We start from the raw sequence: 57,082 nt of genomic DNA on the forward strand, positions 1-57,082 counted from the left end.
AGGCGCTGGAGGTGGCGGAAGTACTCGAAGCGCTCCGCACCCGGCGTGATGACGATCAGGATGTCCGCGGTGCTGCCCGGGACGGCGGCGAAGGCGTGCGGCTTCCCGGGCGGTACGACGACCAGGTCGCCGCGTTCGGCGGTGACGACGTCGTCGCCGGAGAGCAGCTCGGCGGCGCCGTCGAGCAGGTAGAACAGCTCCGCGGAGTTGCGGTGCAGATGCGGCACGGCGCCGTCGGCGCCCTCCCCCAGCGTGACACGCACGGTGGAGAGCGCGCCGCCGGTGGCACTGCTGTCGGCGAGCAACCTGACACCGACCGGGTCACCGCCGACGACCTCGGCGTCGGCCTCCCGCACGATCACGGACTCGTCGAACTTCGGCACGAACAACGACATTGCAGAACCCCCTGTTGATGACGACGTGTCGCGAGCGGTCAGACGAGGAACAGCAGGACGGCGCTGATCAGTACAACGATCGCGGTGGCGAAGTGGATCCCGTAGGCGACCGCCTTGGCCCCGCCGTTCCGGAGCACGGTCACCGTGTCCCCGAACGGTATGAGTGCCACGCACAGCATGAACCAGGCCTCGGCGTGCGCACCGGCGAAGGCCAGCAGCGCGAGCCCCATGACGCCGAGCGTGCCGTCCCTGAGGCCCTTGACCGTGAGGTAGGCGGCGGCGTCGCCCTTCGGGTCGGCGGGGACGCCGTAGCCGGCGGCGGCGGGCCCCGGCTGGAACAGGAACCGGTAGCCGAGGAACAGGCAGAACAGGTCGAGCAGGACGGCGAGCGTGTAGGCGGTGACGGTCATGAGGGCCCCCTGTGGGTTGTTTTCTAGCGGCGCTAGGACTGACAGCGAAGCTAGCAGAGCATCGACAGATTGACTAGCACTGCTAGAATCCAGAGCATGTCGATTCAGAACCGCCGGGAACGCGAACGGGCAGAGCGCGAGCTGATCGTCACGGCCGCCCGTGAACTCGCCGAGACGGAGGGCTGGGACGCGGTGACGACCCGTCGCCTGGCCGCCGAGATCGAGTACAGCCAGCCGGTCCTCCACAGCCACTTCAAGGGCAAGGACGCGATCATGGCGGCGGTGGCCGTCCAGGGCTGCGCGGACCTGGCGGTGGAGCTACGGGCGGCCCGCGCTTCGGCGAAGGGCACCCGGGAAGCACTGGCCGCGGTGGCGGCCACGTGCACCTCGTTCGCCCGCCGCCCGGCCCTCTACGACGCGATGTTCACCCACCTGGTGGATCTGCCTTCGCGACCCCCGAGGCCCCGGAGGCCCTGCAGGCGGCGTTCGGCGAGATTCTCGGGGTGGTCCAGCCGATCACCGGCGACGAGGAGAACGCCGGTATCCTGACGGAGACCTTCTGGGCGGCCCTGCACGGCCTGGTGACCCTGATGCGCAGCGGCCGCCGCCCCGAGGAGGCCCACGAGACGAGGCTGGCGCTGCTGGTCGACCACTTCAGCGCCAAGTAGCTGTCAGCGCCCCGTCTTTTGTCTTTTGTCTCTCAGGGGCGCGAGGAACTGCGCGAGCAACCACAACGCACCCGCAGCCGCCACCGACACCGCACCCCCACGGCGGACGCTCACCTCTTGGGAAACGGTGAACGGGCGGGCGGGTGGGCGACTACTCGGCGGCCGGCAACGCCGCCCGCGGCCGCTGCCACCCCCGCGACCCCCGCGCGAGCAACCACGCCGTGGTCTCCTCCGGCGGCATCGCGGCCGCGACCAGCCACCCCTGCACGGCGTCACACCCCAGGTCCCGCAGCCGCTCCCACGTCTCGTCGTCCTCCACCCCCTCCGCGACCACCAGCAGCCCGAGCGAATGCGCGAGGTCGACCGTGCAGCGCACGATCTCCGCGTCCTCGTTGTCGACCGCCAGCCGGGCCACGAAGGACCGGTCGATCTTCAGCTCGCTCACCGGCAGCCGCCGCAGATGCACGAGCGACGAGTACCCGGTGCCGAAGTCGTCGAGGGACATCTTCACACCGTGCCCGTTCAGCCCCGCGAGGGTGTCGGCGGCCCGCTGCGGGTCCTCCAGCAGCACATGCTCGGTTATCTCCAGCTGCAGCGCCCCGGCCGGAACGCCGTGCCGCGCCAGCCGCGCCGCCACCAGGCCCGCGAACCCCGGTGTGTGGACGTCGCGCGGCGAGACGTTGACCGCCACCGGCACCCGCAGCCCCTGCGCCCGCCACTCGGCGACCTGCCCGAGCGCGGTCTCCAGCACGTACTCCGTCAGATGGGGCATCAGCCCGGACGACTCGGCGATCGCTATGAACTCGTCCGGCGGCACCTTCCCCCGCTCCGGGTGCACCCATCGCACCAGCGCCTCGAGCCCCGCCACCTGCCCGTCGAAGCGGACCTTCGGCTGGTAGTGCAGCTGCACCTCGTGGGCGTCCAGGGCGCGCCGCAGGTCGCCCAGCAGGCCGAGCCGGTCGGGGGTGTTGGAGTCCCGCTTGGACTCGTACACCTCGACGCCCGTACGGTCCCGCTTCGCCTGGTACATCGCCACGTCCGCCCTCCGCAGCAGCCCCTCCGCGTCGAGCGCGTGGTCGGGGAAGACGGCGACACCCGCGCTGGCCTCCAGGACGAGGGTGAGGCCGTCGAGGTCGAGCGGGGAGGAGAGGGCCGTGACCAGGCCTCGGGCCACCCGGGTGGCCGAGGTCGTGGAGTCGGCGACCGGGAGTAAGACCGCGAACTCGTCGCCGCCGAGCCGGGCCGCCTCCGCACCGCGTGGCAGCGCCGCCCGCAGCCGGTCGGCTATCTGAAGGAGCAGCCGGTCACCGGCGAGATGACCGAGCGTGTCATTGACCGAACGGAACCGGTCGAGGTCGATCAGCATGAGGGCGGAGCGGGCGCCGATGCGTTCGGCGTCGTCGAGGGCGGTCCAGATCCGCTCCAGGAGCCACTGCCGGTTGGGCAGTCCGGTCAGCGGGTCGCGCAACTGTTCCTCGGCGCGGGCCCGGGCTATCCACAGGGTGGAGTCGAGGGCGACCAGCGGGATGGAGAACAGCGGGAGCAGCAGCGGCTGGGCGACGGCGACCACGCAGATCAGCGGGGCTATGCCGAGCAGGGCGACGGCGACCAGGCCCTGGCGCATCAGGGCGGTGCGGGCGACGGTGGGCAGGCCGCCGCCGCGCGGTGCGTGCAGGTACCAGAGCAGGGCGCGGGTGACGGCGAGGTAGGCGGCCGCGACGAGCACGACCTCGGGAGCGGTGGCGACGCTCCAGCTGCCGGGGTTCCAGGGCGACTCGACGGTCGGGACACGTCCGCAGACGAGGAGCACCAGCGCGCCGGCGCCGATGCCGAGGATGTCCACCGCGCCGTGCAGGACACCCTGCCGCCAGCGGTGGCGCCTGGCTATGCCGACCAGGACGACGACGGTGAGGCTGACCATGCCGGCCGGCACCCAGCCGTACAGCAGGAGGACGGCGAGGGTGAGGGCGGCGCCGGAGCCGGTGCCGCCCCACCAGCGGGCGCGGCCGAGCAGGACGAGGTGGCCGACGATGATGCCGGTCAGCACGGCCAGCGACCAGCCGACCGTGCCGGACGGGAAGAGGGCGTGGTCGTCGGAGAACGCCCGGTAGAAACCGGCGCCGAGGACGAACGCGGCGGCCGCGACGACTCCGGCGGGCAGCGCGGGCCAGGACAGGTGGCGTTCGTTTTCGGTGCCGACCAGGCCGGGCGGCGGTTCGACGGCGGCCAGCGGCAGCGGGTCGCGCGCGTCCGCCGCGGCGCCCACCGCCGGCCTGCTCGGCAGGCCGGGGCGCCGGTCGCCCCGCACCGCCCACCGGCTCCCCCGCCACGCGCCCGCCCGGCGGCGCAGCGTCAGCCGCGCGCCCGTGGCGGCGCTCTCGGTCGGTTCCATTCCCGTCCCTCTCACAGCCGGCGGTGCCCACGCCATGCGGTCCGTGCCCTGCCGGAGCACGGGAATGCCCCGACCGCAGCTGGGCACGGCAGGCGCACGTCTCAACAGTAGGCCGCAGAAGGCTTCCACGGGCAGCGGTCGTAGACGGTTGCCCGATTGCGACCCGGCCACCCGTATGCATCTGATATGCGCCGAACGGGTGGCCTTCAACCGCTACTCCTCGGTCGGAAGGGCCACTTCGGCCGCCGCGTCCGGCCCCTGCTCCAAAAGAACGACAAATCCGTCCTCGTTCAGAACAGGAACCTTCAGCTGCATCGCCTTGTCGTACTTCGATCCGGGGTTGTCACCCACGACCACGAACGCGGTCTTCTTCGACACCGAGCCCGTCACCTTGGCCCCGCGGGTCTGCAGTGCGTCCTTGGCGCCGTCCCGGGTGTAGTGCTCAAGGGTTCCAGTCACGACGACGGTGAGACCCTCCAGGGGACGCGGTCCCTCGTCCTCTCCGGTGGACTCGTCCTCCAGCGGGACGCCGGCGGCCTTCCACTTTCGGATGATCTCGCGGTGCCACTCCTCGGCGAACCACTCCTTGAGCGCGGTCGCGATGATGCCGCCGACGCCGTCGATGTTCGACAGCTCCTCCTCGGTGGCCTGCTCGATGCGGTCGATGGAGCGGAACTCTCGGGCCAGCGCCTGGGCGGCGACCGGTCCGACGTGCCGGATGGACAGGCCGTTGAGGAAGCGGGCGAGCGGGCGGGTCTTCGCCTCCTCGATCTTCTGGAGCAGCGCGAGGGTGTTCTTCTTGGGCTCGCCCTTCTGGTTGGCGAAGACCGTGACGACCTTCTCCTCGCCGGTCCTGGGGTCGCGCTTGGGCAGCCCGCTGTCGGGGTCGAGGACGTACGCCTTGATGGGCAGCAGCTTCTCGACGGTGAGGTCGAACAGGTCGCCCTCGTCGACCAGCGGCGGGTCGGCAGGCTCCAGCGGCCGGGTGAGCGCGGCCGCCGCGACCCCGCCGAAGTGCTCGATGTCCAGGCACTCACGGCCCGCCAGGTAGGACACCCGCTCTCTCAACTGGGCGGGGCAGGTACGGGCGTTGGGGCACCGCAGATCGATGTCGCCCTCCTTCATGGCCCGCAGCGGCGTCCCGCACTCCGGGCACTCGGCCGGCATCACGAACTCCCGCTCGCTGCCGTCGCGCAGGTCGACGACCGGGCCGAGGATCTCCGGGATGACGTCACCGGCCTTGCGCAGCACCACGGTGTCGCCGATCAGCACGCCCTTGGCCTTGACGACCTCCTGGTTGTGCAGGGTGGCGAACTCCACCTCACTGCCCGCCACGGTGACCGGCTCGACCTGGGCGTACGGCGTGACGCGCCCGGTGCGGCCGACGCCCACCTTGATGTCGATCAGCTTGGTGTTGACCTCTTCCGGCGCGTACTTGTACGCGATCGCCCACCGGGGTGCCCGGGCCGTCGAGCCGAGGCGCCCCTGGAGCCGGATCTCGTCCAGCTTGACCACGACACCGTCGATCTCGTGCTCCACGGAGTGCCGGTTCTCGCCGTAGTAGGCGATGAACTCCCGTACGCCGTCGAGGTCGTCGACCACCCTGTTGTGCGAGGAGGTCGGCAGTCCCCAGGTCTTCAGCAGGTCGTAGCCCTCGGAGAGCCGGTTCAGGCCCTCGAAGCCCGCCAGGGCGCCGATGCCGTGGACGACCATGTGCAGCGGGCGGGAGGCGGTGACCCGCGGGTCCTTCTGGCGCAGGGAACCGGCCGCCGCGTTGCGCGGGTTGGCGAACGGCTTGTCGCCGGCCGCGACCAGGCGTTCGTTGAGCTCGGCGAACTTCTCCATCGGGAAGTAGACCTCGCCGCGGATCTCGACCAGGTCGGGGACCCGCTCACCGTCCAGCCGGTCCGGGATCTCCGCGATCGTACGGACGTTGGGCGTGATGTCCTCGCCGGTGCGGCCGTCGCCGCGGGTCGCCGCGCGGGTGAGGCGGCCGTGCTCGTAGGTGAGGTTGACGGCGAGACCGTCGACCTTCAGCTCGCACAGGAAGTGGTACTCCTGGTCGCCCAGTTCCTTGTGGATCCGCTCGGCCCAGGCCGCGAGGTCGTCGTCGTTGAACGTGTTGTCCAGCGACAGCATCCGCTCGCGGTGCTCGACCGCCGTGAACTCCGTCTCGTACGCCCCCGCGACCTTCTGGGTCGGCGAGTCGGGCGTGCGCAGCCCGGGGTGCTCGTCCTCCAGCGCCTCCAGGCTCTTGAGGAGCTTGTCGAACTCCGCGTCGCTGATGACGGGGGCGTCCTTCACGTAGTACCGGAAGCGGTGCTCCTCGATCTGCTCGGCGAGCCGCGCGTGCTTCTCCCGTGCCTCGGCGGGCACCGCCGTCTCCGCCTGCTGCTTGTCGCCGGCCACCGTGTTCCTCCCGTTACTCTGGGTTGTCCGCGAGTGATCTCGCCGCCCGGACGCAGTGAGCGAGCGCCTCCCGGGCGTACGCGGGGGAAGCGCCCGCCAGCCCGCACGCCGGGGTGACCGTGACGGACTCCGCGAGAAGCCCCGGTCGCAGCCCCAGCCTGCGCCACAGCGTCCTGACACCCATGACGCTACCGGCAGGGTCTGACAATGCCGTGTCCGTGCCCGGCACGACACCGGCGAAGAGCCGGGTGCCCGCCTCCACCGCCTCGCCGATCACGTCGTCGTCACGTTCGGTGAGGAGCGAGAAGTCGAAGGAGACGGCGGCCGCTCCAGCGCGGCGGAGCAGGGCGAAGGGGACGTCCGGGGCGCAGGAGTGGACGACGACCGGGCCGTCGGCGTGCACGCCGAACACGTCGCGCAGGGTGGACTCGACGACCTGGCGGTCGACCGCGCGGTGGGTACGGTAGCCGGAGGCGGTCTTCACCTGGCCGCGCAGTACGGCGGTGAGGGACGGCTCGTCGAGCTGGAGCACCGGGCGGGCGCCGGGGATGCGCCGCCGGACCTCGGCCAGGTGCAGCCGCAGGCCCTCGGCGAGGGAGGCGGCCAGGTCGCGGCAGGCGCCGGGGTCGGAGAGGGCCGACTCGCCGTTGCGCAGCTCCAGGGCGGCGGCGAGGGTCCAGGGCCCGACCGCCTGGACCTTCAGCGGGCCCGCGTACTCCTGGGTGAACTCCTCCAGCGCGTCCAGGTCCTCGCCCAGCCAGGACCGGGCCCGCCGGGTGTCCCGGCCCGGCCGGTCGCCGAGCCGCCAGCCGCTGGGCTCCACGCGCGCGTACAGCTCGACGAGCAGGCCCGCGGTGCGGCCGATCATGTCGGCGCCGGGGCCGCGGGCGGGCAGCTCGGGCAGGAAGGGGAAGTCCTCGAAGCTGCCGGTCGCGGTCTTGGCGGCCTCGCGCGCGTCGGTGCCGGGAAGCGAGCCGACGCCTGTGGCGGGACCGAAGTCGGAGATTGCGTTCACGTGAGGAGCCTATGCGCGGTGGGCGGTGCGGTGGGTTCCCGTGTGGGTACGGATCTTGGTGCGCAGGGCCTGGGCCTCCGGCAGGCCCAGTTCGTCGAAGAGGTCCAGGGCCCGGCGCCAGGCGTCGAGCGCGGGGCCGGGCGCGCCCGCCGCCTCGTGGGTGTCGCCGAGATAGGTGAGGCCGATGGCCTCGCTGCGCAGGTCGCCCGTCTTGCGGAAGAGGGCGAGGGCCCGGTCGTAGCACTCCACCGCGGTGGTCCAGCGGCCCAGGTGCCGGTGGATGTAGCCGAGGCTGTCCCAGGTGTGCGCCTGGCCGCTCAGGTCGCCCGTCGCCTGGACGAGCGGCAGGGCCTGCCGGCAGTACTCGAGTGCCTCGCGCAGCTCGCCGAGTTCGGCGAGGTACCAGCCGATGTCGTTGAGGGCGACCGCCTGGCCGCCGCGGTCGTGCGCGAGCCGGAAGTGTTCGAGTGAGCGGCGCGCGTACTGGAGGGCCTCCCGGGGCGCGCCGTGCGCCCAGGTCATCTTGGCCAGGTTCTGGCAGGTGCGCGCCTGGCCGGGGTGGTTGTCCAGGCGCCGGAAGAGGCCGAGGGAACGGGTGAGGTGGTGCCGCGCTCCGAGCGCGTCCCGCAGCTGGAAGCGGGCCAGGCCCAGGCCTCGGTGGGCGGCGGCCTGGCCGGCCAGGTCCTCGTGGTGCTCGGCCGTGCGCAGGGCGGCGGTGTGGACGTCGGTGAGGGCCTGCCAGTTGCCCTGGCGTTCGAGGAACGTGGTCAGGGTCGCCGCCAGCTGCCAGGTGTGGGCGTCCAGGCCCGGGGCCGGGCGCTCCACCGCCGACAGCAGCACGGACTGTTCGGCCATCAGCCAGGCCAGCGCCTCGTCGCAGTCCGCCAACGGGCGCGGCAGCGCGCCGGGTTCGGCCGGGGCGAGGGTCATCGGGTGGCGGCGCCGGGTCAGCAGGGCGTCCGCCGCGTAGGCCGTGTGCAGGTAGTGGTCCCGGACGCGGCGGCTCGCGGCCCGTACCGCGCGTGCGTCGTCGTGCTCGGCGGCCAGTTCGACGGCGTGGGCCCGCAGCAGGTCGTGGCAGGTGTAGCGGCCGGGGGTGGCCTCGGTCAGCAGGTGGGCCGCGGTCAGTTCGGCCACCGGCGCCCGCACCCGCCCCACGCACGTGCCGGCCAGCGCGGCGAGGGAGGTCGGGTCGGCGTCGGGGCCGGGATGCAGGCCGAGGAACCGGAAGAGCCGGGCCGCCGCCGGGCTGAGGGTGCGGTACGACCAGTCGAAGACCGTCCGTACCGCGGTGGCGGGGTCGCCGGTGTCGAGGGGGTCCAGGATCCGCTCGGCCGTGCGCAGTTCCTCGGCGGAACCGGCCAGCGGCACGCCGGGGCGGGCGGCGGCACGGGCGGCGACGACCGCGAGGGCGAGTGGCAGCCCGGCACACCGTACGACGATCTCGTCGACCGCCGCGGCCTCGGCGGCCACCCGGGCGGCGCCCAGCCGGGCGGCGAGCAGCTCGCGACTCTCCTCGGCGCCGAGCGGGCCGAGGGCGAGCAGCCGGGCGCCCTCCGCGGCGGCGAGCCCGGTCAGCGGGGCGCGGCTGGTCACCAGGGCCAGACAGCCCGGCGCGCCGGGCAGCAGCGGTCGGGCCTGGTCGGCGTCCCGGGCGTTGTCGAGGACCACCAGGACCCGGCGGCCGGACAGCAGGCTGCGGTACAGGCCGACCTGAGCGTCGGGCGACTCCGGCACCCGGGCGGCCGGCACCCCGAGCGCCTCCAGGAATCCGCGCAGGGCACGGTCCGGGGGGAGGGGCGTGCCGCTCGGGTCGTAGCCGCGCAGGTTCACGTACAACTGCCCGTCGGGGAAGGCCGGGCGCGCCTGCCGGGCCCAGTGCACGGCGAGTGCGGTCTTGCCGACGCCGCCCATGCCCGACAGGGCGGACACCCCGACCGCCGCGGGATGCCGTCCGAGGTCCGCCAGCAGCGCGTCCAGCCGGGCGAGTTCGTCGACACGGCCGGTGAAACCAGCGGCGCCCGGCGGGAGTTGGGCGGGCGCGGTGTACGGGGTGCCGTCACCGGCGGGGGTGGTCCGAGGTCCGGCGGGGGCGGGCCGTGGTTCTTCAGCGGCAGGTCCGGCCGGGTCCCGGTCGGCGGGAGTGGCGGGAATGGGAGTGGCGGGAGTGGCCGGGGTGGCGGGAGTGGCGGGAGTGGCGGGGGTTGGCCCTACGGCCGCGGGGGCCGCCGGGTGTTCGCCGGCCGGGAGCGGCTCGTGTGCGCGGGCGGGGGCCGGGGTCGTGGGGTGGTCCCGGAGGATCCGCCGGTGCAGTTCCCACAGGCGGCGGCCGGGTTCCGTGCCGAGCTCCTCCACCAGGCGTTGTCGGGTCTGTGCGTAGCAGCGCAACGCCTCACCGCTGTCGCCGGCCGCGTGCAGGGCGCGCATGAGGGCCTCCGCCAGGGGCTCCGTGAGCGGGTACTCGCCGAGCAGGTCCGTCAACTGGCCGACGACGGCGGCCGGGTCACCGCTGTGGATCTCGATGTCCGCCAGCCGTACGGCGGCGTCCACGCGCTGCCGCCGCCAGGTCTCGCGCATCCGGGCCGGCCAGGTCCCGGGCAGTCCCGCGAAGGGCTCGCCGCGCCACAGGGCGAGCGCCTCGCGCAGCTGCGCGGCACGGGTGCGGCCGGGCAGCGCGTCGTCGCGGGCGGTCTCGGCCAGGCGCTGGAAGCGGTGCAGGTCCACGCTGTCGGGGTCGAGGTCGAGCTGGTAGCCGCCGGCGCGGCGCAGCACCGGTAATCGTCCCTCGCCGCTGTCGTCGAGGCGCTCCGCCAGCCGCCGGATGCGGGCGATGTGCGCGTACAGGGCGCGGCGGGCGCCCTCCGGCGGATCGGCGCCCCAGACCCGGTCGACGAGCGCCTCCACCGGCACGGGCCGGCCGACGTCCACGGCCAACGCGGCGAGCACCGCCCGGCGTTGGGGCGGACCGAGATCGACCGGCGCCTCGCGCACGAGCACTTCCACCGGTCCCGACAGACACAACCGCAGCATTGGGCCCACCCCCGTCCGCCCCGGTTTCACAGTCTCCTCACATCCCTGGGCTGGGCGACAACCTTTCGGCAAAGAATCAGCCCATGCGCGCAACCCACCCTGGTCCGGGCGGTGCCGCGCCGGTTCGTCGGCGTGTCGCACCCGCCACCGCACCCCGGTCCGGCACCGGACGGGGCTCACACGTGACCACGGGGGTAGACACGTGCACCGATCGGAGAGGGCGACCGCGACCGCCCCGGCACCGCCACGGACCAGGCCACCGGGGATGGCGTCCCCGGCCGGACCCGACGGGCCCTTGTCCGGTGCGGCCGGGCGCGGGGTTCTGGAAGGAGCCTTCGCGTTGCTGCACGCCGTGCAGCAGGAGCAGGACGCCGGGGTGACCGCGCTGGCCGAGGTGTGCGGTCTGCCCAAGACGACCGCGTACCGGCTGCTCGACCAGCTGGCGGAGCTGGGTGCCGTAGAGCGCAGTGCGGGCCGTTACCGCATCGGACCGGGCATGTTCCGGCTGGGCCAGGGCTGGCAGCCGCACCCGGGGCTGCGGCCGGCCGCCCGGCGGCCGCTGCGGCGGCTGACGGCCGTGACCGGGGCGACGGCGGCCCTCGCCGTGCTGCACCGGGGTCAGACGCTGCTCCTGGACTCGACGGCGCCCGCGGACGCGCCGTACCCGCTGCCCGAGGACCGACCGGTCTGGCCCTGGTACACGGCGGCCGGCAAGGTCCTGGCCGCCTGGGCCCGCCCCGGCGCGGCGTCCGGCCCGCTGCCCCGGGCCTGGCCGCAGGAGGCCGCGCGGATCCGCGAGACCGGGGCCGCCTACGACCGCGAGGAGGTGCTGGAGGGGGTGTGCTGCGCCGCCGTCCCGGTGGCCGCGCCGGGCGGTGTCCCGGTGGCGGCGCTGTGCCTGCTGACCGGCCCCGGACACCACCTGGAGCGCCTCGCCGACACGGCCCGCCGCGCGGCGTCGGCCGTCACGGCCGGGCTCGGCCGCCGCTGACCCGGGCTTTCCGCCCCGCTCGTTCCGCTCAACGGCACAGCGGGCGACAGGGCGCGGCCCGCTCCGCAGTCTGGGTCGGGCATCGCGGACCGGCTCCGTGGCCCCGCCACCGCTCAGGGAGGACACTCATGACGTCGTCGTCGCAACGTCCCGCGCCCGGTGACGAACTGGCGCTGCTGAAGGCGGAGTTCGCGACCGCGTTCGAGGGCGGGTCGGACGTGTGGCGCTCGGCGCTGGGCGGCGCCGTGTGCGTGGCCGGTCCCGAGGCGGCCCGCGCGGTGATGGGAAACCGGCACGGCGTCGTCGCGGACACCTCCGACTTCTACCACCACCGGCACGGCGTCTTCGGACCGCGCCCGGCACAGATCACGATCGGCCGCGCCGCCCGGAGCCTGATACAGCGTCATCTCCAGGCCCGGCGCGCCGACCTGCCGGGGCTGGTCGCCGGGCGGCTGGCGCCGCGCAGCGAGTGGCCGGACGCCGGCAACCTGCTCGTCCTGGAGCACCTGCGCGACGTGCTGCTGCACCCGGACGCCCCGCCCCGCCTGCACCGGACGGTGGAGGCGATCGTCGCCCGTTCGGTGCTGGCAGGCGCCAGGCAGCGCCGCTCCGCCCCGTCCCGGCTGCTGTTCCGGCGCCGTGCGCTGCACGCCCTGCACACCGAAGTACGGGCGAGGCAGCGCGCGGCCCGGCCGCTCGACCACCCGGCGGGCCCGCGCGACCTCCTCGACGTCGTCGTCGGCGGGAGCGGCCCGGCCGGGCATCCGGACGAACTCGTCGAGGTCTACCTCTCCTTCCTGTTCGCCGTGGCCGGCTCGATCGGGTTCGCGCTCGGCTGGTCGGTCCTGCTGCTGGGCACGCACCCGGACCGGGCCGCCGCGGACCCGGGCCGGACCGTCCGCGAGGCCCTGCGGCTGTGGCCGGTGGCGTGGCTGTTCGCCCGTACCCCGAGCCGCGCGCAGGAGCTGGACGGCACGCCGGTCACGCCCCGGGACCCGCTGATGGTCTGCAGTTACCTGGTGCACCGGCATCCCGGGCACTGGGAGCGGCCCGACGAGTTCGTCCCGGAGCGCTGGGCCGCGGGCACGCCCGACGGGGCGTACCTGCCGTTCGGCCTCGGTCCGCACACCTGTGCCGGCGCGACCGTCACCGTACGGCTGCTGGAGGACCTGGTCGGCCTCCTCACCCGTGACTGGCGGGTGTCGGTCACCTCTGACGGCGGCGGGCCCCAGGTGGGTCCGGCGCTGGCTCCGCCGCGGTTCACCGCGGTGCTGAGCCGTCCCGACGGCTGTCCCGAGAGGAGGTGAACCAGCATGCGCGCGCTGTACCTCAAGACGAAGTCGGTCCTCAACGTCCGACGCACCTACGGGCAGTTCTGGTACCTGTACCACCACATCTGACCGGCCCGCGCGGGGAGGCGACAGCCGGTCGGCTCCCCGCGCTCCCACGAGGGGAACGCTCACGATGACCACCCCGCAGCACCCCGAGGACTTCCTGAGTTCCATGCGGCTGCGCAGCGCCCAGGAGGACGGGATCTTCTGGGTCGACGACCAGCGGCTCGGGGTCTTCGAGCCGGAGGCGGCCCGCAGGGTCAGCGCCGTCAACTGGCAGCGGTACGTGATGCACGACCGGCTGGTCGACATGGTGCGCCGGCGGCGCAGCCCCGAGATGCGGTGGAGCCGGATCCGCTCCGCCTGGATGACCCGGCTGCACGCGCTCGCGACGGCGGAGCAGCACGGCCTGCTGATCGAGCGCATGGAGCGGGTGCTGGACGCGCGGACCGGGCAGGACACCGACCTGACCATGCTGATGCAGGACGTGGCGCTGCGGTCGCTGCTGCCCGTCGCGCTCGGCGGGCTCACCGACGGCGAGGCGGACCTGGTCCGCCGGGACCTGGAGATGAAGCTGGCGCGACTGGTGTCGCCCGCGCCGGGCGGCGTCCTGCACCACCTGCGGCACGTCGCCGTCCAGGTGCGGGCCGGGCTGGTGGTGCGCCGGGTGCTGCGGCAGCGGGCCCGGGGCCGGCGCGGGCGCGAGCCCGACCTCGCCGACCCGTTCGTGGACCTGCTGCCGGAGCTCGGCATGGACCGCGCCCTGGACGTGGTGACCACCGTCCTCACCGCCATCGGCGGGCCGCCCGGCACCGCCGCCGCGAGCGTGCTGTACGAGTTCGTACGGCAGCCGGAGTGGCGGCGCCGGCTCGAGGCCGAGCTGGGCGCGGTGGACCCGGTGGAGTTCCGTACGGCACCCACCAGGGCGGCCCCGGTCACCCACCGGTTCGTGAAGGAGGTGCTGCGGATGTGGAGCCCGCCGCTGCTGCTGGTGCGCCGCTCCACGTTCGCGTTCGACCTGGGGACGACCCGGCTGGAGCCGGGGCAGTGGTACCTGCTGAGCCCGCACCTGATCCACCGTGACGAACGGGTGTGGAAGCAGCCCGACGTCTTCGACCCGGACCGCTTCCTGCCGGGCGCGCCGCACGGCCCTGCCGACCGGAGCTGTTACGTGCCGTTCGGCTGGGCGCCGAAGAAGTGCATCGGCGCGAACATCGCCGTGGTCCAGCTGATGGCCCTGTGCCACCTGCTGTGCACCCGCTACCGGCTGACCGTGGACCGCCCGGAGGCGATCACCATGGCTCTCCGGTTCGCGCCGGTGCCGGAGAACTTCCGGGGGCGACTGGTCCTGCGGTGAGCATGTCGTCCGCGGCGCCGTCGTGGCTGGTCGCGCCCACGCGGCGGCAGCCGCACATCGAATACAGCCCCGCGCCCCTTTGGGGCGCTGCGAAAAGGCTCAGCCGGGAAGCGGGCCAGGGCGCACGGTGAGGTCGTTGATCTCCGCGTCCCTCGGCAGGTCCAGGGCGGCCAGGATCGTGGTCGCCACCGACTCCGGGTCGATCCAGCGCGCCGGGTCGTACTCCTTGCCCTCCTGCTGGTGGACCTTGGCCTGCATCGGGCTCGCCGTGCGGCCCGGGTAGACCGAGGTGACGCGGACGCCGTTGCCGTGTTCCTCGGCGCGGACGGAGTCGGCCAGGGCCTTCAGGCCGTGCTTGGAGGCCGCGTACGCCGACCAGCCCGCGTGCGCGTTGAGTCCCGCGCCGGAGTTCACGAACAGCACGTGGCCGCGGGCGGCGCGGAGCTGGGGCAGGAAGTGCCGGGTCAGCTCGGCCGGTGCGATCAGGTTGACGTTGAGCTGGTGGCGCCAGGACTTCGGGGTCAGCTCGCCGACCTCGCCCAGGTCGACGACGCCGGCGATGTGCAGCAGCGAGTCCACCCGGTCCGGGAGGGTCTGGTGGGAGAAGGCCCAGGAGAGCTTGTCCGGGTCCGCCAGGTCGCCGACCAGGGTGCGGGCGCCGGGGAACCCGGCGGCCAGTTCCTTCGCGCGGCCCGCGTCGCGCGCGTGCAGTACGACGTCGTCCCCGCGCGCGTGCAGGCGGCGGGCCACCGCGGCGCCGATGCCGGAACCGGCGCCGGTGATCACATGAGTTGCCATGGGGGCCATGCTCGCATCAGCCGGTGCTGCGGCCCGTCTCCAGGTACGCGAGCGCCTCGGCGGGTTCCTCGGCGAAGAACATCAGCTCCGCCAGGGGGCGGGGCAGGAAGCCCTCCGCCTCCATGCGGTGGAACTGTTCCTTCAGGCCGTCGTAGAAGCCGGCGGTGTTGAGCAGGACGACGGGCTTGTCGGTGCGGCCGTGCTTCTTCAGCTCCAGGATCTCGGTGGCCTCGTCGAGGGTGCCGGTGCCACCGACCATGATGACCACGGCGTCGGCCTTCTCCAGGAGCAGTCGCTTGCGCTCGGCGAGGTCGGCGGCGACGACCATCTCGTCGGCGCCGGGGCGGGCCTTGTTGGCAAGGAAGCCGACGGAGACGCCGATCAGCTTGCCGCCGGCTTCCTGGACGCCGTCGGCGACGACCTTCATGAGGCCGACGTTGGAGCCTCCCCAGACCAGGGAGTGGCCGGCCTTGCCGATGAGTTTCGCGAAGTCGCGGGCGGGGCGGGTGTAGCGGTCGTCCAGGTCGGCGGCGGAGAGGAAGACGCAGATTCGCATGGGGTCAGGGTAGGACCCGTGGTGTGGCGGGTGCGGGTGCGTGGGGGCTGGTCGCGCAGTTCCTCCCCCAGCCTTCGGCCGGGGGTACCCCCAGCGCCCCCAAAAGCAGGGCGCTGGCGCATCGGCGGGAACAAGTGAGCCTCCGTCGGCGTCACCCTTACATGGCCTCTGGACACACGATCACCATTGAGCAGTCCCAGCAGCACGTCCGTGTCACGCACGGGGACCTCGTCCTCGCCGAGAGCGATCGGCCTCTCGTGCTGCGTGAGACCGGGTCGCCCGTGCGTTACTACATCCCCGCCGAGGACGTCCGTCTGGACCTCCTCACGCCCTCCGAGACGCACACCGTCTGCCCCTTCAAGGGGACCGCGTCCTACTGGTCCCTGCCGGACGCGCCGGACCTGGTCTGGGCGTATCCCGAGCCGAAGGCGGATGTCGCCCAGATCAAGGACCACCTCTGCTTCTACGAGGTCGACGTCACCGGCTGACGCCGGACCGTAGAGGCGATCGTCGCCGAGCCGACGACGCGGGTGTCGTCGTACAGGACGATCGCCTGGCCGGGGGCGACGCCGCGGACCGGTTCGGTGAACGTGACGTGCAGTTCGCCGGCGACCAGCTCGGCGCTCACCTCGGTCTCGCCGCCGTGGGCGCGGAGCTGGGCGGTGTAGACGCCGGGGGCGGTGGGGGCGGTGCCGCACCAGCGGGGCTTGATCGCGGTGAGGCCGGTGACGTCGAGGGCGGCGGCCGGGCCGACCGTCACCGTGTTGTCCACCGGCGAGATGTCGAGGACGTAGCGGGGCTTGCCGTCGGCGGCGGGGTGGCCGATGCGCAGGCCCTTGCGCTGGCCGATGGTGAAGCCGTAGGCGCCCTCGTGGGTGCCGACCTTGGTGCCGGACTCGTCGACGATGTCGCCCTCGGCCTTGCCGAGGCGCTTCGCGAGGAAGCCCTGGGTGTCGCCGTCGGCGATGAAACAGATGTCGTGCGAGTCGGGCTTCTTGGCGACCGCGAGGCCCCGGCGCTCGGCCTCGGCGCGGATCTCGTCCTTGGTGGTGAGGGTGTCGCCGAGCGGGAAGAGGGCGTGGGCGAGCTGCCGCTCGTCCAGGACGCCGAGCACGTACGACTGGTCCTTCGCCATGTCGGAGGCGCGGTGCAGCTCGCGGGAGCCGTCGGGGAGCGTCACGATCTTCGCGTAGTGGCCGGTGCAGACGGCGTCGAAGCCGAGCGCGAGGGCCTTGTCCAGCAGGGCCGCGAACTTGATCTTCTCGTTGCAGCGCAGGCACGGGTTGGGGGTGCGGCCGGCCTCGTACTCGGCGACGAAGTCCTCGACGACGTCCTCGCGGAAGCGGTCGGCGAGGTCCCAGACGTAGAACGGGATGCCGATGACGTCGGCGGCGCGGCGGGCGTCGCGGGAGTCCTCGATGGTGCAACAGCCCCGGGCGCCCGTGCGGAAGGATTGCGGGTTCGCGGAGAGCGCGAGGTGGACGCCGGTGACGTCGTGGCCGGCCTCGGCCGCGCGGGCGGCGGCGACGGCGGAGTCCACGCCGCCCGACATGGCGGCGAGGACGCGGAGGGGGCGGGTGCGCTGCGGGGTGTCAGTCATAGCCCCTCCAGGGTACGGGGGCGCGGGAACCGGGGCGCGCGAGTATCCGTTGGGGATCGCATGGGGGCGAATCAGGCAGTGGCGGGTGACGGTGACCGCAGGCTCGGGCGGCGGGCGCTGCTGGTCGGCGGGGCGGCCGCGGCCGCGGGCACGGTGGCGCTGACCAGGGACGAGCTGGCGCGGCTGTACTGGCGGCTGCCGGGGGTGCGCAAGGCGCGGGTGGCGGGCGCGGTGGACTTCAAGGGGGCTCGCTGGGTGGCGGCGTCCCCGGCGAACTACCGGACGGCGGACCGGCCGTCCGACTACCCGGTCGACCGGGTGGTCGTCCACGTCACCCAGGGCGGCTACGCGAGCGCGGTGCAGGCCTTCCAGGATCCGGCGCACCAGGCGGCGGCGCACTACATCGTGCGCAAGGACGGGCGGATCACCCAGCTGGTCCGCGAGCTGGACGTGGCGTTCCACGCGGGGAACAGGTCGTACAACGAGCGCAGCGTCGGGATCGAGCACGAGGGGTTCGTGGACCGCCCGGAGGACTTCACGGACGCGATGTACGCGGCCTCGGCGCGGCTGACGGCCGCGATATGCCGGCGGTACGGCATGGCCGTGGACCGCGAGCACGTGATCGGGCACGTGGAGGTGCCGGGGACGGATCACACCGACCCGGGAAAGCACTGGGACTGGGATCGCTACATGGGGCTTGTTCGGCGCGTCGGACAGGCCTGACCCCCGGTTCCACCTGTGACTCAATCGTTACCCTGTGCCTGTGCTGCACGCGGCCTGTGTCCGTTGCGTCCCGCACCCGTGGCGCCAGCTGCGGCTGCTCAACTCGGCCCTTTTTCAAGGGAGTTAAGCATTACCAGCGTTCACGGCCGCCTCACAGTCCGGCGGGTTCGCTCCTAACTTCGCCTCAGATTTCACACAGTCCCCAGGTCAAACATCCGGGGCCATGACCCACACCACAGATCCCGCCTCCGGGGCGGACAGGAACGAAGAGCAGGTCACCGGCGGCAGGCGCCGGCGCGCCAGGGGCACGCAGCCCGCCAAGGCGGAGCACTCGAAGGCGGAGCGCGTCACGGACGCCGAGCACTCCAGGGAGGGGACGGCCAAGCGCGGTAAGGGAGTTCACCGGCGGAAGTTCCTCGGCGGCATGGCCGGCGTCGGTCTGGGCGCCGTCGCCGCGGCCGGTTCCACCTTCGCCCTCCTGACCGACGCGAACGGCAACAAGGCGGGCGCGGCGACCAACACCGCCACCCTGAGCATCCCCGACCTCCTGGAGGGCACCACCTCCGACAGCACCACCACCTTCACCCTGGAGGCGAAGACCGGCAGCGCCGAGGTGCTCAGCGGCGTCACCAGCACCACCGCCGGCTACAACCAGTCGTTCCTCGGCCCCACCATGAAGTGGACCAAGGGCAACGTCAACGTCCTCAACATCACCAACAGCCTGGGCGAGGACACCACGGTCCACTTCCACGGCGCGCACGTCCCGGCCAAGATGGACGGCGGTCCCCAGGTCGCGTTCTCCGACGGGGACACCTGGTCGCCGACCTTCACGGTCAAGGACGAGCCGATGACGCTCTGGTACCACCCGCACGCGCTGGGTACCACGGCGAAGCAGGCGGTGCACGGCCTGGCCGGCATGATCATCGTCGACGACAGCGACAACACCACCAGCGCCGCGCTGCCCACCACCTACGGCACGGACGACATCCCGCTGATCTTCCAGTCCCTGGCCGTGGACGACGCCGGCGACATCAAGTACGACGTCACCGGCTATCTGGCCGCCACGCAGTTCCCGCTGCTGGTCAACGGCACCAACGTCGACGACACCACCCTCACCTTCACCGCGACCAAGACCCGGACCCGGTTCCGGCTGCTCAACGCCTCGCCGTCGGACATCATCGTCATCCAGCGCAGCGACGGCGGCACGATGACGCAGATCGCCAGCGACCAGGGCTACCTGGCCGAGGCGGCGGACGTGACCACGATCCGGCTGGTGGCCGGCGCCCGCGCCGAGATGGTCATGGATATGTCGGACGACGTCACCCTCCAGGCGGTCATCACCACCGGCTGGATCCGCGGCGGCAGCGGCACGTACGACTTCCTGGCCGTCACCGCGAGCGGCACCGACTCGCCGGACGACCTGCCCACCTCGCTGCGGACCATCGACCGGTACGACACCAGTGACTTCACCGCCCGCACGATCACCCTCGGCAACAACGGCGGCACCATGCTGATCAACGGCTCCGCGGGGACGAGCATGTCCTCGATGGCCATGATCAGCACCACGCTGGGGTCCAAGGAGATCTGGACGATCAAGAACAGCACACAGCTGGAGCACTCGTTCCATCTGCACGACGTGCCCTACCAGTTGATCTCCATCAACGGAGCGGATCCGACCGGCGTCCAGCTCGGCTGGTACGACACCTACGAGGTGGTCGGCGGCGGCTCCATCGAGATCGCCATGGAGTTCACGGACTTCTCCGACGACACGTACATGTACATGCTCCACTGCCATCTGCTGCAGCACGAGGACGAGGGCATGATGGCGTCCCTCATGGTCACGGACAGCTAGCCGCCGCCCGGGCCTCCTGAGCAGGCTGCCGCCGGCAGTGGAAGTGCCGGCGGCAGCCGTTCGCGTCGGTGAAGGTGTACTGGACCTCGACACCCTCCTTGTCCTCGTGGACGTCCTCGCGCACCAGCGCACCCGTGAGCGAGTAGGGGCCCTCGGTGACCTCGGCGGGGAGGCTGCAGACGCCGGAGGAGGCGTCGCCGGTGGCGGTGGTGGAGGGGTCGGAGCCGGTCTCCGAGGTGGTCGTGTCGGCGGAGGCGAGGCCCGCGGCCATCAGCCCGCCGGCCGCGGCCATGGTGGCGCCGCCGATCAGCACGCGCCGCCGTTTCATGGTGTTGTCCATCCGGTGGCGGCCGCCTGCCTCGGTGGCGGAGTCGTCGGAGGAAAGGGGCTCGGGGGTCTGCCCGGAGGCAGAGGCGTTGTCTGTCATGTCAGCAGAACCTACGGACCGAGCTGAGGTCAGCCATGGCCGCGCACTGTGGGGTCGCTGGGAAAGAACCCGTCACGTTGCGCATTATGGACCGCAGTTGGGACCAATTCCGCGTGTCGGGGAGGGCTGCCGGGAGCCGTCCGCTACGACAGTCCGGCGGCCCGCGCCCGCTCCACCGCCGGTCCGATCGCCTTCGCGACCGCCTCGACGTCGGCCTGGGTGGAGGTGTGGCCGAGCGAGAAGCGCAGGGTGCCGCGGGCCAGGTCCGGGTCGGTGCCGGTGGCCAGCAGGACATGGCTCGGCTGGGCGACGCCGGCGGTGCACGCGGAGCCCGTCGAGCACTCGATGCCCTGGGCGTCCAGCAGCAGGAGCAGCGAGTCGCCCTCGCAGCCGGGGAAGGTGAAGTGCGCGTTGGCGGGCAGGCGGTCCACCGGGTCGCCGCCCAGGATCGCGTTCGGTACGGCCGTACGGACGGCGTCGATCAGCGCGTCGCGCAGGGCGCCGATCTCCCGGGTGAACCACTCGCGGCGCTCGGCGGCGAGCCGCCCCGCCACCGCGAACGAGGCGATCGCCGGGACGTCGAGGGTGCCGGAGCGGACGTGCCGCTCCTGGCCGCCGCCGTGCAGGACCGGCACGGGGGTGTGCTCACGGCCGAGGAGCAGGGCACCGATGCCGTACGGGCCGCCGACCTTGTGGCCGGAGACGGTCATCGCGGCGAGGCCGGAGGAGCCGAAGTCCACCGGCACCTGGCCGAAGGCCTGGACCGCGTCGGCGTGCAGCGGGATGCCGAACTCGTTGGTCACGGCGGCTAGTTCGCGGACCGGCAGGACCGTGCCGATCTCGTTGTTGGCCCACATGACGGTGGCGAGGGCCACGTCGTCCGGGTTGCGCTCGATCGCCTCGCGCAGCGCCTCGGGGTGGACCCGGCCGTAGGTGTCGACGGGGAGGTACTCCACCGTCGCGCCCTCGTGTTCGCCGAGCCAGTGGACGGCATCCAGGACCGCGTGGTGTTCGACGGGGCTGGCGAGCACCCGGGTGCGGGCCGGGTCGGCGTCGCGGCGGGACCAGTAGAGGCCCTTGACCGCGAGGTTGTCGGCCTCGGTGCCGCCGGAGGTGAAGACGACCTCGCTGGGGCGGGCGCCGAGCGCTTCCGCGAGGGTCTCCCTGGATTCCTCGACCGTGCGGCGGGCCTTGCGGCCGGAGGCGTGCAGGGAGGACGCGTTGCCGCTGACGCGGAGGGCGGCGGTGAGTGCTTCCACCGCTTCCGGGAGCATCGGGGTCGTGGCTGCGTGGTCGAGGTAGGCCATGGTGGGTCGATTCTACGGGGGGCGGGGTAAGGGTCGCCCAGCCGCCGTAGGTGGCCTGTGCCGGTGTGCGGGTGCCGGTTCGGTGTGGCTGGTCGCGCAGTTCCCCGCGCCCCTTCGGGCGCGCTGTCCTGAACCCCGCTTACAGGCTCCAGGAGATCGTGTTCGACGCCTCCACCGCGACCGCCAGGACCGCGAGGTCGGCGACACCCAGGGCCAGGCCCAGGTACGCGCGGCCCTTGCGGACGGTGCCGCGCCACAGGGAGACCAGGGCCAGGATGATCGCGATCGGGCCCAGGAACAGGTTCAGGACCAGGAGGCCGAGGAGACCGAGGATGAAGGAGGCGACGGCCATACCGTCGGCGTCGCGGGTGCGGGTGCGGGTCTCGGGGCGGGGGTTGGCCGGGGCGGTGAGTTGCATCATGCTCAGCTCCTCAAGCGAGCGGGGACGGAAGGTCAGTTGGTCGGGGTGTGGCGGCGGCGGGCGAGGCGCTCGCGGACTGCGAAGCCGGCCAGCCAGACGACGATCACGGCGGCGAGTCCTGCGGTGACGTCGAGCGGCGCGTGGGCCACGGTGCCCAGCACCACGCCGAGCAGCATGAGTGCGGCGACGAGGAACAGCATGGGGTCGATCCCCCTCCGTTACATTTGGGTGAACGGTTGTAGTAACAGTTGTTCACTGACTTCGAGTCTAGCAACTCGCACGGCTTTTCAATTCCGGAGAACAGTTGTTAACTGGATGACATGAGTCACACCCTCGGCATCCGACAGGCCCAGAAGCAGAAGACCCGCCAGGCCTTCCTGGACGCGGCGCTCGCCCTGCTGGAGGAGCAGAGCCTGAGCAGCCTGGGACTGCGCGAGGTCACCCGCGCCGTGGGCGTCGCCCCGACCGCCTTCTACCGGCACTTCCGCTCCACCGCCGACCTCGGCGTCGCCCTCGTCGACGAGGCGCTGGGCAGCCTGCATCCGATGGTCCGCACCACGGTCGCGACGGCCGGCGCGGAGCGCATCACCCGGGCCGTGCAACTGATCGCCGACCACGTGGCCGCGCACCCGGCGCACGTCCGGTTCATCGCCCGGGAGCGGCACGGCGGGGTACAGCCGGTGCGGGAGGCGATACGGGCCCAGCTCGCCCGGTTCGCGGAGGAGGTCAAGACCGAGCTGGCCAAGGACCCCGAGGCCGAGGGGTGGAACGACGACGACCTGCTGATGCTTGCCCACCTCTACGTGGACCAGATGCTCATCACCGCCTCCCTCTTCCTGGAGACCTTGGAGTCCGCGGAGTCGCCGGAGTCCCCGGAGTCCCCGGAGCCCTCGCAGGCGCAGCGGCAGCGCGTCGTCCAGGTCGCCACCCGGCAGCTGCGGCTGATCAGCCTCGGCCGGCAGCACTGGCTGGACCAGGAGCCGTGACGCACAGGGGCGGCGCGTCCGTTCGCCGGACGCGCCGCCCCTGTCGTACGACCCCTGCGGTCAGCTCTTCGTCGCCTGCGCGGTCGGCGCGCCGCTGGGCGCCGCGCCGCCGGCACCGGGGCCGCCCTGACCACCGCCGCAGCCGCCCATGCCGCCGCCGGGGCCGCCCTGACCGCCCTGGCCGCCGCCCGGCGCACCGCTCGGCATGCCGGTGGGGGTGCCGGTCGGCTTGGCGGTGGAGTTGCCGGTCGGGGCGCCGCTGGGCCTGCCCGAGGCGTTGCCGGTGGGCATGCCGGACGGAGCCTGACAGGACTGCGACTGACCGGAGTTGCCACTGCCGGAGGACGACGAGTCGCCCGAACCGCCGCACGCGGTCAGCAGCAGCGGGGACAGCGCGAGCAGAGCCACGGCGGGGACGAGACGTACACGCTTCATGAGAGACAACTCCATTGAGGATGAGGGAGTCCTGAGGAGTGGCACTCAATCAACGGCGCTTAAGGCCTTCTTGGGCCCGCACTGTTCGCCGCCTGTCAACGAGGTAAAGCGCTTCCCAAGAGGCAGCGGTGAACTGGCAGTTCACGCTGAGGCCGCACCTACTCGCTGGTACACGCTCGTGACAGAACGAGGTACCCGCTGTCGAAACGGTGACGCGCCGGTCCGGGGCCGGGCTCAGCCGAGCCGGACCCGGGCCAGCTGGCGGGACTGGGCCACCAGGCGGTCCTCGGTGTCCCAGACCTCCGCGTCCTCCTCCAGGAAGCCGCCGGCCAGGTTGCGGGTGGTGATGGAGACGCGCAGCGGGCCCGGGGCGGGGCGGTGGCGGACGTGGACGGTGAGTTCGACCGTGGGGACCCAGCCCTTGAGGCCGATCTCGAACGCGGTGGGCGGCAGCGCGTCCACCGCCAGGAGGAGGGAGAGCGGGTCCGCGTCACGGCCGTCCGCGAGGCCGAACCAGGAGCGCATCTCGCCCTTGCCGGAGGGCGCGCCGAGAGCCCAGCCGAGGGTGGCCGGGTCCAGCTTGAGCATCAGGCGCTCGGTGATGGCGGAGCTGCCGTCGACCGGCGCCGGACCGTCCTCCGGGCCGAAGCAGTGCTCCATGGGCGGAAAGGCGGGCGGGGTCGCCGTCGTACGGACGTCGTCGGGGAGGGTGGTGAGGTCGCCGTAGGAGGCGAGGACGCGGATGCGTTCGACCTCGTTGCCCTCGTCGTCGTACTGGAAGAGCGAGGCCTGGCCGGTGGAGAGGGTGCGGCCGGTGCGGACGGTGTCCGTGCGGATCACGGCCGGGCCCGGCTGGGACGCGGTCAGGTAGTGCGCCGAGACGGTGAACGGGTCCGGGTGCGGGAGCGTGTCCGCGAGCGCCCGGCCGAGCACGGCAAGGAGATAGCCGCCGTTCACGGCACTGATGATGGTCCAGCCGGCCGAGAGGTCGATGTCGTAGACGCCGGGAGCGCGCCGGGTGACCGCGGTGTCGCGGTCGAACTCGCTGTCACCGATCACGGCCCGCGTGGATGCTGCTTCTGGCATGCCTGAACAGTACAAGAGGTGATTACTAAGCGGTAGCTTTTGTGATCCACGCACCAGCGGGCCGTCCGGTAAGGGATCCCTCCACCGAGTGAGGTTCCGGCAATTTCTAGGTAAGTGTCCGGACACGTCCGTAACCCGGGGCCCGTGAATCCCCTCTATGGGGACATGAGCCTCACCGGGACTCCGTTCCTCTACACGTCCATCGTCCTGTCGGTGGTCGCCCTCATACTGCCGCTCTTCCTGTGGTCGCGGATGCGGGGCCCCAAGGTCGTGCGTACCACGGCCCGGGTCCTGATGCTGCTGTTCGCCCAGGCCACGGCGGTGACGCTGATCTTCGTGCTGGTCAACAACGAGAACAACCTGTACGACAACTGGGCCGACCTCCTCGGTACCGGCAACCACGTCCAGCAGGCCGCGAACCTCGGCCAGGACGGTACCGGCGGCATAGCGCTGAAAACGCTGCCCAAGGTGAAGCAGTCCTTCACCGCGGCCAGCGGACCGGGCATGCGCGGAGTGCGGGTCACCCAGCTCAAGGGCCGGATCTCCGGGGTGAACGCCGAGGTCTACGTGTGGCTGCCACCCCAGTACAACGAGCCGCAGTACCGGAACCACAAGTTCCCGGTCGTGGAGCTGCTGCCGGGCTACCCCGGCTCGGCCAAGGCCTGGTTCGGCTCGATGAAGGTGACCGCCCAGCTGGAACCGCTGATGAGGAGCGGCAGGGTCGCGCCCTTCATCCTGGTCGCGCCGCGCACCAATCTGCTGGCCGGCGTGGACACCGGCTGCGCCAACATCCCGGGCACGGTCAACGCCGACAGCTGGCTGAGCATCGACGTCCCGAAGATGGTGACCGACAACTTCCGGGCCGCCCCCGCCCCGGCGAACTGGGCCACCGCCGGCTACTCGGCCGGCGCGCACTGCGCGGTCAAGCTGGCCGTCGCCCACCCGGACCGCTACCGGGCCGCGGTCAGCCTGTCCGGCTACAACGACCCGATCGGCGAGCGCAACTCGCTCGCCGCGCAGAGCGTGCCCCTGCGCGAGCAGAACAACCCCTACCTGCTGCTGCGCAAGGCGGTCAGCCCGCCCCGGATCGCCCTCTACCTCTCCGGCGAGTCCGGTGACGGCTACCAGGCCGGGGTGGCGCTCGAACAGATCGCCAAGGCGCCGACCACCGTGCACGTGGTGTTCCTGCCGCGCAGCGACGGCGGCCACAACATGGCGCTGTGGCGGCCCCAGGTGACGACCGTGTTCGAGTGGCTCACGGTGAACATGGGCCAGAGCCACGTCAGGGGCCGCTCCACTACTCCTCTCGAACCGTCGAGCGCCGGTTCCACGCACGCGGCGCTCGCCAGTGGTACCGCATCGCGAGCAGGCGCAGTACGAAAGCGGTGACGACGGCGAGCCCGCTGGTGAGCGGGTTCAGCGCGTCGTAGTGGATGCACAGCACCACCGTCGTCGCCCCGACGATCGCCGGGACCGCGTACAGGTCGCGGTCCCAGCGCAGCAGCGAGGGAACCTCGTTGGCGAGCACGTCCCGGAGCACGCCACCGCCGACCGCGGTGGCGAGCCCCAGGGCGGCGGAGGCGGTGAGGTTGAGGCCGTAGGAGTACGCCTTCGTCGTGCCGCTGACGGCGAACAGGCCGAGGCCGGCCGCGTCGAAGACCAGGACCGCCGACTGGATCCGCTCGACGTGCGGGTGCAGGAAGAACACCACCAGGGCGGCGATGAGCGGGGTCATGAAGTACCCGAGGTCCGTGAAGGCGGCGGGGGGCACTGCCCCGATGATCACGTCCCGGAAGATCCCCCCGCCCAGCGCGGTGACCTCGGCCATCACTCCGATGCCGAAGACGTCGAAGTTCTTGCGGACGGCCAGCAGCGCGCCGGAGATGGCGAACACGAAGATGCCGATGACGTCGAGCGTGTGCTGGACGGAGGGAGAGAAGAGTTGCTGGAGCTGCACCCTGACATTGTGGCCTGTCAGGGCGCATGAACCTTACAAACCCAGGTCTACAGGGCGGGTTTCCCTGTGGTGAACAGCCAGGTCTGGAACAGGTCGTCCAGCTGCTGCCCGCTGACCTTCTCCGCGAGGCGGACGAAGTCGGCGGTGTCGGCGTTGCCGTAGCGGTGCAGCTTCGTCCAGGCCGGGAGCAGCTTGAAGAACGCCGTGTCGCCGATGCGTTCGCGCAGCATCTGGAGGGTCATCGCGCCGCGCTGGTAGACGGCCGAGGCGAACATGGTGTCGCGCTGCGGGTCGGCGACGGTGATCTGCCAGAAGGGGTTGTCGGCGGCCCGCGCGTTGTAGGCGGCGAGGAACGAGTCGTGGGCGGACCTGGTGCCCTGGTGCTCCGCCCACAGCCACTGGGCGTAGGTGGCGAAGCCCTCGTTGAGCCAGATGTCCTTCCACTGCGCCACGCTCACCGAGTCGCCGAACCACTGGTGGGCCAGCTCGTGCACGATCGTGGTCTCGCTGCGCACCGCCGAGTAGGCCGGCTTGCTCTGCACCTCCAGCGAGAACCCCGCCTCGGGCATGTCGTCGACGATGGCCCCGGTCTCCTCGAAGGGATACGGCCCGAAGAGCTGCGACCAGTAGTCGGTGGCGGCGGCGGTGACGGCGTACACGTCGACGCTGTTGCTGTTCGCGAGGACCGGGTCGATGGCGACGTAGATGGGGATCCCGGAGGGGGTCTTCCCCGTCCGCACGTCGAACTTCCCGATGGTCGCGGTGGCGAGGTAGGTCGCCATCGGCCTGCCCTCGTGCCAGTGGGTGTACGTGGAGCCGCCCTTGTCGTACGTCGAGACCAGCCGACCGTTGGAGACCCCGGTCAGGCCCTCGGGGGCCTTGATGCGGATGTCGTAGGTGGCCTTGTCGGAGGGGTGGTCGCTGGACGGGAACCAGGTGGAGGCCGCGTTGGGCTCACAGGCGACGAAGACACCGTCGGAGGTCTTCATCCAGCCGTAGTCGGAGCCGAAGACGATGGGCCCGTTGAGGGGTTCGGGGATCCCGCCGTAGGTGACGGAGACCGTGAAGTCACGGCCCTTGCGGAGCGCGTCCCGCGGGGTGACGGTGATCTCGTCGCCGGTGCGCGTGAACCCGGCGCGTCTGCCGTTCACTTCGACCTTCGTGACCTCCAGCTTCTGGAGGTCGAGATCGAAGGCGGAGAGGTTCTGGGTGGCGCGGGCGGTGAGGGTGGTACGGCCGTCCAGGCGGCCGGTGTCCGGGGCGTAGGCCACGTCGAGGTCGTAGTGGCGGGCGTCGAAGCCGCCGTTGCCGAGCTGGGGGAAGTAGGGGTCGCCGATGCCGTCGGCGCCCGGGGTGGGGGCGGGGGCGGCGGCTATGACGAAGGAGGCGGCCGCCGCGGCTAAAAAGGCGCTTCCGCGCGTAGCGCGTCGTTTGAGGGTGGTGGGCGACGGGCGGGCGGCCGCCAGACGTGCCGAACGGGAGAGGCGCATGAGTCGTCCCTTTCGAGCGTGCCGGTCAGTGGACGGACACGGTCGACTCTGCGCTCTCCCGTTAAGGCATGTACATGACTTTGCTCAGTTGTGTCATGCGCTACTTGTCGGTTGACTCCTGTGATGCCTGTGACCCGGCTGTGGCATCACCGGCCGCGGACTTCTCCGCGTCCTCGGCCGCAGCCTCGTCGGCCACCGGCTCGTCGGCCACCGGCTCCTCGGCTGCTTCGGCTTCGGCCTCGGCTTCGGCCTCGGCCTCGGCTTCGGCCTCGGCCTCGGGAGCGTCCGTGGTCGCGGCCGGCTCGGTGGTCGCGGCCTCCGTGGCCTCGGCCGGCTCCGCCGACTCCTCCAGGACCGCCTCGCCCACCAGCTCCGAGGCCTCCTTCGCCGCCGTCAGCAGAACGGTGTCCTGCGGGGCCTGGTCGGCGAAGTTCTCGGGGTGGTGGCACGCCACCCGCTGGCCCGGACGGAGCTCGAGGAGCGGCGGCTCCGTCGTCCTGCAGATCTCCGTCGCCTTCCAGCACCGGGTGTGGAAGCGGCAACCGGACGGCGGGGCGATCGGCGACGGCACGTCACCGCGGAGCAGGATGCGCTCGCTCTTCTGCCCGCGCCGCTTCGGGTCCGGGACCGGCACCGCCGACATCAGCGCCTTGGTGTACGGGTGCATCGGCGACTCGTACAGCTTGGTGCTGTCGGCGAGTTCGACGATCTTGCCGAGGTACATCACCGCGACCCGGTCCGAGACGTGCCGGACCACGGAGAGGTCGTGGGCGATGATCACATAGGTCAGGCCCAGCTCCTCCTGGAGGTCGTCCATGAGGTTGACGACCTGCGCCTGGATGGAGACGTCCAGGGCGGAGACGGGCTCGTCGGCCACCACCAGCTTCGGCTTCAGGGCGAGCGCGCGGGCGATGCCGATGCGCTGGCGCTGGCCGCCGGAGAACTCGTGCGGGTAGCGGTTGTAGTGCTCGGGGCTCAGACCCACCAGCTCCAGGAGGCGCTGGACCTCCTTCTTGACCCCGCCCTCCGGCTCGACACCCTGCAGCCGGAACGGCGCGGAGACGATCGAGCCGATGGTGTGCCGGGGGTTCAGGGAGCCGTACGGGTCCTGGAAGATCATCTGGATGTCGCGGCGCAGCGGACGCATCTTCGTGGTGGACAGGTGCGTGATGTCCTGCCCCTCGAAGGTGACCTTGCCGCCGGTCGGGTCCTGGAGGCGGGTGATGACCCGGCCCATGGTCGACTTGCCGCAGCCCGACTCGCCGACCACGCCCAGGGTCTCGCCCTTGCGCACCTCGAAGTCGATGCCGTCGACGGCCTTCACCGCGCCGACCTGCCGCTGCAGGATGCCCTTCTTGATCGGGAAGTGCTTCTGCAGGCCCTCGACCTTCAGCAGCACCTCCCGGTCTCCGGAGGCCTTCTCGGGAGCCGACGCCTGCTGCGGGATGACGGCGTCATCGGTCTTCTTCGTGTCGCTCACAGCTTCGGCGCAATCTCTTCGGTCCAGATCCGCGTGCGGTCCTCGGCCGAGAGGTGGCAGGCGGACCAGTGGCCGCCGTCGACCAGCTCCAGCTCGGGGCGGACCGTGCGGGTGACGTTCCCCTTGGGGAGGTCCGCGTACGGGCAGCGCGGGTGGAAGGCGCAGCCCGAGGGGACGTTGATGAGGCTCGGCGGCTGTCCCTTGACCGGGATGAGCCGGTCGGAGGTCTCGCGGTCGATGCGCGGCATCGAGCCCAGCAGGCCCCAGGTGTAGGGGTGCTGCGGCTTCTCGAAGATCTCGTCGACCGGGCCGCGCTCCACGCACCGGCCGCCGTACATCACCAGCACGTCGTCGGCGATCTCGGCCACCACACCCAGGTCGTGGGTGATGAGGATGACCGCGGAGCCGAACTCCTTCTGGAGGTCGCGGATCAGGTCGAGGATCTGCGCCTGGACGGTGACGTCGAGCGCGGTGGTCGGCTCGTCCGCGATGAGCAGCTCGGGGTTGTTGACCAGGGCCATGGCGATCATGGCGCGCTGGCGCATACCGCCGGAGAACTCGTGCGGGTAGCCGTCGACGCGCTTGGCGGGCTCGGGGATGCCGACCCGGTCGAGCATCTCGATGGCGCGGGTACGGGCGACCTTCTTGCTGACGTTGTGGTGCACCCGGTACGCCTCGACGATCTGGTCGCCGACCTTGTAGTACGGGTGCATCGCGGACAGCGGGTCCTGGAAGATCATCGACATCTCGCGGCCGCGGAGCCGGCGCACCTCGTCCGGGGACGCGTTCACCAGCTCCTTGCCGCCGAGCCAGATCTCGCCGGACATCCGGACGTTCTTGCCGCGGGCGCCGAGCCGGTGCAGGCCCATGATGGCGAGCGAGGTGACGGACTTGCCGGAGCCGGACTCGCCGACGATGGAGAGGGTCTTGCCCTTCTCCAGCGAGAAGCTGAGGCCGTCGACCGACTTGACGATGCCGTCGTCGGTCGGGAAGTGCACCTTGAGGTCGCGGACTTCGAGGAAGGCGTCGGACGGGGCGGCCGGCGTGGGCTCGCCCACGGCGGCGCCGGTCTTGGAGAGTTCGGTCACGAGAGCCTCACCCGCGGGTCGGCGGCCGCGTAGAGCAGGTCCACCAGGAGATTTGCGATCACGACGAAGAAGGCGGCGAGCAGGGTCACGCCGAGGATCGGGGGCAGGTCGTTGTCGTCGATGGCCTGCACCGCGTACTGGCCGATGCCGTGCAGCGAGAACACGGTCTCGGTGATCACCGCGCCGCCGAGCAGCAGACCGAGGTCCATGCCGAAGACGGTGATGATCGGGGTGAGCGCGGCGCGCAGTCCGTGCCGGACGACGACCTTGCGCTCGCGCAGGCCCTTGGCGCGGGCCGTGCGGATGTAGTCCTCGTTCATCGTCTCCAGCATGCCCGAGCGGGTGAGCCGCGCGTAGATGGCCGAATACAGGAGAGCGAGCGAGCACCAGGCGGGGATCAGGGTGTTGGCCCATTGCGCCGGGTTCTCGGTGAGCGGGACGTACGTTCGACCGAAGATCGGCCACTGGTAGGTGAAGAGCAGGATCGCCAGGTTGCCCGTGAAGAACATCGGCAGGGAGACGCCGGCGAGGGCCACACCCATGAAGGTGCGGTCGAAGAAGGAGCGGGGCTTCAGCGCGGAGATCACACCGATCGCCACGCCGGAGACCAGCCAGAGCACGGCCGCGCCGAGGGCCAGCGACAGGGTCACCGGCATCCGGGAGGTCAGCTGCGGCCAGACCGCCTGGTGGGTCTTGAAGGAGTAGCCGAAGCACGGTGCGTCGCAGTGCACCGTGGAGGGGCCCAGATCATAGGTGGCGCCGGAGACGATCCCCTTGATGAAGTGCCAGTACTGGACGTAGACGGGCTGGTCCAGACCGAGGTTGTGCTTGACCGCGGCGATGTCCGCCTTCGACGGGCTCTTGCCGATGTACTGCTGTGCCAACTGGTCGGCGGTCTGCCCGGCCAGCCGTGGCAGCACGAAGAAGATGGCGAAGGTGACCGCGGAGACGACCAGCAGCAGGATCACCGCTGCGAGCGTCCGACGGAGGATGTACGAGATCACGGGGATCGGCGCTGGCGCCCGCGGGCCGTGAGACCCGCGGGCACCAATGCCTTCACCTGCCTTCCGGGGCTGCTACTTCGACGCGACGCCGATGTTGAGGTAGTCGTACTGGCCGCTGAAGGCCGCCGTGGAGACCAGGTTGGTGAAGGTGGTCGGGCGAGCCAGCAGGACCTTGAAGTAGGTCAGCGGCACCAGGGCGGCGTCGTCCATGGTCTGCTTGTCGATCTGCGTGTAGATGCTGTTGCGCTCGGCGTCGTCCTGCGTGCCGATCGCCTTCTCCAGCAGACCGTTGACCGTCTTGTTGTCGTACTGCGACAGGTTGGTGTTACCGGACTGGCTGATCGCCTGGCCGTTCAGGATCTGCTGCAGGAAGCCGTAGCCGGACGGCCAGTCGGCACCCCACTGCATCATCATCAGGCCGACGTTCTGCTTGTTGTCGAAGTTCGGGACACCGGCGTAGTCGGTGAAGTACTTGCCCGAGGGGTACTGCTTGAGGGTGGCGTTGATGCCGACCTTCTTCAGCGAGTTGATGATCGCCGTGGCGGCGTCGATCTCCTGCGGGCGGTCCGAACGGGCCGTGATGTTGGTGTTGATCGACGTCTTGCCGCAGGCCTTCAGCTGCTCCTTGGCCTTGGCCACGTCGCCCTTGTTGCCGGTGGTGGCGTAGACGTCCGCCTTCGAGTAGCCCGGGATGTCCGGCGGCAGCACCGTGGTGGCGACGTCACCGCGGATCGGGCCGCCCTCGGCGGTCTGCACCGAGACCTTGTCGATCGCGTACTCGACGGCCTTGCGGCAGGCGACGTTGTCGAACGGCTTCAGCTTGGTGTTGATCGCCATGTAGACCAGACGGCCACCGTAAGTGTTGTCCGTGTTGGCCTTCTTGCTGGCGTCGGTGAGCACCTGGGCCTGCGTGGCGGCCTGGACACCCGTGCCGCCGAGGTCGATCGCGTCGCCGGCCTGGACGTCCTTGTCGATCGTCTCGGCGTTGACCTTCAGGTTGACGACGATCTTGTCCGGCAGCTGCTTGCGCAGCGGGTCGGTCTTCGGGTCCCAGTTCTTGTTGCGGACCAGCACGGCCTGCTTGCCGTCCTGGTAGCTCTGGAACTGGTACGAGCCCGAGGACACGATGTTCTTGACGTAGTCGACGCCGTTGTCCTTGGCCTGCGGGACCGGGGCCGTCTGCGGGGCCGAGACCAGGTAGTCGAACTCCTGGAAGGCCTGCTTCAGGTGGAAGACGATCGTGGTGTCGTCCGGGGTCTCGATGGACGCGAGGCCCTTGGCGCTCTTGTCCTTGTAGGGACCCTTGTACTTGTCGCCGCCGACCAGGAACTGCTGGAAGTAGTTCGGGCCGAGGGAGAGCACGTCACGCGCGAAGTTGGAGCGCTCGACGGCGTACTTGACGTCCTTGGACGTGATCGCCGTACCGTCCTGGTACTTCAGACCCGAACGCAGCTTGTACGTCCAGGTCTTGCCGCCGTCGCTCGGAACGCCCTTGCTCGCGGCGAGGTCCGGGACCAGGGTGTTGCCCTTGGAACCGGGGCCGGGCTCGAACGTCATCAGCGGGCGGGCGTACAGCCGGCTGAAGTTGTACATGTAGGCGTAGTACGTGTTACCGGGGTCGAACGAGTCCGGGACGTCGGACAGCTCGTAGGTGACCGTCCCGCCCTTCTTGTCGGACGCGTTGACGACACCCTTGGTAGCCGCGTTGGCCGCGGCGGAGCTGCCGCCGTTGCCGTCCTTGTTGTCATCGGCCTTGCTGCACCCTGCAACCAGCAGGGTGGCGGAGCCGATGGCCGCGATCGCGGCCAGCGCTGACCTTCGCATGATGGGCGGGTTCCCCTCCATTGTCGGAAACTTTTCGGGCTCTCGGTGACAGCAGGCGTCAGCGGCTGCGCGGGTCGAGAGCGTCGCGGAGACCGTCACCGAGCAGGTTGAACGCCAGCACGGTCACGAAGATGGCAAGGCCGGGCACGATCATGTACTCGGGATCGACCTGGTAGTACGTCACCGCTTCGCGGAGCATGCCGCCCCAGGACGCCTGCGGGGGCTGGATGCCGACGCCGAGGAAGCTGAGGGACGCCTCGAAGAGGATGTTGGTCGGGATCAGCAGCGTCGAGTAGACGATGATCGGGCCGACCAGGTTGGGCATCAGCTCCCGGAACAGGATGTACGGGCCCTTGGCGCCCATGCCGCGGGAGGCGTCGACGAACTCACGCTCCCGCAGGGCGAGGGTCTGGCCGCGCACGATCCGGCCCAGGTAGGGCCAGTTGAAGAAGCCGATGACGAATATGAGCACGCTCAGGTGCAGCGGCAGTCCGTTCAGGCCGAACGCGCCGCCCTGGAGGGTGGCGGAGATGGCGATGGCGAACAGCAGGAGGGGGAAGGCCAGGAAGGTGTCCATCAGCCGGCTGATGACCGAGTCGACCCGGCCGCCGTAGTAGCCCGCGACGACGCCCATGATCGCGCCGATCACGTTGGACAGGATCGTCGAGCCGAAGGCGACGACCAGCGACACCCAGGAGCCCTCCAGGATGCGGGTGGCGATGTCGCGGCCGAACTTCGGATCCACGCCCAGCGGGTGATCGAGGCTCATGCCGCCCCAGCCGCCGTTGGGCAGCGAGGTGTTGGCGTCGATCAGCTCCTGGTGGAAGGCGTTGGGGTCGAGACCGAACAGGGCCTGGATGGGGCGGGCGAGGATCGCGACGAGAATCAGCAGAACGACAACGATGCCGCCGGCCACGGCGACCCTGTCCTTCTTGAACCGGGTCCAGGCGATCTGTCCGAGGGAACGACCCTCGATCTGCCCCTTACCGGCACCCTCCAGCACAGCCTCCGGCTGTGCCTCGGCTGCCGCCCCGGTGGTCTCGATCGGTGCGGTCACGGTGAGCGACCCCTCTCGCCGGCGGTGACCGGCCTACGCCAGCCGCGGATTGCGGCTTTGTCGACTTGCTCGATCATGAGGTTTAAACCGACCTCATGTCTGACTGGCGAGTCTTCAGCGTCGTCGCGATCACCCGCCAGATCTGGCGAAGAAAGTATGCGCAACCGTGATGCAGTCCGAGGGATTCCGTTATCCGAACAGTGGGTAACGCCCCTCGGACACGGGTCAGTTGGGACAGAACGCCGAATCCGGCCGGAACGGAGCGTTCCGGCGTCATCTACGCGCGGAGAAATGTGTTCGTTACGTAAATCTTGTGAACCCCCTCGGTCGACCCGAGGGGAGAGCGCCCCGTCGCGTCAGTAACCGCCCTGGGCCGGTGGATACCCGTACCCCGTCGCCGGCGCCGGCGGCAGCGCCGCGTGGGCTTCGCGGTCGTAGAACGGCCGTGCCGTCGCCCGCATCCACATCACGACCGGGTCGTACTCGTCGGTCATCGCGACCGTCGACACCGGCAGCCCGTCCGGCACCGCCCCGATCGACTGCTGCATCATCCCCCGCACCGAGTCCACGGCCGGCGGCGAGGTGTCGTACACGTCCAGGCCGATCGCGAGGTACGGCGCCCCGAGGGCCGGCTGCACCCAGGCGCGGCGCAGGGAGCGCACCGCGGGGGTGCGGTGGGCGTTCTGCGTGAGCAGGGCGTAGAACTGCGGGATCTCGATGGCCGGTTCGGTGAGCCGGAGCGGGCCGGCCGGCTGGCGGTCCAGGCCGGTGGCGATGCGGCGCAGGTCCAGCCAGGGGATGCCGACGCCGCCGCCCGGTGCGTGCGGGTTGAGCCAGAGGCCGAAGTGGTCGGGGTAGAGGGTGCGGGCCACGTCGATGCCGTCGACCACCTCGTACGAGCGGTTCCAGCCGCTCGCGGAGAGTTCCTGGGCCGAGGTCACACAGGGGGCGTAGCCGTGGCCCTCGACCTCCATGTTCCCGTACTGGGCGTCGGGGGAGCCGGCCTGGCCGTGCCAGAGGAGCATCCAGATCTGGCCGGAGGAGGGCGTGGCGAGGGCGCGGAGGAGTGCCTCGTAGGCGTCGTAGCGCCCGGGGGTTACCTGGCGCAGCATGTGCTCGACCTGTCCGGTCGCCGCGGTGCCGCTGGCGCTCACGTGTTACCGCCCCTTCATCTGGTGCCCCGCGTTTGGAGACAGCTTATGCGCCCAGGGGGCGGGGGCCGATTGTCCGTGCGCGGGTGCGGCTTCGTGGTGGCTGGTCGCGCAGTTCCCCGCGCCCCTTGGTTGGCTGCCCTGAGGGCGTTTCTAGTGGCCGTATTGATAGAAGGGACGCACGTTCTCCCGCATCCAGTGGCCGACCGGGTCGTCCGCCACGTCGAGCAGGACCAGGTTCACCGGCCACCTCACCGGCACCCGGCCCAGTGCCTTGCCCAGGGCCTCCAGGGGCAGGGCGCGCACGTCGCCCTCCCACTGGGAGAGTTCGACGCCCACGAACATCACCGGGTCCGCAGTCTCGACCGCGGCGAGGCAGCGGCGGGCCGAGGCGACGACGCCGATCGCCGCGAACTCCGCCGACGCCGCGGCCAGGAAGTCCATCGGGTCGTCCTGCCAGTCCGGTTCGAAGAGGCGGACCCGGCCGCCGGAGGCGGGGCCGTCCAGTTCGGTACGGCCGGTCCGGCAGAGCTGGGCGACCGCCTCCGGCGGCAGCGGGACCCCGACGACTCCCCCGGGGTTCACGGCGATGCCGACCTGCGGGGGCAGCCCGCGGGCGAACTCGACCGCCGGGGCGATCGTGTACGACAGATGGGAGCCGGCCACCAGGCGGAACTGCTCCTCGGAGCTGAAGACCGGCACGTACACCTGGCCCGCGATCTCCGTCGTGGGCAGGTCCAGCGGGCCGCTGTGCGGGCCGCCGCCCTCGGGCAGCGGGATCCACAGGAAACTCCGGCCCAGTACCTCGATGAGCCGGCCCGCCGCCGCGGGCACGCCGAGGGAGGCCGACAGGACCTCCTCCAGTTCGTTGCCGGGCCACCCGCCGTGCGGGTGGGGGTGCGCCTGTGCCGGGAAGTCCGCGGGAATGTCCGCCGGGAAGTCCATCTGCCTACCGCCTGCTGGAAACCACTGGTGAGGCTGGAAAGGCTAGCGGGTGACACCGACAAAGCCACCCCACCAGCCGATTCAGGCCGCGAAGGCGATCCGGCGCAGTACGTCCGCCGCGTCCCGGTCGAGGAGGACCGCCGAACCGACGCCCTCGGGCAGCCTCCCCTTCTCCGCCGCGCGCAGCAGCCGCCCGGCCGCCCGGCGGTGGCGCAGGAAGGCGTACCGGGAGACGCCCCGGCCGCGTTCGCGCTGGCCGTCCAGTGCCGTGCCCGGCGTGACGTCGAGGAGCAGCAGGTGCAGGGTGCCGCCGCGGCGGCGGGCCTCCCGGGCCAGCCAGTCGCGCACCCAGGCCTGGGTCCCGCAGTCGTGCACGACCACGCCCTCGCCGGTGCCGAGGGCCCGACGCAGCCCGGCGTAGTGGGCGATGCGGACCAGCGGGCGGTAGACGGCGTACGGCAGGAGGCGGGCCAGGCGGGAGTCCCAGCGGTCGCGGGTGTCCTGGGAGTCGATACGGATGCCCTGGACGGTGCGGTGCATCAGGGTGGACTTGCCGCTGCCGGGCAGCCCCGTGACCACGACCAGGTCACGGGGGCCGAAGAGCAGGCCGTGCGGGCTGTGCCCGGCGCGATCGCGCAGGTCGCGGACGACCGGTGCGGGGAGCTCGCCGCACCGCTCGCGGGCCGGGGCCGCCGGCTGCCGGGGCACGGCGATGCCCGTCGTCGTCGCGTATGCCGTGGTCCTTGTCACCGTGATCGTCCTCCCTGGGGGTTCAGGAAAGGTTCTCCCCACTTAACGTAAAGAGAAGGTAATCACGGCGTCTCGCGGTTCCGTTCGCGTACTGCCACAGGCCCGTCACAGAACGGAGGGCCAGGTCCGGCCTGCCACGGCCCCGGGCGGCGTGCAATGATGTCCGCGCCAACTGCATACCGGCCGCTTGAATCCGCGCGGGAGAGTCCCCAGCCGTCTTCGCTGGGGCGCCGAAGGAGCAAGTCCCTCCCTTGAATCTCTCAGGCCCCGTTACCGCGCGGGCGAGGCACATCTGAAAAGCGGGCCGCTGTGTCAGTGGCTCCACCCAAGGTGCAAGTCGTGGTCACATCCGTGGTCAGGGCGAACCTCTCAGGTTCCGATGACAGATGGGGAGGACAGCCCTCGCCTGTCATGCCCTTGGGACCTCCGGGAGACGACCGACCGATGAGCAGTACCGATTCCGCCGCACCCCGCCGTACCGCGCTCGATGCCCTGCACCGCTCGCTCGGCGCGACCATGACCGACTTCGCCGGCTGGGACATGCCCCTGCGCTACGGCTCCGAGCGCGACGAGCACGTCGCCGTACGGACCAGGGCCGGGCTCTTCGACCTCTCCCACATGGGCGAGATCACCGTGACCGGCCCCCAGGCCGCCGCCCTGCTGAACCACGCCCTGGTCGGCAACATCGCCTCCGTCGGCGTGGGCCGGGCCCGCTACACCATGATCTGCCGGGCCGACGGCGGCATCCTGGACGACCTGATCGTCTACCGGCTGGCCGAGGCCGAGTACATGGTCGTCGCCAACGCCTCCAACGCCCAGGTCGTCCTCGACGCGCTCGTGGAACGCTCCGCCGGCTTCGAGGCCGAGGTCCGCGACGACCGGGACGCGTACGCGCTGATCGCCGTCCAGGGCCCGGAGTCCCCGGGCATCCTCGCCTCCCTCACCGACGCCGACCTGGACGGGCTGAAGTACTACGCCGGGCTGCCCGGCACCGTCGCCGGCGTCCCGGCGCTGATCGCACGCACCGGCTACACCGGCGAGGACGGCTTCGAGCTGTTCGTGAAGCCGGAGCACGCGGTGGAGCTGTGGCAGGCGCTGACCAAGGCGGGTTCCGCGGTGGGCCTGGTGCCGTGCGGTCTCTCCTGCCGGGACACGCTGCGGCTGGAGGCGGGCATGCCGCTGTACGGGCATGAGCTCACCACCTCGCTCACCCCTTTCGACGCCGGGCTCGGCCGGGTGGTGAAGTTCGAGAAGGAGGGCGACTTCGTGGGGCGCGCGGCGCTCGCCGAGGCCGCCGCCCGAGCGGAGCAGAAGCCGCCGCGGGTGCTCGTCGGCCTGGTCGCCGAAGGCCGCCGGGTGCCCCGCGCCGGATACCCGGTGGTCGCCGGCGGCGAGGTGATCGGCGAGGTCACCTCGGGCGCCCCCTCCCCCACCCTGGGCAAGCCGATCGCCATGGCGTACGTCGACGCCGCGCACTCGGCGCCGGGCACGGCAGGCGTCGGCGTGGACATCCGGGGCAGTCACGAGCCGTACGAAGTCGTGCCGCTGCCGTTCTACAAGCGCCGGAAGTGATCACCCCAACCGGCGTCGGCAACAGCCACCGGGCGTGACCTGGCGCACATCGCCGCTGGTCACGCGCGTTCCCAGCAGTCCCCCATTCACCAGCACTCCCCCGCGTACAGGAGAATTCAGGCCATGAGCAACCCCCAGCAGCTGCGTTACAGCAAGGAGCACGAGTGGCTGACGGCCGCCGAGGACGGCGTGGCGACGGTCGGCATCACGGAGCACGCGGCCAACGCGCTCGGTGACGTCGTCTTCGTCCAGCTCCCGGCGGTCGGCGACACGGTGACCGCGGGTGAGTCCTGCGGCGAGCTGGAGTCGACCAAGTCGGTGTCCGACCTGTACGCGCCGGTCACCGGTGAGATCACCGCGGTCAACGAGGACGTCGTCGACGACCCGTCCCTGGTGAACTCGGCCCCCTTCGAGGGCGGCTGGCTGTTCAAGGTGCGCGTCACGGACGAGCCGGACGACCTGCTCTCCGCCGACGAGTACACCGCCTTCACCGCCGGCTGAGAGCCGCCGCAGACCCCGGCCTAGGAGTCGTAGAAACAGATGTCCGTTCTGAACACGCCCCTGCACGAGCTCGACCCCGAGGTAGCCGCCGCGGTCGACGCCGAGCTGGCGCGCCAGCAGTCCACCCTGGAGATGATCGCCTCGGAGAACTTCGCTCCGCTGGCGGTCATGGAGGCGCAGGGCTCGGTCCTCACCAACAAGTACGCCGAGGGCTACCCGGGCCGCCGCTACTACGGCGGCTGCGAGCACGTCGACGTCACCGAGCAGATCGCCATCGACCGGGTGAAGGAGCTGTTCGGCGCCGAGTACGCCAACGTGCAGCCGCACTCCGGTGCCTCCGCCAACCAGGCGGCCCTGTTCGCGCTGGCCCAGCCCGGCGACACCATCCTGGGCCTGGACCTCGCCCACGGCGGCCACCTGACCCACGGCATGCGGCTGAACTTCTCCGGCAAGCAGTTCGACGTGGTCGCCTACCACGTCGACGACTCCGGTCTGGTCGACATGGCCGAGGTGGAGCGGCTCGCCAAGGAGCACCGCCCGAAGGTGATCATCGCAGGCTGGTCGGCGTACCCGCGGCAGCTGGACTTCGCGGAGTTCCGCCGGATCGCCGACGAGGTCGAGGCCTGCCTGTGGGTCGACATGGCGCACTTCGCCGGCCTGGTCGCGGCGGGGCTGCACCCGAACCCGGTCCCCTACGCGGACGTGGTCACCTCCACCACCCACAAGACGCTCGGCGGACCGCGCGGCGGGATCATCCTCGCCAAGCAGGCCTTCGCGAAGAAGCTGAACTCGTCCGTCTTCCCGGGCTTCCAGGGCGGTCCCCTGGAGCACGTGATCGCGGCGAAGGCGGTCTCCTTCAAGGTCGCCGCCTCGGAGGACTTCAAGGAGCGCCAGCGTCGTACGGTGGAGGGTGCGCGGATCCTGGCGGAGCGGCTCACCGCCGCCGACGCCCGCGAGGCCGGCGTGAACGTCCTGTCCGGCGGCACGGACGTCCACCTGATCCTCGTCGACCTGCGTGCGTCGGAGCTGGACGGACAGCAGGCCGAGGACCGGCTCCACGAGGTCGGCATCACGGTCAACCGCAACGCCGTCCCGAACGACCCGCGGCCGCCGATGGTCACCTCGGGTCTGCGGATCGGCACCCCGGCGCTGGCCACCCGCGGCTTCACGACCGAGGACTTCGCCGAGGTCGCGGACGTGATCGCCGAGACGCTGAAGCCGTCCTACGACGCGGCGGCCCTGAAGGCCCGGGTCGAGGCGCTGACGGCGAAGCACCCGCTTTACCCCGGTCTGAACAAGTAGTTCCCTGGTGGGGGCACCCGACGGCGTGTGCCCCCGCCCTCTCTGGAGGAGTTCCCGTGGCCATCTCGGTCTTCGACCTGTTCTCGATCGGCATCGGCCCGTCGAGCTCCCACACCGTCGGCCCGATGCGCGCGGCCCGGATGTTCGCCCGCCGCCTGCGCAACGAGGACCTGCTGGAGTCCGTCGCCTCGATACGTTCCGAGCTGTACGGCTCCCTCGGCGCGACCGGCCACGGCCACGGCACCCCCAAGGCCGTGCTGCTCGGTCTGGAGGGCGCCTCGCCGCGCACGGTGGACGTGGAGACCGCGGACGACCGCATCGAGGCGATCAAGGCCACGCGCCGCCTGTCCCTCCTCGGCGAGCACGAGATCCCGTTCTCCTTCGACGACGACCTGAAGCTCCACCGCCGCAAGGCACTCCCCTACCACGCGAACGGCATGACCCTCTGGGCCTACGACGCGTCCGGGGCCGAGCTCCTCTCCAAGACGTACTACTCGGTCGGCGGCGGGTTCGTCGTCGACGAGGAAGCGGTCGGCGCGGACCGCATCAAACTCGACGACACGGTCCTGAAGTACCCCTTCCGCACGGGCGACGAGCTGCTGCGCCTGACGAAGGAGACGGGTCTGTCGATCTCCGCGCTGATGCTGGAGAACGAGCGGGCCTGGCGCACCGAGGAGGAGATCCGCGCGGGCCTGCTGGACATCTGGCGGGTGATGCAGGCGTGCGTCTCCCGCGGCATGTCCCGGGAGGGCATCCTGCCGGGCGGGCTCCGGGTGAAGCGCCGGGCCGCCGTGACCGCGCGCCAACTGCGCGCCGAGGGCGACCCGCTGGCGCACGCGATGGAGTGGATCACGCTCTACGCGATGGCCGTGAACGAGGAGAACGCGGCGGGCGGCCGGGTGGTCACCGCCCCCACGAACGGCGCGGCGGGCATCATCCCGGCGGTCCTGCACTACTACATCAACTTCGTCCCGGGCGCCGACGAGGACGGCGTGGTCCGCTTCCTCCTCGCGGCCGGCGCGATCGGCATGCTCTTCAAGGAGAACGCGTCCATCTCCGGCGCCGAGGTCGGCTGCCAGGGCGAGGTCGGCTCGGCCTGCTCGATGGCGGCGGGCGCGCTCGCCGAGGTCCTCGGCGGCTCGCCCGAACAGGTCGAGAACGCGGCCGAGATCGGCATGGAGCACAACCTCGGCCTCACCTGCGACCCGGTCGGCGGCCTGGTCCAGATCCCCTGCATCGAACGCAACGGCATGGCCGCGGTCAAGGCGGTCACCGCGGCCCGCATGGCCATGCGCGGCGACGGCTCCCACAAGGTGTCCCTGGACAAGGTCATCAAGACCATGAAGGACACGGGCGCCGACATGAGCGTCAAGTACAAGGAGACGGCCCGGGGCGGGCTGGCGGTGAACATCATCGAGTGCTAGGGAAAGGGGCCCTGACCGGCCCGTTCCTGTCTTTCGGCACTGTCGGGGGCCTTCCCTGCTCACACGGCGGAAAGTCCCCGGAGAGTCTCCGGGACAGACTTGAAAGTCCCCGAAAAGTCCCCGGCGTGTCCCCGGACCGACGATGCTTCCAGGGTGTGTGAGCAGGGCCTCCTCTGGGTCGCCTCCTGTCTCCTCGTGGTGCCTGCTGGTTCCCGGACAGCGAAGTCGGTCGCCGGCGTCGCGCTGCCCTGTGCCGACCGGGACTGGTGAGCAAAAGATCTTGCCGAACCTGCTCGCGATCTGGCTGAGGGTTCAGCCTTGGCGCTGGAAATGGACAGTCGAGCCGGCTCCTGTACCGCGTACTGGTGAGCGCGTCGACGTATCGCGTACACCGGCCGCCTGTGCAGGCATCATGTGCAACGGCCTTACGGGGAGGCCCCTCCCGACACCGCCCGACCGCGATGTCGCCCCCGGGAGAAAGATGTCGACGCCGTCCGGTCGCCCGGCGGCATGCTGAGGACTGCGCACCGCATCGTGGAAGCGCGCTCCTTGCGCCGGGCCCTGTACCGAAGGCCGGGGTGGGTCGCCCCTGTTCGGGAGCGTCCCACCCCGGCTGTCGGCCGTTCTCTACTTTCTCTTGAGGGTGAAGTTCTCGGTGACGGTGGACTTCTTCTTGATCTTCACCGTCGCGACGGTCGGCTGGAAGCCGTCCTTGGCGACGATGACGGTGAGCGGGTTGTTGCGGACGTCGAGCCACAGGGCGTACCCGCCGTGGGTGTCCGTCGTCAGCGTGTAGCTGGTGGCCCAGGTGTCGATCTGGACGGTGGCCCCGGCGATCGGCGCGGTGCCGCCGTCCGCGGTGACCCCCAGCACTGTGCCGGTGATCTTGCCCCAGGTCTTGGGCGGGGCGACGTCCATCTCCACGGGGAGACCGGGCACGGAGTACGGGGTGTCGGAGCTGACGGACAACCGGGCGGTGAAGTCTCCCGGCTGGGTCACCTCGGCCACGGAGGCGTCCAGGGTGATCGTCACCTTCGAGCTCTTGCCGGGCTGGAGGGTGAGCTGCTGTTCGCTCTCGCTCAGCCAGCTGACGTCGGCCGTTTCTCCCTGGTCGTAGCCCGGCAGCACCTCCACCGTCGTTGCGGGGGTTGCGAGCGCGACGCCGCCACCGACCTTGAAGAAGCCGAGCGCACCTCCGCCGCGGTAGGTGGCGGTGTCGGCGTTGGGCAGGGTGGTCCAGGTGCCGGCCTTCGGGTCGAAGGCGAAGGCCTGGTTGGTGATGCTGTTCTGGGTGACGCCACTGGCGGTGACGAGCAGGCCGTTGGCGGAGGTGTAGGCGGCGCCCCAGAGGGTGATCGGCAGGTCGGCGACCTGTGACCACGCGTTGGCGGCGGGGTCGTAGACGTAGGAGTGCTTGTCCTCGCTGTTGCCGTTCAGACCGCCGGCGCAGTAGAGCTTGCCGCTGATGCCGGCGCAGGAACTCCAGGAGATCGACTCCGGGTAGTCGGCCACGGTGGACCATGTGTCGGCAGCCGGGTCGTAGACGGTGACGTCCGTGCTGCCGCAGGATTCCGCCCCGCAGCCGCCGACCACGTAGAGCTTGCCGTCGAGCACGGCGTTGCCGGAGCCGGCGTAGGGCTTGGGCGAGGCGGCGCCGGTGGTCCAGGTGTCGCTTGCCGGGTCGTAGATCTCCAGCTTGGAGTCGGGGTCGCCGCTGGCTCCCCAGCCGCCGACGGCGTAGAACTTGCCGTCGATGAAGCCGTGGGCGGGATCCTCCCGGGTGTCCGCCGCGCCGGCCAGCTTGGTCCAGGTACCGGCGACCGGGTCGAGGACGTACATGTCCTTGGTGTCGGCGCTGCCGTTGAAGCCGAAGGCGGAGTAGACCTTCCCGTCGTTGGTGGCGACAGCGTTGTCCATCAGCTTGACCGGCAGGTCGGGGGCCGCCTGCCAGGCGTCACCGGCGGCTCCCGGAGCCACCTTGGCGGTGGTGCCCGCGGCGGTCGCGGCGGCCTTGCTCGACAGCGGGGAGTAGGTGCCCTTGACCAGTTTCAGCGGGGCGCCGCCCGCGGACTCGATGCTGAACCCGCCGGGCTGTTCCCCCAGTTTGACGGTGGCGGCCGCCGTGCCGGTGTTCTTGATGGTCAGGCTCTCGGTGGTCTGCTCGCCCCAGCCGACCGACGCGGTGACCGAGGTCTTGTCCAGGGTCAGCTGCCCGGCGCCGAGTGCGAAGTCCGCGCCGACAGCGCTGTCGGCCGCCACCTTCACCGTCTTGTCGAGGCCCGTGTAGTGCGGCTTCGCCGCGGTGAAGCCGTGGCTGCCGAGGGAGGAGAACAGGGCGTAGACGCCGTCGCCCAGGGCGGGGTCGTCGGGAGTGGCGAGGGTGACGGCGCTCTGCTTGTCGTCGTCCTTGTTCGTCACGGTGGCGCCGACCAGCCCCGTGGAGGTGTTGGCATCCGTCACGGTGCCGGTAAGCAGACCGCCGGGCAGGGCCGTGACGTGGCGGTCGCCGACGAAAACGTTGTCAACCTTCCACCACCAGCCGAACGAGCTGGTGAAGTGGAAGCGTAGCTGGACCGATGCCTTGCCGGCGTAGTCGGTCAGCGGGAGTTCGACCTTCTGCGCGCCGAAGGTGGTCTCCGTGGCGGACCAGAGACTGGTCCAGGTGGCACCACCGTCGGTGGTCACGTCGACGCCCGCGCTCTGGCCCCCGATGGCCCAGTAGTCGTTGGCGAAGGAGATCTCGGGTGCGGAGTTGCCGGTGAAGTCGTACACGGGGCTGAGCAGTTGCGAGTCCTGGTGCGCGCCGTTGCCGTAGTGGTCGCTGTCGACGACGGCGAACCCGCCGTCGCCGCCGGTGGTGTTGCCGCGTGAGCCCGGGTCGTCGAAGGCCCAGCCGCCGGTCGTCCCGTCGGCGTTGACCACGCTCCAGCCCTTCGGGGCGGAGTCGGTCGAGTCGAACGTCTCGGTGGTGCCTTCGTCATGCACCGAGTAACCGGTGGGCGCGGTGGCCCCCCACGGGTCGACCGGGACCGCGACGTTCAGACTCTGGTCGGAGTCCCCGACGGTGATCTTCTTGGTGGGCGACGTGTAGCCGGGATAGGCGCTGTCCACGTGCAGGGTGTAGTCGTGGCCCTGAGGCAGCTTCAGGTCGAAGGAGCCGGTGAGGGGGTCGGTCCACACCGGACCGCCGGGGACGCCGTCCGCGGTGATCCTGGCGTAGAGCGGCCAGCCGTGGCCGGAGCCGTCGGTGACCTTGCCGGAGACCGTCCGGCTGGGGACCGGGGCCAGGGCGAAGTTCTTGGTGAGGGTGTCGCCGTCGGCGAGGGACACGCCGGAGGCCGTGCTGGTGGCGTAGCCGTAGGCTTCGACGGTGATGTCGTAGCTGCCCACCGGCAGGACGAGCGAGTAGGTCCCGTCGGCGGCGGTGTGCGCGGTGCCGCCGCCCTGGGTGGTGACGGTGGCTCCGGCGACCGGCTTGCCGGTGCTGTCGTCGGTGACGGTGCCGGAGAGCTTCCCGTGCGGGCCGCTGCGGAACGCGGCCAGCCCGTCGGGCGTGCCCAGGCCGGTCGGGCCGTCGTACCCGGCACCGGCGGTGCACAGGTAGGCGGGAGTGCAGGTGCCGTTGTCGCCGCTGGTCACGTCATTGAGACCGGCCCCGGAGGCGTACGGATAGGAGTTGGGGTACGTGCCCGCGACAGGGGTCCCGGCGTCCGCGTACACACTGGCGATGATCGGAGAGGCGGCGCTGGTGCCGCCGTACACCTGCCAGCCGCCACCCCCGTAGGTCTGGTAGACCGCGACGCCGGTGGCCGGGTCGGCCACCGCGGAGACGTCCGCGACGGTGCGCTTGTCGCATCCGGTGTCCGTCTGGAAGGCCGGCTTGGGCTCGTAGAGGGAGCAGCCGGATCCCGGGCCCAGGCCATCGCGGTTCCAGACCGACTCGGACCAGCCGCGTGCGGTGCCGGAGTCCCGGACCAGTGAGGTGCCGCCGACCGAGGTCACGTAGGGAGAGACGGCAGGGTAGGCCACCCCGTAGTCGCTGTCACCCGAGGAGGCGACCACAGCGACACCGGGGTGGTTGTAATGGGCGTCGTACGTCGTCTCGTCCGGGGTCTCGCCGCTGCCCGGGGTGCTGTTGTAGTTGGTGCCGTAGGAGTTGGAGACGTACTTGGCACCGAGCGCGACCGCCTGGTCGACAGCCGCCCCGAGGTCCTCGAAGCTCGGCTGGTCCGCCTCGACGAGCAGGATGTGCGCGTTCGGCGCGGCCGCGGAGACCATATCCAGGTCGAGTGAGATCTCGCCGGCCCAGCCGGAGTCGGGCGCGGGGTAGTCGGTGCCGCCGCGCTCGTCGGCCTTGGTGAAGCAGCCGTTTGCCGTGGTACAGGCGGGCAGCCCGTACTGCTCGCGGTAGACGGCCAGGTCGGCCTCGGCGCTGGGGTCGTCATAGGCGTCGACGATGGCGATCGTCTGGCCCGCACCGCCGTCAGCGGGAAGGCTGTAGGCGCTCTGCAGGTCCCCGGCGCCGTAGCCGCTGGGGCTGACGGAGGCGGCCAGCAGGCCCTTGACGGCCTTGGTGTCGGTGCGGCGCAGGGCGAAACAGGCGGCCTCGCCCTTCTTGGGCGTGGCGCAGGAGGGTTCGAGGGCGGCCTTCTTCTTGGCCGAGGATGCCGAGGCAACGGACGGGGGCGCCGCGTGGGCCGGGATCTGCATGCCCAGGACCGTCATGGCGGCGGCACTCAGGACCGTCAGGCAGGCGGCGGCTCTTCGGCGTAAAGCTGAACCGGTTCTCGGTGAGACGCGCAAAACGTTACTCCTCAGTTTGCATTGCAAGGGTCGACTCGTATGCGGTTCCCGGTCGACGGCGGATACGGATAGTCGTATTCGCCACCATCAATTGGCGTACCCTGAAGGGCAATTGACAATAAACGCCGTGTTACATGTGCATGTCATTCGGTCGAATCCGCAAAAGAGGGCCGCGATCCGGGCCGGAAATAAATTTCCATGCCGACGGGACCCCGCCGCTAAATCACAAAAGCGTGGGCCTATTTCTGCACGGTAATTATTTTCAGTCGGCTGCGGGGCGGCCGGGGACCGGGGCGCACACTCTGCGGCGGCCACGGGAGTTGTCGGTCCGGACATGTGGTCAGAACGGAGATCACCGCACCGGTGACCTGTGATCATCCTGATCTCGGCAGCCTCGCCTGACAAGGTCCGCCGCCTGTGGGCCCGCGCAGTTGCACACTTGCGTAGCATCGGCGTGAACCTCGTTCCGATCTTCCGAGGAGTCGCTGGTGGACGTGTCCTCCCTAGATGCGTTGTGGCCAGGCACCGGCCTGGGCGCCGTCGCCCGGCAGGCACTGGAATACCTGGTCGGCCATCCGGACGCGGACGAGGACGCGGTCGCGGCAGGGATCGGCGTGCCGGCCCCGGCGGCCCGGACCGCCCTGCGGTCCCTGGAGGCCGAACTCCTGGCCGTACGCGTCAGGGAACGGCCCACGCGCTGGAGTGCCAGCCCGCCCCGCTCCTCGCTGGGCGCCCTTCTCGCCCGTAGACGACAGGAGTTGGCCAGGGCAGAGCTGTACGCGGAACAGCTCCACGAGGTCTATCGCACGGCCCCGGGCCGGCAGATCGCCTCGGACCTCTTCGAGGTGGTCGAGAGCGATGAACAGGTCGGCGCCCGCTATGCACACCTTCTGAGGAGCAGTCGGCAGGAGGTCCTGCATTTCGCGAAGCCGCCGTATGTGACCTCGCGGATCGCCCCTACCGACGCTTCAACCTCGGCGGGCGCCACGGTCCGTCCCGGCGTCCGGCTCCGGTCCGTGTACGACAGCGACGGAATGGCGGACGACGGATGCCTGGAGACGGCCCTCCGGGGCGAGGCTACGGAAGGGGAGCTGCGGCTCATGCCCGGACTGCCCATGAAACTCGTCATCTTCGACGGTGTCGCGGCGATCATGCCGCTGCGGCGGGACGATCCCGCCGCGGGGTCACTTGTCGTGCACTCCTCGACACTGCTGGACGTACTGACCGCCCTCTTCGAGAGCGTATGGGAGCGTGCGGTGCCCCTCTCACTGGAAAGCCGGCCCGCTTCGCCCACCGCGAGCCCCGAGAGACAGGATGGCGCTCTCCACAGTCGGACGCGGGACATTCTTCGCCTGATGTCCGCCGGGATGAAGGACGATGCCATCGCGCGCGCCTTGCGGCTCAGTCGCCGGACCGTTCAGACCCACATCAGCGATCTGGGGAGACAACTGGGCGCACGGACCCGCTTCCAGATAGCCCTGCTGGCCCAGGAACGCGGCTGGTTCGGGGATCCGGAGGATTGACGTGCCCCCGGCCCCGAAGGACTTTGTCGGCGGATGCGGTGACCGCTGTCAGGCCGGATCACAGCCCGCGAGTCGGCCCGGCGGGGACGGGTGACCGATGACGCGGCAGGCACGGTCTTCCGTTGTGGTGATCAGCGAACTCGACACTCCTTGATCACCGGACGCGGTGCCTGCATGCGCATCCGCCGCCCCGTCATGAACCGCCCACCACCGCAGACTTGGGGTGTCGGACCCAACCGACGCCTTCGGGCCGACCGCGAGAACGACGGAGCCCCGACCGCCACCGGCCGAAAATCCCCCGAGTAAACCCCACTGATCGACTCGATCAAGAAAATCCCGGCAAACCCGCATGCCAATGGGCTTGTCGCGTCCGCCGCCCCCTGCTCCGTCAAGTACAAGGAGACGGCGCGGGGTGGGCTGGCTGTGAACATCATCGAGTGCTAGCGATACGGGCCTGCACGAAGGAACGACCAGCACCGACCGCCCGCCGCCGTCGTCCAGCGCCCCGCAGCAGTGTCGGACGGCCTTTCCGGCGCGCCTCAGGGTGCGTGCATCATCCACGCGAACCGGTCCGTATAGCCGGTCTATAGGGGACTCGCCCAGCCTGACACCGATCGAATGCTGTCGCGTATACGCCCCGCAACACCGCGGCGCGGCCAGCGCTCCGTCTCCACGGCTCCGGCGGGAAGGCAGACAACCCATGGCCGAGACAGGCACGCTCCCCCTCCTGGGGTGCACGCCCGAGAGCGGCCAGCTGCGGCAGCCGTACGGAAACTGAGCCGCCGTGGGGACGGGTGACCGTCCCGGACCACGCGTCCCGACCGACCCCGTATCCGCCGTGGTTCACCACTCGGACCGAACGACGGGAGCACGACATGCCCCGCCCGTCCCGCACCTCCGTGCCGCATGCCACGTCCGGCGGCCGGCCGGCCGAGCCGTCCCCGATTCCGGCGGACGTGGATCTGCGGCCGTTCATGGCCACCTTTCCGACCGGAGTGGCCGTCGTCACCTCGTTCGACGCGGACCACCGGCCCCGGGGTATGACATGCACCTCGCTGTGCAGCATCTCCGTGGCGCCGCCCTGCCTCCTGGTGAGTCTGCGCAGTGCCAGTCCGACCCTCAGCGCGATCCGGGAACAGGGAGGCTTCGCGCTCAACCTCCTGCACGACGGGGCCCAGGCCACGTCCAACCGCTTCAGCTCAGGCGACCCCGAGCGCTTCGAGAGCACGGAATGGGAACTCCCCGTGCAGGCCAGAGGCCCTCACCTGTGGGCCGATGCCCACGCCACGGCCGACTGCGCCCTGCTGAGCACCACCGTGATCGGAGATCACACCGCGGTCTTCGCGGAGGTCGAGCGCGTCATCACGCGCGACCTCATGCCCGCACCGCTGCTGTACGGACTGCGTCGGTACGCCCGCTGGCCCCTGCCGGCCGATACGCCGGCCACCGGAGTTCCCGACGTGAGCCGCTGAACGTCGTCGTCCCTGAACATCCCTTATGCGCTCTGGAGGACTGACCGCCGTGGGTGACAACCGCATCAAGGACGTACTCGTACTCGGAGGTGGCACGGCGGGTTGGATGACCGCCTCCTACCTGGGCAGGGCGCTCGGACCGACCGTGCGCATCACGGTGCTGGAGGCGCCCGCGATTCCGCGGATCGGGGTGGGTGAGGCCACGATCCCCAACCTGCAGAAGGTGTTCTTCGACTTTCTCGGCCTGTCCGAGGAGGAGTGGATGCCCGAGTGCAACGCCAGCTTCAAGATGGGCATCAGATTCGTGAACTGGCGCACCCCCGGGACCGGTGAGGCCGAGGCGCGGCCGCACGGAACCGGGCAGGATCACTTCGACCACCTCTTCGGTCTGCTGCCGAGCCACGACAACCTGCCGCTGTCGCACTACTGGACGTACAAGAGGCTGGCCGGTGCCACCGACGAGCCGTTCGACTATGCGTGCTACGCCCAGCCTGCGGTCTTCGACAAGAAACTGTCCCCGCGCTTCTTGGACGGTACGCGGTGGGCGAGCTATGCCTGGCACTTCGACGCCAGTCTGGTAGCCGACTTCCTGCGCCGGTTCGCCGTCGAGAAGCAGGGAGCGGTGCACATCGAGGACAAGTTCACCGAAGCGGAGGTCGACCAGCGCGGACACGTCACCGCCATCACCACCGAATCCGGGCGGAGGCTGGAGGCCGACCTGTTCGTCGACTGCTCCGGCTTCCGGGGGCTGCTCATCAACCAGGTGATGAAGGAGCCGTTCCTGGACATGAGCGACCATCTCCTCAACGACCGGGCGGTCGCCACCCAGGTGCCGCACGACGACGAGACCCACGGCGTCGAACCCTTCACCTCGGCGATCGCGATGTCGTCGGGCTGGACGTGGAAGATCCCCATGCTGGGGCGGTTCGGCACTGGTTACGTGTACTCCAGTCGCTTCGCGTCCCAGGACGAGGCGACCGCGGAGTTCTGCCGGATGTGGGGCCTTGATCCGGAGAAGCAGCCGCTCAACCACGTCAAGTTCCGGGTCGGGCGCAACCGGCGTGCCTGGGTGAAGAACGTAGTGGGCATCGGCCTGGCGTCCTGCTTCCTGGAGCCGCTCGAGTCCACCGGCATCTACTTCGTCTACGCGGCGCTCTACCACCTGGTCAAGCACTTCCCGGACAAGCGTTTCGACCCGGTTCCGGTCGACCGGTTCAACCGCGAGATCGAGACGATGTTCGACGACACGCGGGACTTCATCCAGGCTCACTTCAGCTTCGCCCCGCGCAACGACACGGCGTTCTGGCGCGCCTGCAAGGAGCTGGAACTCGCGGACGACTTCAAGGAGAAGGTGGCGCTGTACAAGGCGGGTCTGGGCGTGAACCTGCCGGTCACCGACGAGGCGAACTACTACGGCAACTTCGAGGCCGAGTTCCGCAATTTCTGGAGCAACGCCAACTACTACTGCGTGTTCACCGGGCTCGACGTACTACCGGATCACTCCCTGTCGTTGCTGAGCCACCGCCCGTCGTCCGTCGAGTCGGCCGAGGCGGTCTTTGCGGAGGTCGGACACCGGCGGGACGAACTGCTGAAGTCCCTGCCTTCCACCTACGACTACCTGCGCCGCCTGCACAACAAGTGACGTCGGTGTGCCGCCCGGGCGGCACACCGGCAAGCGGCCTGTGCCGCCGCAGGCCGACGCTCAGGAGCCGGCTCGGGGCGCCCGACGCTCATCGCACCCGCGTGGCGCGCGCCCCGCTGGGGAGCTTCACGTCCGCCCCGGCCACTGCTCCCCACGACCGTGCCTGCCGGACGACCCCAGTAGAAACGTACGGCCGCCCTCGCGTCGGGCCGGCGAACGCTACCGTCCGTCGCGGAAGCCCTCCACCGGTCTCACACGTGTCGGCTCTCGGTCGGCCCCGGCCGCGCTGTGGCACCGTTGGCTCCCGTGACACCGCTCGCCCACACCTCGTCGTAGATGGTGTCGAGGTAGTTGCCGCCGAGGTCCGGTGAGATGGCGACCGCGGTCATGTCGTCGCGCCCGTGTGCCGTCAGCCAGTCGCGGGCGCCACTGACGACCGTTCCCGTGGACCCTCCGAAGAGATAGCCGTGGCCCACGAGGCGGCGGCACATCCGGATCGTCTCAGCCTCCTCGACGTACACGACGTCGTCCGCATACGACGCGTCGAAGATCGGTGGGCGTACGCTCGTGCCGAGGCCGGGAATCATCCGCCGGCCGGGCGGCCTGCCGAAGGTGACCGAACCGGCCGCGTCGACGGCCACGATCGTGACCCCGGGATGGTTCTCCCTGAAGTAGCGCGCGCAGCCCATCAGAGTGCCGGTCGTTCCCGCGCCGATGAAAAGCACGTCCAGCTCGGGGAAAGCCTTGGCCACTTCGGGGCCCGTGGTGCGGTAATGGCCGCGCCAGTTCGCCGAGTTGGCGTACTGGTTGAGCCAGACATACCCGGCATTCTCCTCGCACAGCTTCCTGACGTGCGCGATCCGGGCCCCGAGATAACCGCCCTCGGCATCCGGTTCGCCGATCACGTGCACCTCCCCGCCCAGGGCCTCCATCGTGAGCCGGGCCGCGCGTGTGCACCGTACGTCGGTCACGCACACGAATCGGTACCCCTTGCTCGCGGCGACGATACTCAGGGCCACACCCATGTTCCCCGACGAGGACTCGACGAGTGTTCCGCCCGGGCGGAGCCGGCCTTCTCTTTCCTTCGCCGCCACCATCTCCACAGCGGCTTTGATCTTGATCGATCCGGCGAAGTTGAAGCCCTCGCACTTGAGGTAGAGCCGACATCCGACGCTCTGCCAGAGGTCTACATAGAGGTCTTCGACATTGAAATCCAGGGGATTCGTGATAATAACGGCCACGCGAACATGCTCACGACTGACCCCATATTTGACCTATACAAGCAGAACCGGCCAGGCGGGCCGAAAGCAGGATGACATTTCCTTCTAGCACATGTCAGCGAGAGTTAGCCGGAGCCATCAATTCACGACACCCTCAGGCCAACAACGAAGCGGAACGCCACACTCCCCGCTTACACAGAAACCTCAATCCGAGGCAAGCGGATTTCTGCTACCGAGCCAATTCTCGGATACCAATCCTTGACTCCCACCGATGGCAAGGTTAGAGTCACAACGTCTACGCCGATCAAGCACATGATCGCCGGACTTGGGACGACAACGGGGGCAACACCAGTGAAAGAATTATGCCGTGCGTCGCGGCGCGACTTTTTAATCCGCCAGCCTGACCGCACATAATCCAGGAAGCCCGGCCATTTCGCCGCGTGCTCCATTCACATCATTCCTTGAGGCGGAAAATCCCCTCTTCCGACATTTTCCGAATTCCCTTCACCATTCTGCGTTCGACTCCGCACGACAAACAGGAGGTACCAACGCAATGCTGGAATTCCGCATTCTCGGCCCGGTCGGATTATGGTCAGACAACTCCGAGTTACCACTGAACGGCAAGAAGCAGCGCACCATGTTCGCGGCCCTTCTCCTCGCCGACGAACAGGTACTCCCCGACTACCGACTGGGCGAGATGCTCTGGGGCAGGACTCCGCCTGAAACGTATCAAGCCCAGATCTACACATATGCCTCGCGGCTGCGCCAGCACCTCGACCGGCAGGCCGAGATCGTCCGAAAGGGAACCGGGTACCTGCTCCGGACCGCCTCGGGGCGGTTCGACTACCACGAGTTCCAGCGGCTGTGCCACGCCGGCCGCACCGCGTTGCGGAAGCGCAACTACTCCTACGCCACCGAGGCGCTCCAGGAAGCACTCGCCCTCTGGCGCGGCCCGACACTCACCGATGTCACCGACCGGCTGCTGGAAACCGCGGGACCCGGCATAGACGAAGCCCGCATGGAGGCCCTGGAGAACCGGATCTCGGCGGATCTCGCGCTGCGCCGGCACGAGGAACTCACCCCTGAGCTCGTCGCCCTGGTCGGCGCGCACCCGCTGCGCGAACGGCTACGGGCCCAGCTGATGGTCGCCCTGTACATGTCCGACCGGCAGGCCGACGCGTTCGCCGTCTACCACGGCGGCCGGCAGTACCTGGAGGAGGAGCTTGGGGTCGACCCGGGACCCGCCCTGCGCCACGCCTACCAGGCCATCCTCACCGGTGAGGTCGACGGGATCTGGCGGGAGCCCGCGGCCGTACCGACGGGATGTCACGGAGCCGACGTCATCGCGTCCGTGCCGGACCGGCTGACGATCCCCAGCAGTCTCATGGGCCGCGCCACCCGGCCCGAGCTGCGGCACAGGCCGGGGATGCACACGGTGAAGGGCGGCCGAAGACGCTAGCCGTAACGCTTCAGCTCGCTGAAGAAGTCAGGGACCGTGTGCAACACGCCCTCCCTGGCTACTTCTTCGTGTACGAAGCGTGCCAGCGCGAGGTCGAGCACACCGAGCCCGAACGGTGAGAAGACCGTCGGGCGGTCGGCCGGGCAGGTGATCCTGCCGGTCAGTACGTCGAAGAGCGTCCCGGCGGTGAAATCCCGGTTGCCGACGCGCTGTTCGGTCAGGTGCAGTGAGGTATTGGCCTTCATGCAGTGCTCGACGTCGTCGGTCACGTTGTGGGAGGCCAGGACGACGTCGGTCGACAGGTCCCGAAGCGAGATGTGCAGGACGAGCGGGTTGTGGCCGAACCAGGACGGGTCGGTCACATGCGGCCGGCCGGCTACGGTGGCGAAGACGATCAGGTCGCTGGAGCGGACCAGGTCCTCCGCTTTGTCGTGAACGGTGATCTCACCGGTCTCGGTGCGCCGCAGATAGCCCCGGAACGCCTCCGCGTGCGCGGCCGACAGGTCGTGGATCCCCAGCGCGTCGAAGGCGAAGCCGCTCGCCGCCAGATAACGGTGGATGTAGCGCGCGATGAGGCCGGTCCCGAAGAAGCCGACACGGGTGGGGCGTTCGCCGTTCCTCGCCCTGCTGAGCTGCGCGGCGCCGAGCGCCGCGGAGGCGGCGGTACGCGCCGCGCTGATGACGGAGCTCTCCAGGCAGGCGAACGGGTAGCCGGTGCGCGTGTCGTTGAGGATCAGGACCGCGGACGCGCGCGGGAGGCCCTCGGCCACGTTCTCCGGGAAGCTCGATATCCACTTGATGCCGTGCACGTCCACGTCTCCCCGCACGGAGGCCGGCAGCGCGATGATGCGCGCGGACGGCCGGTCAGGGAACGTGAGGAAGTGCGAGTCGGGATTCACCGTGGCGCCTTCGCCGTGCAGCCGGTACGCCGCCTCCACGACCCGGATCACCTCCTCCTCCCGTCCGTCGATCACCTCCTGCACCTGGCTGCCGGGGATCACGCTGAAGGACGGGGGCGCGAACTCACTCACTGCAGCTGCCTTCCGGTCGATCTCACGTCCTGTCACCTTCACTGGGTCCCGGCGCTAGTCGGACATCGCGACGAGCACCCGGCGCGGACCGGTGAAGGGGCGCCGGCCGTGGCCGACCAGCATGTTGTCGATGAGCATCAGGTCTCCGGTGTGCCAGTCCACGTCGACGGACGACTCCAGGCCGCGGTCGCGGATCTGGGTGACGTAGTGGTCCGGGATGGGCGAGCCGTCGGCGAACGTGACCGACTGCGGCAGATCCTCCGCCGGCATGATCTGGTACAGGGCCGCAGCCGTCTCGCTCCCGAGGCCGGCCGCATGCCACTGGTCTGCCTGGTTGAACCAGACCTCGGTGCCGGTCATCGGGTGCCGGGCTGTCGCCGGACGCAGCTGCGTGACGCGCAGGCCGCCGTCCCGACGCCACTCCCACTCCGCCTCGGCGTCCTTGAGGAAGGTCTCGACCTCGCTGCGCGACTCGGTCTCGAAGGTCTCCTGCCAGCTCTTGCCGAGGCCCCGGCCGCTGTGCAGGTTCTGGGAGTAGCGCACTCCCTGCGCGAAACCGTCCCGGACCTCGGGGTCCAGCGCGTCGAGCCAGCGCACGCCGTCCACCACGGGTGTCGCGCCGCCCGTCGCCGGCTCCCGGTCGCAGAAGAACAGCAGCCGGGCGGGCCACTGGTGGGCGTACGACATCTCGTTGTGCATGGAGATGGTGTACTCCTGCGGGTACTCGGTGGAGGTGTAGACGTTCTCGCCGACCTTGGTCCGCGGTGAGTTCCCGTGAACGTAGGCGAGTCGGTTGGGCAGCAGGAGGTCCATCACCTCCTCCAACCCGGCACGGGTGACGCCGAAGCCGCGGAAGACCAGGGCCTTGTGGCGGGTCAGCAGCGGCGCCGGATCGCCCAGGCCGCGGAGATGGCCGATCAGTCCCTGCGGCGTGGCCTCCGCGTCGGCGTCGACCGGTGTGACTTCCTTCGGTACCCAGTGACCGTCCATCGGACTGCTCCTCTCGGTGGGGCGTCGCCCGATGATGGCCGCCGTATCTATAGTTCTTCCGTATCCCGGCTCCAACTGCCCCTGTATAGGCGGCATATAGCCGTGATCTCCATGGTGGCCGTGCCGGTACTCGGAATGAGCCATGGAGTCGGGAATGATCGACACGGACGTCATTCGTCTGCCGTTGTCCGCCGGTCAGCAGGGCGTCTGGTTCGCACACCAGCTGGACTCCTCAGGCCAGCGGTACAACTGCGCGGAGTACATCACCGTCGACGGCGCCCTCGACATCCGGCTGCTGAACTCCGCCTGGACGTTGCTGCGGGCCGAGGCCGACGTGCTGCGCATCAGGTCGGTGGTGCAGGACGACGGGCTCTGGCAGGTGCTCGACCCGACGCACGCCGTCGAGCCGGACCTGGTCGACCTCTCGTCGGAGGCCGATCCGGAGGCTCGGGCTCAGCACTGGATGCGGCAGGAGGTGTCCCGTCCCGTCGATCTGGACGAGGGACCGATCTCTTCGTTCACGCCGCTGAAGCTGGCGGACGACCGGTTCTTCCTCTTTCTGCGCATTCACCATGTCGTCATCGACGGCTACGGCGTCCATCTCCTGGTACAGCGGCTCGCGGAAATCTACTCGGCGCTGTCCGAAGGGCGGTCCGAGGTGCCCGCCGTGTTCGCGCCGCTCGCATCGGTGCTCGACGGGGACCTGGCCTACCGTGCCTCGTCCGCGTTCGGCGAGGACCGGGACTACTGGCTGAAGCGGTTCGAGAACGCCCCTCCCCCCCTCCGTCTCCCGGGCAGCGCGTGTCCCGGAAAGCCGCTGCCCTCCGGGATGGTGCGACTGCGCCGCTCGGCGCCGCTGCCCGCCGCCGACCTGGATCTGCTGCAGAAGGCCGCCGCGCAGGTCGGCACCACCTGGAACCTCCTGCTGATGACCGCCGTCACCGCCTACCTGCACCGGGTCACGGGGCGCCGTGACGTGATCGTCGGGGTCCCCGTGACGGGCCGCCGCACGGCGGCGGCCCGTCGTACTCCCGCGATGATGACCAACACGGTCGGGGTGCGCCTGGACGTCCCGCCGGGCGCCACCCTGGAGAGGCTCTCGCGGGACATGGCGAGGGAGGTCGCCGCCTCGCTGCGGCACGAGCGGTTCCGCCTCGAGGACCTGCACCGGGCCGGCTCCGTGCAGGACGGTGTGGGTGCCGTGTTCG

Annotated in this window: 47 protein-coding genes, 1 pseudogene and 2 riboswitches (2 of these 50 only partly in view); of the genes and pseudogenes, 19 read left to right on the top strand and 29 right to left on the bottom strand. The window is 70.5% G+C overall.

The genetic code is table 11. The features are described 5' to 3' along the window. Positions 1 to 395, bottom strand: the 5' portion of a protein-coding gene (locus ACZ4UV_RS48090; RefSeq protein WP_467848206.1) for a cupin domain-containing protein. It extends 97 nt beyond the left edge of the window; only the first 395 of its 492 coding nucleotides appear in the window; it begins with the start codon at positions 393 to 395; its stop codon lies off the left edge, out of view. A 38-nt stretch (positions 396 to 433) separates the two neighbouring features. After that, positions 434 to 805, bottom strand: coding sequence for a DUF4267 domain-containing protein (locus ACZ4UV_RS48095; protein ID WP_390040656.1), 372 nt, complete (start codon positions 803 to 805; stop codon positions 434 to 436). A gap of 96 nt (positions 806 to 901) precedes the next feature. Here ACZ4UV_RS48095 and ACZ4UV_RS48100 point away from each other — a divergent pair. Next, a pseudogene (locus tag ACZ4UV_RS48100) lies at positions 902 to 1,473 on the top strand (TetR/AcrR family transcriptional regulator). A gap of 151 nt (positions 1,474 to 1,624) precedes the next feature. On the opposite strand, the gene ACZ4UV_RS48105 reads toward ACZ4UV_RS48100, so the two are convergent. The 4 genes from ACZ4UV_RS48105 to ACZ4UV_RS48120 all read right to left on the bottom strand — a co-directional run bounded on the left by ACZ4UV_RS48105 (position 1,625) and on the right by ACZ4UV_RS48120 (position 10,280). Then, positions 1,625 to 3,865: a putative bifunctional diguanylate cyclase/phosphodiesterase gene (locus ACZ4UV_RS48105; protein WP_451020164.1), complete on the bottom strand. Its 2,241-nt coding sequence runs from the start codon at positions 3,863 to 3,865 to the stop codon at positions 1,625 to 1,627. 213 nt (positions 3,866 to 4,078) lie between these two features. Then, positions 4,079 to 6,274 (bottom strand): NAD-dependent DNA ligase LigA, encoded by a 2,196-nt coding sequence (gene ligA, locus ACZ4UV_RS48110; RefSeq protein ID WP_390040652.1) that lies wholly within the window; start codon positions 6,272 to 6,274, stop codon positions 4,079 to 4,081. A 13-nt stretch (positions 6,275 to 6,287) separates the two neighbouring features. Further along, positions 6,288 to 7,289 (bottom strand): methionine synthase, encoded by a 1,002-nt coding sequence (locus ACZ4UV_RS48115; RefSeq protein WP_390040650.1) that lies wholly within the window; start codon positions 7,287 to 7,289, stop codon positions 6,288 to 6,290. A 9-nt stretch (positions 7,290 to 7,298) separates the two neighbouring features. Next, the gene (locus tag ACZ4UV_RS48120; RefSeq protein ID WP_467848223.1) at positions 7,299 to 10,280 is read right to left on the bottom strand and encodes an AfsR/SARP family transcriptional regulator; all 2,982 of its coding nucleotides are present in this window, start codon (positions 10,278 to 10,280) and stop codon (positions 7,299 to 7,301) included. Between the two features lie 379 nt (positions 10,281 to 10,659). On the opposite strand from ACZ4UV_RS48120, the gene ACZ4UV_RS48125 reads away from it, so the two are divergent. The 4 genes from ACZ4UV_RS48125 to ACZ4UV_RS48140 all read left to right on the top strand — a co-directional run bounded on the left by ACZ4UV_RS48125 (position 10,660) and on the right by ACZ4UV_RS48140 (position 13,998). Next, positions 10,660 to 11,310: an IclR family transcriptional regulator gene (locus ACZ4UV_RS48125; protein ID WP_390040646.1), complete on the top strand. Its 651-nt coding sequence runs from the start codon at positions 10,660 to 10,662 to the stop codon at positions 11,308 to 11,310. A gap of 128 nt (positions 11,311 to 11,438) precedes the next feature. Continuing rightward, positions 11,439 to 12,617, top strand: a complete 1,179-nt coding sequence (locus ACZ4UV_RS48130; RefSeq protein ID WP_451022943.1) for a cytochrome P450 — start codon at positions 11,439 to 11,441, stop codon at positions 12,615 to 12,617. A 6-nt stretch (positions 12,618 to 12,623) separates the two neighbouring features. Beyond that, complete coding sequence (locus tag ACZ4UV_RS48135) at positions 12,624 to 12,710, top strand: hyalucidin A family RiPP precursor (protein WP_466574575.1); 87 nt, start codon at positions 12,624 to 12,626, stop codon at positions 12,708 to 12,710. 64 nt (positions 12,711 to 12,774) lie between these two features. Beyond that, a complete protein-coding gene (locus ACZ4UV_RS48140; protein ID WP_390040642.1) occupies positions 12,775 to 13,998 on the top strand; it encodes a cytochrome P450 in 1,224 nt (407 codons plus the stop codon). Positions 13,999 to 14,097: 99 nt separating this feature from the next. Here the strand turns inward: ACZ4UV_RS48140 and ACZ4UV_RS48145 are convergent, their stop codons facing one another. Together ACZ4UV_RS48145 and ACZ4UV_RS48150 are read right to left on the bottom strand one after the other, a co-directional pair. After that, a complete protein-coding gene (locus tag ACZ4UV_RS48145; RefSeq protein ID WP_390040640.1) occupies positions 14,098 to 14,796 on the bottom strand; it encodes an SDR family oxidoreductase in 699 nt (232 codons plus the stop codon). Positions 14,797 to 14,812: 16 nt separating this feature from the next. Continuing rightward, positions 14,813 to 15,352: an LOG family protein gene (locus ACZ4UV_RS48150; protein WP_390040638.1), complete on the bottom strand. Its 540-nt coding sequence runs from the start codon at positions 15,350 to 15,352 to the stop codon at positions 14,813 to 14,815. 161 nt (positions 15,353 to 15,513) lie between these two features. Here ACZ4UV_RS48150 and ACZ4UV_RS48155 point away from each other — a divergent pair, with 161 nt between their 5' ends. Beyond that, positions 15,514 to 15,840, top strand: a complete 327-nt coding sequence (locus tag ACZ4UV_RS48155; protein WP_388924662.1) for a DUF427 domain-containing protein — start codon at positions 15,514 to 15,516, stop codon at positions 15,838 to 15,840. Here the strand turns inward: ACZ4UV_RS48155 and mnmA are convergent. Continuing rightward, the gene (mnmA, locus tag ACZ4UV_RS48160) at positions 15,816 to 16,952 is read right to left on the bottom strand and encodes a tRNA 2-thiouridine(34) synthase MnmA (protein WP_390040636.1); all 1,137 of its coding nucleotides are present in this window, start codon (positions 16,950 to 16,952) and stop codon (positions 15,816 to 15,818) included. The genes ACZ4UV_RS48155 and mnmA overlap by 25 nt on opposite strands. 60 nt (positions 16,953 to 17,012) lie before the next feature. On the opposite strand from mnmA, the gene ACZ4UV_RS48165 reads away from it, so the two are divergent. Further along, complete coding sequence (locus tag ACZ4UV_RS48165) at positions 17,013 to 17,675, top strand: N-acetylmuramoyl-L-alanine amidase (RefSeq protein WP_390040634.1); 663 nt, start codon at positions 17,013 to 17,015, stop codon at positions 17,673 to 17,675. 223 nt (positions 17,676 to 17,898) lie between these two features. Continuing rightward, the gene (locus ACZ4UV_RS48170; RefSeq protein WP_451022441.1) at positions 17,899 to 19,527 is read left to right on the top strand and encodes a multicopper oxidase family protein; all 1,629 of its coding nucleotides are present in this window, start codon (positions 17,899 to 17,901) and stop codon (positions 19,525 to 19,527) included. On the opposite strand, the gene ACZ4UV_RS48175 is transcribed toward ACZ4UV_RS48170, so the two are convergent. The 4 genes from ACZ4UV_RS48175 to ACZ4UV_RS48190 form a co-directional block, all read right to left on the bottom strand. Then, entirely contained in the window at positions 19,514 to 19,954 is a 441-nt protein-coding gene (locus tag ACZ4UV_RS48175) for a hypothetical protein (RefSeq protein ID WP_467848259.1), read from the bottom strand. The two genes, ACZ4UV_RS48170 and ACZ4UV_RS48175, sit on opposite strands and share 14 nt — an antisense overlap. Before the next feature lie 143 nt (positions 19,955 to 20,097). Beyond that, a complete protein-coding gene (locus tag ACZ4UV_RS48180) occupies positions 20,098 to 21,261 on the bottom strand; it encodes a cysteine desulfurase family protein (RefSeq protein ID WP_451022443.1) in 1,164 nt (387 codons plus the stop codon). A 139-nt stretch (positions 21,262 to 21,400) separates the two neighbouring features. Next, positions 21,401 to 21,679, bottom strand: coding sequence for a DUF4190 domain-containing protein (locus ACZ4UV_RS48185; protein WP_451022445.1), 279 nt, complete (start codon positions 21,677 to 21,679; stop codon positions 21,401 to 21,403). Positions 21,680 to 21,714: 35 nt separating this feature from the next. Then, positions 21,715 to 21,882, bottom strand: coding sequence for a hypothetical protein (locus tag ACZ4UV_RS48190; RefSeq protein WP_293996862.1), 168 nt, complete (start codon positions 21,880 to 21,882; stop codon positions 21,715 to 21,717). Positions 21,883 to 22,002: 120 nt separating this feature from the next. Between ACZ4UV_RS48190 and ACZ4UV_RS48195 the strand changes: the two genes are divergently transcribed. Continuing rightward, positions 22,003 to 22,668 carry a TetR family transcriptional regulator gene (locus ACZ4UV_RS48195; protein WP_451022444.1) on the top strand — a complete coding sequence of 222 codons (666 nt, stop codon included), beginning with the start codon at positions 22,003 to 22,005 and terminating at the stop codon, positions 22,666 to 22,668. A gap of 60 nt (positions 22,669 to 22,728) precedes the next feature. Here the strand turns inward: ACZ4UV_RS48195 and ACZ4UV_RS48200 are convergent, their stop codons facing one another. Continuing rightward, entirely contained in the window at positions 22,729 to 23,103 is a 375-nt protein-coding gene (locus ACZ4UV_RS48200; RefSeq protein ID WP_467848277.1) for a hypothetical protein, read from the bottom strand. Positions 23,104 to 23,337: 234 nt separating this feature from the next. Then, the gene (locus ACZ4UV_RS48205; protein ID WP_451018400.1) at positions 23,338 to 24,189 is read right to left on the bottom strand and encodes a thioesterase family protein; all 852 of its coding nucleotides are present in this window, start codon (positions 24,187 to 24,189) and stop codon (positions 23,338 to 23,340) included. A gap of 165 nt (positions 24,190 to 24,354) precedes the next feature. Here ACZ4UV_RS48205 and ACZ4UV_RS48210 point away from each other — a divergent pair, with 165 nt between their 5' ends. Further along, positions 24,355 to 25,578, top strand: a complete 1,224-nt coding sequence (locus ACZ4UV_RS48210; RefSeq protein ID WP_451018406.1) for an alpha/beta hydrolase — start codon at positions 24,355 to 24,357, stop codon at positions 25,576 to 25,578. On the opposite strand, the gene ACZ4UV_RS48215 is transcribed toward ACZ4UV_RS48210, so the two are convergent. The 10 genes from ACZ4UV_RS48215 to ACZ4UV_RS48260 all read right to left on the bottom strand — a co-directional run bounded on the left by ACZ4UV_RS48215 (position 25,487) and on the right by ACZ4UV_RS48260 (position 36,941). After that, entirely contained in the window at positions 25,487 to 26,146 is a 660-nt protein-coding gene (locus ACZ4UV_RS48215) for a trimeric intracellular cation channel family protein (RefSeq protein ID WP_351491083.1), read from the bottom strand. The genes ACZ4UV_RS48210 and ACZ4UV_RS48215 overlap by 92 nt on opposite strands. Before the next feature lie 47 nt (positions 26,147 to 26,193). Next, a complete protein-coding gene (locus ACZ4UV_RS48220; RefSeq protein ID WP_467848288.1) occupies positions 26,194 to 27,636 on the bottom strand; it encodes a M1 family metallopeptidase in 1,443 nt (480 codons plus the stop codon). Between the two features lie 100 nt (positions 27,637 to 27,736). Beyond that, positions 27,737 to 29,116 (bottom strand): ABC transporter ATP-binding protein, encoded by a 1,380-nt coding sequence (locus ACZ4UV_RS48225; protein WP_467848290.1) that lies wholly within the window; start codon positions 29,114 to 29,116, stop codon positions 27,737 to 27,739. Next, positions 29,113 to 30,204: an ABC transporter ATP-binding protein gene (locus ACZ4UV_RS48230; RefSeq protein WP_390040613.1), complete on the bottom strand. Its 1,092-nt coding sequence runs from the start codon at positions 30,202 to 30,204 to the stop codon at positions 29,113 to 29,115. The genes ACZ4UV_RS48225 and ACZ4UV_RS48230 overlap by 4 nt, the downstream gene beginning before the upstream one ends. After that, positions 30,201 to 31,208 (bottom strand): ABC transporter permease, encoded by a 1,008-nt coding sequence (locus ACZ4UV_RS48235; protein WP_390040611.1) that lies wholly within the window; start codon positions 31,206 to 31,208, stop codon positions 30,201 to 30,203. Before ACZ4UV_RS48235 ends, ACZ4UV_RS48230 begins: the two co-directional genes overlap by 4 nt. Before the next feature lie 72 nt (positions 31,209 to 31,280). Further along, on the bottom strand, positions 31,281 to 33,032 hold the full coding sequence (locus ACZ4UV_RS48240) for an ABC transporter substrate-binding protein (protein ID WP_451018403.1): 1,752 nt from the start codon (positions 33,030 to 33,032) through the stop codon (positions 31,281 to 31,283). A gap of 58 nt (positions 33,033 to 33,090) precedes the next feature. Next, complete coding sequence (locus ACZ4UV_RS48245; RefSeq protein ID WP_390040607.1) at positions 33,091 to 34,089, bottom strand: ABC transporter permease; 999 nt, start codon at positions 34,087 to 34,089, stop codon at positions 33,091 to 33,093. Positions 34,090 to 34,445: 356 nt separating this feature from the next. Beyond that, entirely contained in the window at positions 34,446 to 35,243 is a 798-nt protein-coding gene (locus ACZ4UV_RS48250; RefSeq protein ID WP_390040605.1) for an enhanced serine sensitivity protein SseB C-terminal domain-containing protein, read from the bottom strand. 150 nt (positions 35,244 to 35,393) lie between these two features. Beyond that, on the bottom strand, positions 35,394 to 36,185 hold the full coding sequence (locus ACZ4UV_RS48255) for an enhanced serine sensitivity protein SseB (RefSeq protein WP_451018404.1): 792 nt from the start codon (positions 36,183 to 36,185) through the stop codon (positions 35,394 to 35,396). Between the two features lie 81 nt (positions 36,186 to 36,266). Then, on the bottom strand, positions 36,267 to 36,941 hold the full coding sequence (locus ACZ4UV_RS48260) for an AAA family ATPase (RefSeq protein WP_451018407.1): 675 nt from the start codon (positions 36,939 to 36,941) through the stop codon (positions 36,267 to 36,269). Between the two features lie 182 nt (positions 36,942 to 37,123). Continuing rightward, positions 37,124 to 37,221: riboswitch (glycine riboswitch) on the top strand. Beyond that, a riboswitch (glycine riboswitch) is annotated at positions 37,222 to 37,331 on the top strand. A 48-nt stretch (positions 37,332 to 37,379) separates the two neighbouring features. Between ACZ4UV_RS48260 and gcvT the strand changes: the two genes are divergently transcribed. The 4 genes from gcvT (at position 37,380) to ACZ4UV_RS48280 (ending at position 41,734) form a co-directional block, all read left to right on the top strand. Continuing rightward, entirely contained in the window at positions 37,380 to 38,507 is a 1,128-nt protein-coding gene (gene gcvT / locus ACZ4UV_RS48265) for a glycine cleavage system aminomethyltransferase GcvT (protein ID WP_467848306.1), read from the top strand. Positions 38,508 to 38,630: 123 nt separating this feature from the next. Then, complete coding sequence (gcvH, locus tag ACZ4UV_RS48270) at positions 38,631 to 39,008, top strand: glycine cleavage system protein GcvH (RefSeq protein ID WP_467848309.1); 378 nt, start codon at positions 38,631 to 38,633, stop codon at positions 39,006 to 39,008. Positions 39,009 to 39,047: 39 nt separating this feature from the next. Beyond that, entirely contained in the window at positions 39,048 to 40,310 is a 1,263-nt protein-coding gene (gene glyA / locus ACZ4UV_RS48275; protein ID WP_451018308.1) for a serine hydroxymethyltransferase, read from the top strand. Between the two features lie 56 nt (positions 40,311 to 40,366). Next, on the top strand, positions 40,367 to 41,734 hold the full coding sequence (locus tag ACZ4UV_RS48280) for an L-serine ammonia-lyase (protein WP_390040596.1): 1,368 nt from the start codon (positions 40,367 to 40,369) through the stop codon (positions 41,732 to 41,734). 627 nt (positions 41,735 to 42,361) lie between these two features. On the opposite strand, the gene ACZ4UV_RS48285 is transcribed toward ACZ4UV_RS48280, so the two are convergent. Then, positions 42,362 to 46,459 (bottom strand): carboxypeptidase regulatory-like domain-containing protein, encoded by a 4,098-nt coding sequence (locus ACZ4UV_RS48285; RefSeq protein WP_467848316.1) that lies wholly within the window; start codon positions 46,457 to 46,459, stop codon positions 42,362 to 42,364. A 566-nt stretch (positions 46,460 to 47,025) separates the two neighbouring features. Between ACZ4UV_RS48285 and ACZ4UV_RS48290 the strand changes: the two genes are divergently transcribed. The 3 genes from ACZ4UV_RS48290 (at position 47,026) to ACZ4UV_RS48300 (ending at position 51,174) form a co-directional block, all read left to right on the top strand. Further along, complete coding sequence (locus ACZ4UV_RS48290) at positions 47,026 to 48,060, top strand: helix-turn-helix transcriptional regulator (protein ID WP_451018306.1); 1,035 nt, start codon at positions 47,026 to 47,028, stop codon at positions 48,058 to 48,060. A gap of 875 nt (positions 48,061 to 48,935) precedes the next feature. Beyond that, entirely contained in the window at positions 48,936 to 49,532 is a 597-nt protein-coding gene (locus ACZ4UV_RS48295; RefSeq protein ID WP_467848324.1) for a flavin reductase family protein, read from the top strand. A gap of 25 nt (positions 49,533 to 49,557) precedes the next feature. After that, the gene (locus tag ACZ4UV_RS48300; RefSeq protein WP_451018304.1) at positions 49,558 to 51,174 is read left to right on the top strand and encodes a tryptophan halogenase family protein; all 1,617 of its coding nucleotides are present in this window, start codon (positions 49,558 to 49,560) and stop codon (positions 51,172 to 51,174) included. 251 nt (positions 51,175 to 51,425) lie between these two features. Here ACZ4UV_RS48300 and sbnA read toward each other — a convergent pair whose 3' ends face one another. After that, positions 51,426 to 52,415 (bottom strand): 2,3-diaminopropionate biosynthesis protein SbnA, encoded by a 990-nt coding sequence (gene sbnA / locus ACZ4UV_RS48305; protein WP_467848329.1) that lies wholly within the window; start codon positions 52,413 to 52,415, stop codon positions 51,426 to 51,428. A gap of 532 nt (positions 52,416 to 52,947) precedes the next feature. Between sbnA and ACZ4UV_RS48310 the strand changes: the two genes are divergently transcribed. After that, positions 52,948 to 53,853: an AfsR/SARP family transcriptional regulator gene (locus ACZ4UV_RS48310; RefSeq protein WP_467848332.1), complete on the top strand. Its 906-nt coding sequence runs from the start codon at positions 52,948 to 52,950 to the stop codon at positions 53,851 to 53,853. Here the strand turns inward: ACZ4UV_RS48310 and sbnB are convergent. Both sbnB and ACZ4UV_RS48320 read right to left on the bottom strand, forming a co-directional pair. Further along, positions 53,850 to 54,884, bottom strand: a complete 1,035-nt coding sequence (gene sbnB, locus ACZ4UV_RS48315; protein ID WP_467848336.1) for a 2,3-diaminopropionate biosynthesis protein SbnB — start codon at positions 54,882 to 54,884, stop codon at positions 53,850 to 53,852. The two genes, ACZ4UV_RS48310 and sbnB, sit on opposite strands and share 4 nt — an antisense overlap. 54 nt (positions 54,885 to 54,938) lie before the next feature. Further along, positions 54,939 to 55,874 carry a TauD/TfdA family dioxygenase gene (locus tag ACZ4UV_RS48320; protein ID WP_451018300.1) on the bottom strand — a complete coding sequence of 312 codons (936 nt, stop codon included), beginning with the start codon at positions 55,872 to 55,874 and terminating at the stop codon, positions 54,939 to 54,941. Between the two features lie 154 nt (positions 55,875 to 56,028). Between ACZ4UV_RS48320 and ACZ4UV_RS48325 the strand changes: the two genes are divergently transcribed. Then, on the top strand, positions 56,029 to 57,082 hold the 5' portion of the coding sequence (locus ACZ4UV_RS48325; RefSeq protein WP_467848340.1) for an amino acid adenylation domain-containing protein. The gene runs 3,437 nt beyond the window's last position; only the first 1,054 of its 4,491 coding nucleotides appear in the window; the start codon lies at positions 56,029 to 56,031; the stop codon falls past the right edge of the window.

The organism is Streptomyces sp. NPDC028289 (assembly GCF_055565975.1).

Excerpts from the sequence above, each read along its gene's own strand:
- ACZ4UV_RS48095 (WP_390040656.1), bottom strand. The coding sequence starts at position 805 with ATGACCGTCACCGCCTACACGCTCGCCGTCCTGCTCGACCTGTTCTGC.
- ACZ4UV_RS48105 (WP_451020164.1), bottom strand. The coding sequence starts at position 3,865 with ATGGAACCGACCGAGAGCGCCGCCACGGGCGCGCGGCTGACGCTGCGC.
- ACZ4UV_RS48130 (WP_451022943.1), top strand. The coding sequence starts at position 11,439 with ATGACGTCGTCGTCGCAACGTCCCGCGCCCGGTGACGAACTGGCGCTG.
- ACZ4UV_RS48135 (WP_466574575.1), top strand. The coding sequence starts at position 12,624 with ATGCGCGCGCTGTACCTCAAGACGAAGTCGGTCCTCAACGTCCGACGC.
- ACZ4UV_RS48140 (WP_390040642.1), top strand. The coding sequence starts at position 12,775 with ATGACCACCCCGCAGCACCCCGAGGACTTCCTGAGTTCCATGCGGCTG.
- ACZ4UV_RS48145 (WP_390040640.1), bottom strand. The coding sequence starts at position 14,796 with ATGGCAACTCATGTGATCACCGGCGCCGGTTCCGGCATCGGCGCCGCG.
- ACZ4UV_RS48150 (WP_390040638.1), bottom strand. The coding sequence starts at position 15,352 with ATGCGAATCTGCGTCTTCCTCTCCGCCGCCGACCTGGACGACCGCTAC.
- ACZ4UV_RS48155 (WP_388924662.1), top strand. The coding sequence starts at position 15,514 with ATGGCCTCTGGACACACGATCACCATTGAGCAGTCCCAGCAGCACGTC.
- mnmA (WP_390040636.1), bottom strand. The coding sequence starts at position 16,952 with ATGACTGACACCCCGCAGCGCACCCGCCCCCTCCGCGTCCTCGCCGCC.
- ACZ4UV_RS48165 (WP_390040634.1), top strand. The coding sequence starts at position 17,013 with ATGGGGGCGAATCAGGCAGTGGCGGGTGACGGTGACCGCAGGCTCGGG.
- ACZ4UV_RS48170 (WP_451022441.1), top strand. The coding sequence starts at position 17,899 with ATGACCCACACCACAGATCCCGCCTCCGGGGCGGACAGGAACGAAGAG.
- ACZ4UV_RS48175 (WP_467848259.1), bottom strand. The coding sequence starts at position 19,954 with ATGACAGACAACGCCTCTGCCTCCGGGCAGACCCCCGAGCCCCTTTCC.
- ACZ4UV_RS48180 (WP_451022443.1), bottom strand. The coding sequence starts at position 21,261 with ATGGCCTACCTCGACCACGCAGCCACGACCCCGATGCTCCCGGAAGCG.
- ACZ4UV_RS48185 (WP_451022445.1), bottom strand. The coding sequence starts at position 21,679 with ATGCAACTCACCGCCCCGGCCAACCCCCGCCCCGAGACCCGCACCCGC.
- ACZ4UV_RS48190 (WP_293996862.1), bottom strand. The coding sequence starts at position 21,882 with ATGCTGTTCCTCGTCGCCGCACTCATGCTGCTCGGCGTGGTGCTGGGC.
- ACZ4UV_RS48195 (WP_451022444.1), top strand. The coding sequence starts at position 22,003 with ATGAGTCACACCCTCGGCATCCGACAGGCCCAGAAGCAGAAGACCCGC.
- ACZ4UV_RS48200 (WP_467848277.1), bottom strand. The coding sequence starts at position 23,103 with ATGAAGCGTGTACGTCTCGTCCCCGCCGTGGCTCTGCTCGCGCTGTCC.
- ACZ4UV_RS48205 (WP_451018400.1), bottom strand. The coding sequence starts at position 24,189 with ATGCCAGAAGCAGCATCCACGCGGGCCGTGATCGGTGACAGCGAGTTC.
- ACZ4UV_RS48210 (WP_451018406.1), top strand. The coding sequence starts at position 24,355 with ATGAGCCTCACCGGGACTCCGTTCCTCTACACGTCCATCGTCCTGTCG.
- ACZ4UV_RS48220 (WP_467848288.1), bottom strand. The coding sequence starts at position 27,636 with ATGCGCCTCTCCCGTTCGGCACGTCTGGCGGCCGCCCGCCCGTCGCCC.
- ACZ4UV_RS48240 (WP_451018403.1), bottom strand. The coding sequence starts at position 33,032 with ATGCGAAGGTCAGCGCTGGCCGCGATCGCGGCCATCGGCTCCGCCACC.
- ACZ4UV_RS48255 (WP_451018404.1), bottom strand. The coding sequence starts at position 36,185 with ATGGACTTCCCGGCGGACATTCCCGCGGACTTCCCGGCACAGGCGCAC.
- gcvT (WP_467848306.1), top strand. The coding sequence starts at position 37,380 with ATGAGCAGTACCGATTCCGCCGCACCCCGCCGTACCGCGCTCGATGCC.
- gcvH (WP_467848309.1), top strand. The coding sequence starts at position 38,631 with ATGAGCAACCCCCAGCAGCTGCGTTACAGCAAGGAGCACGAGTGGCTG.
- glyA (WP_451018308.1), top strand. The coding sequence starts at position 39,048 with ATGTCCGTTCTGAACACGCCCCTGCACGAGCTCGACCCCGAGGTAGCC.
- ACZ4UV_RS48285 (WP_467848316.1), bottom strand. The coding sequence starts at position 46,459 with ATGACGGTCCTGGGCATGCAGATCCCGGCCCACGCGGCGCCCCCGTCC.
- ACZ4UV_RS48295 (WP_467848324.1), top strand. The coding sequence starts at position 48,936 with ATGCCCCGCCCGTCCCGCACCTCCGTGCCGCATGCCACGTCCGGCGGC.
- ACZ4UV_RS48300 (WP_451018304.1), top strand. The coding sequence starts at position 49,558 with ATGCGCTCTGGAGGACTGACCGCCGTGGGTGACAACCGCATCAAGGAC.
- ACZ4UV_RS48310 (WP_467848332.1), top strand. The coding sequence starts at position 52,948 with ATGCTGGAATTCCGCATTCTCGGCCCGGTCGGATTATGGTCAGACAAC.
- ACZ4UV_RS48320 (WP_451018300.1), bottom strand. The coding sequence starts at position 55,874 with ATGGACGGTCACTGGGTACCGAAGGAAGTCACACCGGTCGACGCCGAC.